General features: G+C 63.8%; 52 protein-coding genes and 4 tRNA genes (2 of these 56 cut by a window edge). 18 read left to right on the forward strand and 38 right to left on the reverse strand.

The window, feature by feature from the left end; translation table 11 throughout:
- Positions 1–1,433: the 3' portion of a SulP family inorganic anion transporter gene (locus WD006_RS15605; protein WP_011515968.1), read on the forward strand. Its footprint begins 379 nt before the window's first position; only the last 1,433 of its 1,812 coding nucleotides appear in the window; the start codon falls outside the window, past its left edge; its stop codon occupies positions 1,431–1,433.
- Between the two features lie 119 nt (positions 1,434–1,552).
- Here WD006_RS15605 and WD006_RS15610 read toward each other — a convergent pair whose 3' ends face one another.
- A complete protein-coding gene (locus WD006_RS15610; RefSeq protein WP_008650441.1) occupies positions 1,553–1,816 on the reverse strand; it encodes a DUF1488 domain-containing protein in 264 nt (87 codons plus the stop codon).
- A gap of 249 nt (positions 1,817–2,065) precedes the next feature.
- On the opposite strand from WD006_RS15610, the gene WD006_RS15615 reads away from it, so the two are divergent.
- A tRNA-Lys gene (locus tag WD006_RS15615) sits at positions 2,066–2,141 on the forward strand.
- A 196-nt stretch (positions 2,142–2,337) separates the two neighbouring features.
- On the opposite strand, the gene WD006_RS15620 is transcribed toward WD006_RS15615, so the two are convergent.
- Together WD006_RS15620 and WD006_RS15625 are read right to left on the reverse strand one after the other, a co-directional pair.
- The gene (locus tag WD006_RS15620) at positions 2,338–3,729 is read right to left on the reverse strand and encodes an 8-oxoguanine deaminase (RefSeq protein ID WP_029308122.1); all 1,392 of its coding nucleotides are present in this window, start codon (positions 3,727–3,729) and stop codon (positions 2,338–2,340) included.
- A 127-nt stretch (positions 3,730–3,856) separates the two neighbouring features.
- Entirely contained in the window at positions 3,857–4,756 is a 900-nt protein-coding gene (locus tag WD006_RS15625) for a LysR family transcriptional regulator (RefSeq protein ID WP_029308123.1), read from the reverse strand.
- A gap of 121 nt (positions 4,757–4,877) precedes the next feature.
- Between WD006_RS15625 and WD006_RS15630 the strand changes: the two genes are divergently transcribed.
- From WD006_RS15630 to WD006_RS15650, 5 genes are all read left to right on the forward strand, one after another.
- A tRNA-Lys gene (locus WD006_RS15630) sits at positions 4,878–4,953 on the forward strand.
- Positions 4,954–5,199: 246 nt separating this feature from the next.
- Positions 5,200–6,180 carry a Bug family tripartite tricarboxylate transporter substrate binding protein gene (locus WD006_RS15635; RefSeq protein ID WP_029308124.1) on the forward strand — a complete coding sequence of 327 codons (981 nt, stop codon included), beginning with the start codon at positions 5,200–5,202 and terminating at the stop codon, positions 6,178–6,180.
- A gap of 174 nt (positions 6,181–6,354) precedes the next feature.
- Positions 6,355–6,693 (forward strand): hypothetical protein, encoded by a 339-nt coding sequence (locus tag WD006_RS15640; RefSeq protein WP_024569438.1) that lies wholly within the window; start codon positions 6,355–6,357, stop codon positions 6,691–6,693.
- A 463-nt stretch (positions 6,694–7,156) separates the two neighbouring features.
- Positions 7,157–7,678: a hypothetical protein gene (locus WD006_RS15645; RefSeq protein WP_011515962.1), complete on the forward strand. Its 522-nt coding sequence runs from the start codon at positions 7,157–7,159 to the stop codon at positions 7,676–7,678.
- Positions 7,679–7,798: 120 nt separating this feature from the next.
- Complete coding sequence (locus tag WD006_RS15650) at positions 7,799–12,670, forward strand: NAD-glutamate dehydrogenase (protein ID WP_029308125.1); 4,872 nt, start codon at positions 7,799–7,801, stop codon at positions 12,668–12,670.
- Between the two features lie 21 nt (positions 12,671–12,691).
- On the opposite strand, the gene WD006_RS15655 is transcribed toward WD006_RS15650, so the two are convergent.
- From WD006_RS15655 to WD006_RS15665, 3 genes are all read right to left on the reverse strand, one after another.
- The gene (locus WD006_RS15655) at positions 12,692–13,087 is read right to left on the reverse strand and encodes a hypothetical protein (protein ID WP_008650454.1); all 396 of its coding nucleotides are present in this window, start codon (positions 13,085–13,087) and stop codon (positions 12,692–12,694) included.
- A gap of 69 nt (positions 13,088–13,156) precedes the next feature.
- Entirely contained in the window at positions 13,157–13,396 is a 240-nt protein-coding gene (locus WD006_RS15660; protein WP_011515959.1) for a hypothetical protein, read from the reverse strand.
- Between the two features lie 57 nt (positions 13,397–13,453).
- On the reverse strand, positions 13,454–13,957 hold the full coding sequence (locus WD006_RS15665; protein WP_035822627.1) for a hypothetical protein: 504 nt from the start codon (positions 13,955–13,957) through the stop codon (positions 13,454–13,456).
- A 114-nt stretch (positions 13,958–14,071) separates the two neighbouring features.
- On the opposite strand from WD006_RS15665, the gene WD006_RS15670 reads away from it, so the two are divergent.
- A complete protein-coding gene (locus WD006_RS15670; protein ID WP_011515957.1) occupies positions 14,072–14,332 on the forward strand; it encodes a hypothetical protein in 261 nt (86 codons plus the stop codon).
- Here WD006_RS15670 and eno read toward each other — a convergent pair.
- Positions 14,280–15,614 (reverse strand): phosphopyruvate hydratase, encoded by a 1,335-nt coding sequence (eno, locus tag WD006_RS15675; RefSeq protein WP_029308126.1) that lies wholly within the window; start codon positions 15,612–15,614, stop codon positions 14,280–14,282. The genes WD006_RS15670 and eno overlap by 53 nt on opposite strands.
- A gap of 137 nt (positions 15,615–15,751) precedes the next feature.
- On the opposite strand from eno, the gene WD006_RS15680 reads away from it, so the two are divergent.
- Positions 15,752–16,633 carry a LysR substrate-binding domain-containing protein gene (locus WD006_RS15680; protein ID WP_224445964.1) on the forward strand — a complete coding sequence of 294 codons (882 nt, stop codon included), beginning with the start codon at positions 15,752–15,754 and terminating at the stop codon, positions 16,631–16,633.
- Here the strand turns inward: WD006_RS15680 and WD006_RS15685 are convergent.
- Both WD006_RS15685 and WD006_RS15690 read right to left on the reverse strand, forming a co-directional pair.
- The gene (locus WD006_RS15685) at positions 16,554–18,068 is read right to left on the reverse strand and encodes a sensor histidine kinase (protein WP_011515954.1); all 1,515 of its coding nucleotides are present in this window, start codon (positions 18,066–18,068) and stop codon (positions 16,554–16,556) included. The genes WD006_RS15680 and WD006_RS15685 overlap by 80 nt on opposite strands.
- On the reverse strand, positions 18,065–18,808 hold the full coding sequence (locus WD006_RS15690; RefSeq protein WP_029308127.1) for a response regulator transcription factor: 744 nt from the start codon (positions 18,806–18,808) through the stop codon (positions 18,065–18,067). Before WD006_RS15690 ends, WD006_RS15685 begins: the two co-directional genes overlap by 4 nt.
- Before the next feature lie 151 nt (positions 18,809–18,959).
- On the opposite strand from WD006_RS15690, the gene msrB reads away from it, so the two are divergent.
- From msrB to msrA, 3 genes are read left to right on the forward strand one after another with little or no spacing between them, the layout of a single operon-like run.
- Entirely contained in the window at positions 18,960–19,475 is a 516-nt protein-coding gene (gene msrB, locus WD006_RS15695; RefSeq protein WP_029308128.1) for a peptide-methionine (R)-S-oxide reductase MsrB, read from the forward strand.
- 47 nt (positions 19,476–19,522) lie between these two features.
- Entirely contained in the window at positions 19,523–21,313 is a 1,791-nt protein-coding gene (locus WD006_RS15700) for a cytochrome c biogenesis protein DipZ (RefSeq protein ID WP_029308129.1), read from the forward strand.
- Between the two features lie 27 nt (positions 21,314–21,340).
- Entirely contained in the window at positions 21,341–22,072 is a 732-nt protein-coding gene (gene msrA / locus WD006_RS15705) for a peptide-methionine (S)-S-oxide reductase MsrA (protein WP_029308130.1), read from the forward strand.
- Positions 22,073–22,520: 448 nt separating this feature from the next.
- On the opposite strand, the gene WD006_RS15710 is transcribed toward msrA, so the two are convergent.
- The 14 genes from WD006_RS15710 to WD006_RS15775 all read right to left on the reverse strand — a co-directional run bounded on the left by WD006_RS15710 (position 22,521) and on the right by WD006_RS15775 (position 35,579).
- Entirely contained in the window at positions 22,521–23,174 is a 654-nt protein-coding gene (locus WD006_RS15710) for an acetyltransferase (RefSeq protein WP_011515949.1), read from the reverse strand.
- Positions 23,175–23,335: 161 nt separating this feature from the next.
- Positions 23,336–23,412: transfer RNA gene (locus WD006_RS15715), tRNA-Pro, on the reverse strand.
- 56 nt (positions 23,413–23,468) lie between these two features.
- Positions 23,469–23,903, reverse strand: a complete 435-nt coding sequence (locus tag WD006_RS15720) for a MerR family transcriptional regulator (protein ID WP_011515948.1) — start codon at positions 23,901–23,903, stop codon at positions 23,469–23,471.
- 179 nt (positions 23,904–24,082) lie between these two features.
- A complete protein-coding gene (locus WD006_RS15725) occupies positions 24,083–24,493 on the reverse strand; it encodes an integration host factor subunit alpha (protein WP_008650476.1) in 411 nt (136 codons plus the stop codon).
- A gap of 84 nt (positions 24,494–24,577) precedes the next feature.
- Positions 24,578–27,025, reverse strand: a complete 2,448-nt coding sequence (pheT, locus tag WD006_RS15730; RefSeq protein ID WP_011515947.1) for a phenylalanine--tRNA ligase subunit beta — start codon at positions 27,023–27,025, stop codon at positions 24,578–24,580.
- Positions 27,026–27,102: 77 nt separating this feature from the next.
- Positions 27,103–28,128 (reverse strand): phenylalanine--tRNA ligase subunit alpha, encoded by a 1,026-nt coding sequence (gene pheS / locus WD006_RS15735; RefSeq protein WP_175582381.1) that lies wholly within the window; start codon positions 28,126–28,128, stop codon positions 27,103–27,105.
- A gap of 214 nt (positions 28,129–28,342) precedes the next feature.
- Positions 28,343–28,699 carry a 50S ribosomal protein L20 gene (gene rplT, locus WD006_RS15740; protein WP_008650487.1) on the reverse strand — a complete coding sequence of 119 codons (357 nt, stop codon included), beginning with the start codon at positions 28,697–28,699 and terminating at the stop codon, positions 28,343–28,345.
- 28 nt (positions 28,700–28,727) lie between these two features.
- A complete protein-coding gene (rpmI, locus tag WD006_RS15745; protein ID WP_006575466.1) occupies positions 28,728–28,925 on the reverse strand; it encodes a 50S ribosomal protein L35 in 198 nt (65 codons plus the stop codon).
- Positions 28,926–29,093: 168 nt separating this feature from the next.
- Positions 29,094–29,615 carry a translation initiation factor IF-3 gene (infC, locus tag WD006_RS15750; RefSeq protein WP_080672715.1) on the reverse strand — a complete coding sequence of 174 codons (522 nt, stop codon included), beginning with the start codon at positions 29,613–29,615 and terminating at the stop codon, positions 29,094–29,096.
- Between the two features lie 47 nt (positions 29,616–29,662).
- Entirely contained in the window at positions 29,663–31,570 is a 1,908-nt protein-coding gene (gene thrS, locus WD006_RS15755; RefSeq protein ID WP_029308133.1) for a threonine--tRNA ligase, read from the reverse strand.
- Positions 31,571–31,966: 396 nt separating this feature from the next.
- A tRNA-Val gene (locus tag WD006_RS15760) sits at positions 31,967–32,043 on the reverse strand.
- 21 nt (positions 32,044–32,064) lie between these two features.
- Positions 32,065–34,293 (reverse strand): RelA/SpoT family protein, encoded by a 2,229-nt coding sequence (locus WD006_RS15765; protein WP_011515943.1) that lies wholly within the window; start codon positions 34,291–34,293, stop codon positions 32,065–32,067.
- A 16-nt stretch (positions 34,294–34,309) separates the two neighbouring features.
- Positions 34,310–34,672 carry a RidA family protein gene (locus WD006_RS15770; protein ID WP_008650501.1) on the reverse strand — a complete coding sequence of 121 codons (363 nt, stop codon included), beginning with the start codon at positions 34,670–34,672 and terminating at the stop codon, positions 34,310–34,312.
- A gap of 25 nt (positions 34,673–34,697) precedes the next feature.
- The gene (locus tag WD006_RS15775) at positions 34,698–35,579 is read right to left on the reverse strand and encodes an alpha/beta fold hydrolase (RefSeq protein ID WP_011515942.1); all 882 of its coding nucleotides are present in this window, start codon (positions 35,577–35,579) and stop codon (positions 34,698–34,700) included.
- Between the two features lie 187 nt (positions 35,580–35,766).
- Between WD006_RS15775 and WD006_RS15780 the strand changes: the two genes are divergently transcribed.
- Together WD006_RS15780 and WD006_RS15785 are read left to right on the forward strand one after the other, a co-directional pair.
- On the forward strand, positions 35,767–36,543 hold the full coding sequence (locus WD006_RS15780) for a 3-hydroxybutyrate dehydrogenase (protein ID WP_011515941.1): 777 nt from the start codon (positions 35,767–35,769) through the stop codon (positions 36,541–36,543).
- Between the two features lie 20 nt (positions 36,544–36,563).
- The gene (locus WD006_RS15785; protein WP_011515940.1) at positions 36,564–37,037 is read left to right on the forward strand and encodes a DUF411 domain-containing protein; all 474 of its coding nucleotides are present in this window, start codon (positions 36,564–36,566) and stop codon (positions 37,035–37,037) included.
- Between the two features lie 133 nt (positions 37,038–37,170).
- Here the strand turns inward: WD006_RS15785 and WD006_RS15790 are convergent, their stop codons facing one another.
- Positions 37,171–37,809, reverse strand: a complete 639-nt coding sequence (locus WD006_RS15790; protein ID WP_011515939.1) for a CoA transferase subunit B — start codon at positions 37,807–37,809, stop codon at positions 37,171–37,173.
- Positions 37,810–37,820: 11 nt separating this feature from the next.
- Positions 37,821–38,519 carry a CoA transferase subunit A gene (locus WD006_RS15795; protein WP_029308134.1) on the reverse strand — a complete coding sequence of 233 codons (699 nt, stop codon included), beginning with the start codon at positions 38,517–38,519 and terminating at the stop codon, positions 37,821–37,823.
- Positions 38,520–38,714: 195 nt separating this feature from the next.
- On the opposite strand from WD006_RS15795, the gene WD006_RS15800 reads away from it, so the two are divergent.
- Positions 38,715–39,260 carry a PAS and helix-turn-helix domain-containing protein gene (locus WD006_RS15800; protein ID WP_008650510.1) on the forward strand — a complete coding sequence of 182 codons (546 nt, stop codon included), beginning with the start codon at positions 38,715–38,717 and terminating at the stop codon, positions 39,258–39,260.
- 59 nt (positions 39,261–39,319) lie between these two features.
- On the opposite strand, the gene WD006_RS15805 is transcribed toward WD006_RS15800, so the two are convergent.
- From WD006_RS15805 to WD006_RS15825, 5 genes are all read right to left on the reverse strand, one after another.
- Positions 39,320–39,721, reverse strand: coding sequence for an acyl-CoA thioesterase (locus WD006_RS15805; RefSeq protein WP_011515938.1), 402 nt, complete (start codon positions 39,719–39,721; stop codon positions 39,320–39,322).
- Positions 39,718–40,749 (reverse strand): DctP family TRAP transporter solute-binding subunit, encoded by a 1,032-nt coding sequence (locus tag WD006_RS15810; RefSeq protein WP_011515937.1) that lies wholly within the window; start codon positions 40,747–40,749, stop codon positions 39,718–39,720. The genes WD006_RS15805 and WD006_RS15810 overlap by 4 nt, the downstream gene beginning before the upstream one ends.
- Before the next feature lie 34 nt (positions 40,750–40,783).
- On the reverse strand, positions 40,784–42,088 hold the full coding sequence (locus WD006_RS15815) for a TRAP transporter large permease (RefSeq protein WP_011515936.1): 1,305 nt from the start codon (positions 42,086–42,088) through the stop codon (positions 40,784–40,786).
- Positions 42,085–42,675, reverse strand: a complete 591-nt coding sequence (locus tag WD006_RS15820) for a TRAP transporter small permease (RefSeq protein WP_011515935.1) — start codon at positions 42,673–42,675, stop codon at positions 42,085–42,087. The genes WD006_RS15815 and WD006_RS15820 overlap by 4 nt, the downstream gene beginning before the upstream one ends.
- Positions 42,676–42,853: 178 nt before the next feature.
- On the reverse strand, positions 42,854–43,639 hold the full coding sequence (locus tag WD006_RS15825) for an SDR family oxidoreductase (protein WP_008650518.1): 786 nt from the start codon (positions 43,637–43,639) through the stop codon (positions 42,854–42,856).
- Positions 43,640–43,970: 331 nt separating this feature from the next.
- On the opposite strand from WD006_RS15825, the gene WD006_RS15830 reads away from it, so the two are divergent.
- The gene (locus tag WD006_RS15830; RefSeq protein ID WP_011515934.1) at positions 43,971–45,656 is read left to right on the forward strand and encodes an electron transfer flavoprotein-ubiquinone oxidoreductase; all 1,686 of its coding nucleotides are present in this window, start codon (positions 43,971–43,973) and stop codon (positions 45,654–45,656) included.
- A gap of 107 nt (positions 45,657–45,763) precedes the next feature.
- Here WD006_RS15830 and torA read toward each other — a convergent pair whose 3' ends face one another.
- The 4 genes from torA to WD006_RS15850 form a co-directional block, all read right to left on the reverse strand.
- Complete coding sequence (gene torA, locus WD006_RS15835; RefSeq protein WP_029308136.1) at positions 45,764–48,241, reverse strand: trimethylamine-N-oxide reductase TorA; 2,478 nt, start codon at positions 48,239–48,241, stop codon at positions 45,764–45,766.
- Entirely contained in the window at positions 48,231–48,923 is a 693-nt protein-coding gene (locus WD006_RS15840; protein ID WP_029308137.1) for a TorD/DmsD family molecular chaperone, read from the reverse strand. Before WD006_RS15840 ends, torA begins: the two co-directional genes overlap by 11 nt.
- Positions 48,920–50,518 (reverse strand): c-type cytochrome, encoded by a 1,599-nt coding sequence (locus WD006_RS15845; protein ID WP_029308138.1) that lies wholly within the window; start codon positions 50,516–50,518, stop codon positions 48,920–48,922. The genes WD006_RS15840 and WD006_RS15845 overlap by 4 nt, the downstream gene beginning before the upstream one ends.
- A gap of 578 nt (positions 50,519–51,096) precedes the next feature.
- Positions 51,097–51,999, reverse strand: a complete 903-nt coding sequence (locus WD006_RS15850) for a flagellar brake protein (protein WP_029308139.1) — start codon at positions 51,997–51,999, stop codon at positions 51,097–51,099.
- A 304-nt stretch (positions 52,000–52,303) separates the two neighbouring features.
- Between WD006_RS15850 and WD006_RS15855 the strand changes: the two genes are divergently transcribed.
- Both WD006_RS15855 and WD006_RS15860 read left to right on the forward strand, forming a co-directional pair.
- The gene (locus WD006_RS15855) at positions 52,304–53,005 is read left to right on the forward strand and encodes a FadR/GntR family transcriptional regulator (protein ID WP_029308140.1); all 702 of its coding nucleotides are present in this window, start codon (positions 52,304–52,306) and stop codon (positions 53,003–53,005) included.
- A gap of 33 nt (positions 53,006–53,038) precedes the next feature.
- Positions 53,039–54,145: an NAD(P)/FAD-dependent oxidoreductase gene (locus tag WD006_RS15860; RefSeq protein ID WP_029308141.1), complete on the forward strand. Its 1,107-nt coding sequence runs from the start codon at positions 53,039–53,041 to the stop codon at positions 54,143–54,145.
- An 82-nt stretch (positions 54,146–54,227) separates the two neighbouring features.
- On the opposite strand, the gene WD006_RS15865 is transcribed toward WD006_RS15860, so the two are convergent.
- From WD006_RS15865 to WD006_RS15880, 4 genes are all read right to left on the reverse strand, one after another.
- Complete coding sequence (locus WD006_RS15865) at positions 54,228–55,325, reverse strand: MFS transporter (RefSeq protein WP_011515926.1); 1,098 nt, start codon at positions 55,323–55,325, stop codon at positions 54,228–54,230.
- Positions 55,326–55,408: 83 nt separating this feature from the next.
- Positions 55,409–56,518, reverse strand: a complete 1,110-nt coding sequence (gene aroC, locus WD006_RS15870) for a chorismate synthase (RefSeq protein ID WP_011515925.1) — start codon at positions 56,516–56,518, stop codon at positions 55,409–55,411.
- 59 nt (positions 56,519–56,577) lie between these two features.
- Positions 56,578–57,348 carry a glutathione S-transferase family protein gene (locus WD006_RS15875; RefSeq protein ID WP_029308143.1) on the reverse strand — a complete coding sequence of 257 codons (771 nt, stop codon included), beginning with the start codon at positions 57,346–57,348 and terminating at the stop codon, positions 56,578–56,580.
- 2 nt (positions 57,349–57,350) lie between these two features.
- Positions 57,351–57,451 carry the final stretch of an MFS transporter gene (locus WD006_RS15880; protein ID WP_011515923.1) on the reverse strand. It continues 1,804 nt past the right edge of the window, so the window shows 101 of its 1,905 coding nt (coding positions 1,805–1,905); the start codon falls outside the window, past its right edge — the gene reads right to left on this strand; its stop codon occupies positions 57,351–57,353.

Raw genomic sequence — 57,451 nt, forward strand, 5'->3', positions numbered from 1 at the left:
TCGCCAATTTCATTTCGCCATCGGTTCTACTCGGTTTCACCTGTGGCGCCGCGACCTTGATCGGACTTCACGCGCTGAAGGATCTGCTTGGGCTTGCCGTGCCAACCGGCACGAGCGCATTCGGCGTGGTGCGCTTCCTGCTCGACAATCTCGACACGGTCAGCGGTAGCGCGTTGATCGTCGGCGCCGTGACGCTGGCGGTCACGCTGCTCGTCAAACGGATCTCGCGCCGCGCGCCCTTCATGCTGATCGGCCTGCTCGCCGGCTACGGCGTTGCGCTGCTGCTCAACTCCACTGGTTGGGGCGCCGCCAGGCATGTGAACGTGGTGGGGCCGATTCCATCGGCGATTCCACCATTCCATATCCCCGACATCAACTGGCGCACGGTGCCTGACCTGCTGGGCATTGCCTCGGCACTGACCATCGTCGCGCTCGGCCAGTCGATTTCGATTGCCAAGGCCGTGGCATTGCGCTCGGGCCAGCACATCGACGCCAACCGCGAGTTCATCGGCCAGGGGCTGTCGAATATCGCGGGCGGATTTTTCTCCGGCTACATTTCTTGTGGATCGCTGAACCGCTCGGTCCCGAATTTCGAGGCCGGCGCGCAGACGCCTCTGGCCAGCGTGTTCTCTGCGCTGCTGCTGGTCGTGCTCGTCATGGTCAGCGCGCCGCTGCTGGCGCAGATTCCGCTGGCGGCGATCTCGGCCATGCTGCTGCTCGTGGCCTGGGGCCTGTTCGATTTCCAGCGCCTGCGCCGTATCGCGCGACTCTCGCGCACCGAGTTCGCGATTGCGGTAGGCACGTTCGTCGCCACGCTGGCGATCCGGCTCGAGATGGCCGTATTGCTCGGCACGATTCTGTCGCTCGTCGCGTACCTGTATCGCACCTCGCGCCCCGCCGTGCGCAGCCTCGTGCCGGATGCCGATGACCCTGGCCGCCGCTTCACACCGCTGGACGAACTGCGCCGACCCCAACCGGAATGTCCGCAGTTGAAGCTCCTGCGCATGGAAGGCGCGATCTACTTCGGCGCCGTGCAATACGTCACCGATCGCCTGCACTGGCTGCGCACGGTCAACGCCAGCCAGAAGCATCTGCTGGCGATGACCAAGAGCATGAACTTCATCGACCTGGCCGGCGCGGAGATGTGGGAAGCCGAGCTGGCCGAGCGGCGTGCAGCCGGCGGCAACCTCTATTTCCACCGTCCGCGCACGCAGGTCCTCGAGACCTGGGAACAGACCGGTTTCACCGCCAAGCTCGGCGACGACCACATCTTCCCCACCAAGCGACAGGCGCTGCACACGATCATCGGCAGTCTTTCGCCCGACATCTGCGCGCAATGCCAGGCGCGCATCTTCGAGGAATGCGCGCAGCGCCCGGGAGCCGTGCCGCGCTCGCCACAAGCCAACGCGTCAGACGCAGCGGCCTCTGCCTGAGCGGCAATCGGAACAACCAGACGTTGATGTAAGACGAAAGACGGTAGGTATGTGAGCGCGCCGACGTGTCTACGCGTGAGACGTAGCCGAAGCCGGCGGCGGAGGGGTGCGCCGCCGGGTCAGACCGGCGCCACGTGCGCGCGCTTGACCACGATAGGTTGCGGCACGCCCTGCTCTATCAGCACCAAGGCCGCGCGCTCGATCGTTTCACGACCAGCACGGAACGCCTCTTCGAGCGACAGCACCTGGTCGGCACTAAAGCCTTCCCACAGCGCCTCGCGTGTTACGACACATGTCACTTGCTCACCATCGACAATCGCGTGGAACAGCAAACCTTCGTTGTTGATGTCGTAGCGGTCTTGCTCCTGGAATTTGATTTCCATCATCACAGCCCTCCAATATGCAAGTGGAAAAGCATCCTAACATGGCTTGGCGGAAATCGTCTTCGATCCCATGCGTGGAAATTTGAGAATGCGATGTGTCTCAATGCTCGTCACGATGTCGGACGATTTCCCAGCGCGGGGCACGAGCATGTCAGCCGTATATGTCAGGACGATGTGCAGGCTAGTAGAAGAATCTCTCATCAAAGATTTGACAAAGCCAAAAATGCTGCTAGAATTTCGGTCTTCGTCGGGGCGTTAGCTCAGTTGGTAGAGCAGCGGACTCTTAATCCGTAGGTCGAGTGTTCGAGTCACTCACGCCCCACCAGACACCAAAAAGGCCGGAAGCAGCAATGCTTCCGGCCTTTTGCTTTGGTGGCTTGGTGCACCTCAATGCGCCGAGCCCCGAGTCGCCGATGTCGCGCCAGTGTCATCCAGCGCATGCGCCATCGCTGCACACCAGCTCCGGCATCGACCGGCGTTTGATGTCATCCGCTCATCAAACGCCGGGCGCTTTCAACGAATCATGCCCCCGCCGCCTGCGCACGCTCGAACAGCGTGCGCGCCAGGCGCCGATGATCCGACAGCACGTTCGGCAGATCCGCGGTCAGCAGATGTCCGTCGCGAATCACCACGCGGCCATTGATAACGCTCATCGACACATTGCCCGGCGTGCAGAACACCAGGGCCGCCACCGGATCGTGCCCAGCTCCGGCGTAGCCGACGCCCGACATATCGAAGGCGACGATATCCGCCGACATACCCGGCGCGAGCGCGCCAATGTCATCCCGATTCAGCACCTTGGCCCCGCCAAGCGTGGCAATCTCGAGCGCCTCGCGCGCGCTCATCGCGGCCGGACCATACCCGACCCGCTGCAGCAGCATCGCCTGACGGGCTTCGCCAAGCATGTGCGCGCCGTCGTTCGATGCGCTGCCGTCGACGCCGAGCCCCACGGGCACGCCGGCGTCACGCATCCGGCGAATCGGCGCGATGCCAGAAGCCAGCCGCATGTTGGAACAAGGGCAATGCGCCACGCCCGTGCCGGTACGGGCGAACAACGCCACCCCTTCCTCATCGAGCTTCACGCAGTGCGCGTGCCAGACATCGTGCCCAACCCAGCCCAGATCCTCCGCGTACTGCGCGGGCGTCATGCCGAATTTTTCGCGCGAGTAGGCAATGTCGTTGTCGTTCTCCGCAAGGTGAGTATGCAGCGACACCCCGTAGTGGCGCGCCATCTTCGCGGACTCCCTCATCAGGTCGCGCGACACTGAGAACGGCGAGCACGGGGCCAGCACCACACGCAGCATCGCGTGCCGCGACGCATCGTGATACTGCTCGACCAGTCGCTGGCTGTCGCGCAAGATCGCTGCCTCGGTTTCCACGACGACATCGGGCGGCAGGCCACCCTGGCTACGGCCGACACTCATCGAACCGCGTGCCGCGTGAAAACGCATGCCGATCTGGCGCGCCGCGTCGATCGAATCGTCCAGACGCGATCCATTTGGATAGAGGTACAGGTGATCGCTGGTAGTCGTGCATCCGGACAGCATCAGTTCGGCCATCGCGGTCTGGGTCGACACGCGGATCATCTCCGGCGTCAGGTGCGACCAGAGCATGTAGAGATTGGTCAGCCACCCGAACAACTCGGCATCCTGCGCGGCAGGCACGGCGCGCGTCAGGCTCTGGTACATATGGTGATGGGTGTTGACCAGCCCGGGCATGACCACATGCCCGCGCATATCGACAACCTCGGCGCGCCCCTCGTCGACAAGCCGACGGTATTGCTCGGGCAACTCGGCCGTGGGCCCCACCCACTCCACCGCCGGCCCGTTCGCGACCAGCGCGCCATCGGCAATTTCGCGCCGCTGCGCGTCCATGGTGACGAGTACGTCGGCGTGCTGAAGGATCAAAGTCATAGTGATGTGCATCGGTTGTGAACGTTGCGCAGTCTACGCAACGCCAGTACGCACCCAAAGCGCAGAATTTCGCGCTTGGTGTCCACAAAATGAGGACACCTGGATCGTGAACCGTTGACGGGCGGAATTAACGGAACAGGCCGTCCAGCGCGGTGCCGATACGCTCCGCCATCAGTTCGGCTGCGGGACTCAGCGGCGCCCGCGCCCGCGCAACCATCCTCAACGCTTGCTGCCGTAGATCGCTGTCGCGCAGCGGCACGAAGACCACGGCGCCACGCGCGCGCTCATCCATCACATCGAGCGAATTGAGCAGCGCCACACCGGCCCCGGCCGCCGCGAGTCGCTGGATCAACACGACCGAGGTCGATTCCACAGCGGACGTCACCTCGACCGACTGGCGCGCGAAGGCGTCGTCGACGAGCGCGCGGATCGACAGCGAAGGCGCCGGGAGGATCAATGGATAGCCGGCGCACTCCGCCAGCCGTGTCGACGGCTGCGTGGCCAGGGGATGCCCCGGCGCCACCACCGCGCCAATCGACCAGTCACGGCTGGCCATCACGCGGAACGCCGCCACCTCCGGCAAGTCGTAGCCGAGCCCCAGGTCTGCGTCGCCCTGCTCCACCGCCGCCACGATGCCGGCCACGGGCAGGTCCGCCACACGCACCACGATGCCAGGGTGATGCTGGCGGAAGTCGTGCACGAGAGATGGCAGCAGGGAGCCCGCCAGACCCGACGTGGTCGCAACCGTGACCATGCCGCGCCGCGCGCCCTTGATCTCGGCAACGCGCGCCTGCAGCGCCTCATGCTCGCGCAGCGTCTGCCGCACGTGAGCGAGCACCATCTCACCCAACGGCGTCAGGTGCAGGCGGCGGTTGATCCGGTCGAACAGCGGTGCCCCCAACTCCGCCTCCAACTCAAGGATCTGCCGGTTGATCGCAGTTGGCGCCACGTGCAGATGCTCGGCGGCGCGACGGATCGAACCACGGCGCACGACTTCATCGAGATAGCGCAGGACACGGGCGTGCATGACGGATGGGAGCCATTGAGACAGTGGGCGCATTGTAAGCGGCACCTGACATGCCGATGAAAAAATTGCGAACAAGGGCTTGCGCAGTATTCGGTACCTTGCTAGAATCTCTTTCTTCGTTGGGGCGTTAGCTCAGTTGGTAGAGCAGCGGACTCTTAATCCGTAGGTCGAGTGTTCGAGTCACTCACGCCCCACCAGCGAATTCAGAAAAGGCCGAAAGCAGCATTGCTTTCGGCCTTTTGCATTGGCGCTCCCGCAGCGCTTCATACGCGCGTCATTGCTCACCCGCTACGCTCTCACGCGCGCACCCACGGGTTCTCCCCGATTCCCCGCCCCCGCCATTTCACGGTTGAATGCCCGTCGACGCACATCACGGAACGAAGTTCCGTATTGCGGAACCAGCACAACTAGCAACACGTACTAGCAACACCTGGAGGCATCTTTTGAAAGCAGTTCTGAATACGGGCGCCATCGCCGCCCTCGCCGTCCTCGGCCTGACCCAGACCGGCATCGCCCACGCGCAAGCGTATCCGACCAAGCCGATCCGCCTGATCGTGCCATTCGCCGCCGGCGGTACCACGGATATCGTTGGCCGCGCCGTGTCCGATGCGATCGGCCGTGAACTGGGTCAGCCAGTGGTGGTGGAAAACCGCGGCGGCGGCGGCGGCGCGATCGGCGCCGATGCGCTGGCCAAGTCCGCGCCTGATGGCTATACGCTGGGTATCGCCACGGTCAGCACGATGGCCACCAACCCGGCCACCAACCCCAAGAACCCGTACGACCCGATCAAGGACTTCGCGCCGATCACCAACCTGGTGAACGTGCCGAACGTGCTGACCGTGAACCCGAAGGTGCCCGCAAAGAACCTGAAGGAGTTCATTGCCCTGGTGAAATCGAACCCCGGCAAGTACAGCTATGCGTCGGCTGGCAAGGGCAGCATCTCGCACCTGGATGGCGAGCTGTTCAAGTACATCACCAAGACCGATATGGTCCACATCCCGTACCGTGGATCGGGCCCGGCGCTGAATGACACGCTGGCCGGACAGGTCAACGCGCAGTTCGACAACCTGCCGTCGTCGATGCCGTTCATCCAGAGCGACAAGCTGCGCGCCCTGGCCGTCGCCGCGCCGAAGCGCGTGGAAGGCCTGCCCAACGTGCCGACGTTCGCGGAAGAAGGCATGAAGGACATGAACAACATGGCCTGGTATGGCCTGGTGGCCCCGGCGGGCACCCCTGCTGCCATCATCACCAAGGTGCACGATGCGGCGGTCAAGGCCCTGCAGGATCCCAATGTGAAGAAGCGTCTGCACGACGCCGGCGCCTACCCCGACGGCAACACGCCGCAACAGTACGCGGCACAGATCAAGCGTGAACTGGAACTGCGCAAGAAGATCGCCGTCGATCAGAACATTACCCTGGAGTAAATGGCGCAATAAGTACCGTATGCAGGCCTTGTGACGTGGCTGTCTCGCCGCCTGAACATTGTTACTACAACTTTCGCTAGGCGAGTGTCCACGATCACCGGTACAGTACAGATGAAGTCATTTTTTTCCTATTTGCCGGGCCCGTAAGCCCGGCGGTTACCTGTGAGGATGATGATGCTGAAGAAGACCGTACCGACGCTGGTTGTTGCCGCCCTGGCTGCCTTGGGCACCATGCAACTGGCCCATGCGCAGAAGAACTACACGGACGGCGGCGATCTTTACAGCGGGGCCCACTCGAAGGACAAGGCCAACCCGAACAAGAGCGCGGCCAAGTCCGGCAAGTTCGATCCGTACACCGACGGCGCCAAGAAGTCGACCAAGTCGGAACTGGCTCCGGGCAAGAAGGCTGACCCGTACACTGACGGGGCGAAGTCTGGCAAGTTCGATCCGTACACTGACGGCGCGAAATCCGGCAAGTTCGACCCGTACACCGACGGCGCCAAGAAGCAGTAAGCGTCGTCCTTCATGGCCCCCGTTCTCAGGCGGGGGCCATGTTTCTCTTCCCTCCCGCATTACCCCTCCCGCATTACCCCTCCCGCATTACCCCTCCCGCATTACCCCTCCCGCATTACCCCTCCCGCATTACCCCTTCCCCGCCTCCCACGAGTGAATTATCCGTCGCTCCCACGCGATTGAGATCCGTCACTGCGTTGCCGCTGTCACGCAGGTTTCCCGCCCCCTTCCAGCGCACCAGGCGGCGCCCGGCTCGCCTCATCCAAAAGACTGACTAGGACATACCCGACCTGTCACACCAATGTCTCTACATTGCTGCTAGTGTTCGGCCTACCAATGATTTCAAGCAGTACCAGGCGTGACCTGCCCGCGTTGAGAGGCAGGCACCCAAGCCGCCCGGGCCGGCCAATGCACCGGCCCAGATTGCATCAGGCGGCAACCCTAATATGGGAGACCTGAGCTAATGCAGCCCAAAGCACTCGATACCCACGAACCCGTAGTGCTCGCGCTGGTCGAGGCCGTCACGGCCTGGCAAGGCGCGCTTGAACAGACCCTGGGCGTATCGGGGCTGACCTATCCCAAATGGCTGCTGTTGCGGGCAATCCGCCACGAGGAATTCGTACGCGGCAAGCCGTGCGAAACCGCCATCTTTCTCGATGTCGCGCAGAGCGAGCATATGCTGCGCGAACTGGGCGACGATGGCTGGCTCAGTTTCGATGCGGACGGCACGCCGCGCATCGCGCCGGCGTCGGTCGCGCGGATGAAACGCGCGGCGCAGGCCATCAAGGCCCTGCACTCGGTATCCGCTGGTCAGTTCAGCACCTCGGAGCGCGCGGCGCTAAGCAGCTTGCTGCATCGCATGACCACCACGCTGGAAGACCACGTTGCGCGCCATATTCGCCATGCGGCGTGGGAACGCGACGAGATGTCGATGGTCGTGCCGGACGAACTCCGCCGCGTCGCGCAACAGGCTATCGCTGCCTGACCGACCCGCACCGCAGCCATGACGCCCCGCCCCGCACGGGGCGTTTCTGTTTTGTCACCCGGGCAAGGCAATTCTTTCCTACAGTGTGATCATGCACCGGCACGCCGCCGAGGAGACGCCATGCCCCCGGAAAACGAAGAAAAGGTTGCGCAGTTGCTGGATGAGTTGGTCGCGTTCGCGCACGAACGGCTGCCGGCTGCGACGTTCGGGATCGTCGAACCCCTGCTGCGGCACTACTACGACCTGGCCGATGGCGAGGACCTGCTCGCACGCAACGTGGCCGATCTCTACGGCGCCGTCATGGCGCACTGGCAGACGGCGCAGAAGTTCGTGCCGGGCACCGCTCGATTGCGCGTCTACAACCCGAACCTCGAGGAACACGGCTGGCACTCGGACCACTCCATTGTCGAGATCGTCAACGACGACATGCCGTTCCTGGTCGATTCGGTCACCACGGAGATCAACCGGCACGGACTGACGCTGCACTCGGCCATCCACCCGGTCTTTCGCGTCTGCCGCGACACGCGCGGCGGCATCGAGAGCATCGGCCTTGGCGGGGGCGAGATGGGCGCCACCAACTGCCGGCTCGAATCGTTCATCCATTTCGAAGTCGACCGCACAGGCGAGGCCGCGCAACTCGAAGCCTTGCGCAATGCCATCGCGCGCGTCCTCGGCGATGTGCGGGTAGCCGTGGAAGACTGGCCGCGCATGCAACAGATTGCGCGCGACACAATCGGCGGCATGGCCCAGGCCCCAGATGCCGCCACGCCGGAGTCGGTGGAAGCACGCGCGTTCCTGGAATGGATGCTGGACGACCACTTCACGTTCCTCGGGCATCGCGACTACGAGCTGATCTCGCGCGATGGCCAGTTCTGGCTGCGCGGCGTGCCCGGCTCCGGCGCGGGCATTCTGCGCGAGGCCCTGCGCGACCCTGCGGCGGAAGACCTCACGTCCCTGCCCGCGGCCGCCCGCAGCGTCATCGAAGGCGCCACGCCGATCTTCCTGACCAAGGCCAATTCGCGCGCCACGGTGCATCGACCCGGCTACCTCGACTACGTCGGGGTCAAGCTGCTAGACGCTAACGGCAAGCTGTTCGGCGAACGCCGTTTCGTGGGCCTGTACACGTCCACGGCCTACATGGTCAGCACCAGCGAGATCCCGCTGGTACGCCGCAAGTGCGCCAACATCCTGTCGCGCGCCGGCTTCCTGACCAAGGGCCATCTGTACAAGTCCTTGATCACCATCCTGGAACAGTACCCACGCGACGACATGTTCCAGGCCGACGAAGACGAGCTGTTCGACATCACACTCGGCATCCTGCGGCTGCAGGAACACCAGCGCACGCGCCTGTTCGTTCGGCGCGACCGCTTCGACCGCTTCATCTCCTGCCTGGTGTTCGTACCGCGCGACAAGTACAACACCGACCTGCGCCAGCGCATCCAGAAGTTGCTGATGCAGGCGTTCAACGGCACGGGCTGCGAATTCACGCCACTACTGTCCGAATCCCCGCTGGCACGTATCCAGATCACGGTGCGCGGGCAGCCCGGCACGATGCCGGAGGCCGATACCCGCGAGCTCGAAGAGCGGATCGTGCAGGCCACGCGCCGCTGGCAGGACGACCTGTCCGCCGCGCTGCACGAGACCCGCGGAGAGGAGCACGGCAACAGGTTGCTGCGCCGCTATGGCGATTCGTTCCCGGCAGGCTATCGCGAGGACTATCCCGCGCGTACCGCCGTGCGCGATATCGAACTGATGGAGCACGCGCGCCAGCATCCGAACGGACTGGCCATGAACCTGTATCGCCCGATTGAGGCCGCCCCTGGCGCGTTCCGATTCAAGGTATTCCGCGCCGGCCTGCCGATCGCGCTGTCGGCAAGCCTGCCCATGCTCGAACACCTGGGCGTGCGCGTCGACGAGGAACGTCCCTATCTGATCGAACCCGACGCCGGCGACCCGATATGGATCCACGACTTCGGCCTGGAGATCGCCGCCGACCACGAAGGCCAGCCAGTCGATATCGAAATCGAGCGCGCCAAGCCGCTGTTCGAAGACGCTTTCGGACGCGCCTGGAATGGTGAGATCGAGAACGACGACTTCAACCGGCTGGTGCTGCGGGCGGGCCTTGCCGCGCGGGACGTGACGATCCTGCGCGCCTACGCCAAGTACCTGCGCCAGGTGGGCTCCACGTTCAGCAATGCCTATATCGAACAGGCGCTGGCGGCAAACCCGCGTATCGCGGCGATGCTGGTCGCGCTGTTCGTCTCCCGCTTCGACCCGGCCGTTGCCGCCGCCGGCACACCCGACGATGCCCGCTGCCGCAAGCTGCTGGCCGATATCGAATCCGCGCTCGACCAGGTGCCGAATCTCGACGAGGATCGCATCCTGCGGCTGTTCCTCAACGTAATCAGCGCAACTGTGCGCACCAATTACTTCCATCACGACGCGGACGGTCATCCACGCCCCTACATTTCGTTCAAGTTCAATCCGGCGCTGGTACAGGGGCTGCCCGAGCCGCGACCGATGTTCGAGATCTGGGTCTACTCGCCACGGGTGGAGGGCGTGCACCTGCGCGGCGGACGCGTGGCGCGTGGCGGATTGCGATGGTCGGACCGGCGCGAGGATTTCCGCACCGAGGTGCTGGGCCTGATGAAGGCGCAGATGGTCAAGAACACGGTCATCGTGCCGGTCGGCTCGAAGGGCGGCTTCGTCGTCAAGCGGCCGCCGCCGCCCACCGATCGCGATGCGTTCCTCGCCGAAGGCGTGGCCTGCTACCAGACCTTCCTGCGCGGCCTGCTCGACCTGACCGACAACCTCGTCTCCGGCAACCTCGTGCCGCCACCCGAGGTGGTGCGTCATGACGATTCGGACCCGTACCTCGTGGTGGCGGCCGACAAGGGCACAGCCACGTTCTCGGACTATGCGAACGCCATCTCGGCCGAATACGGTTTCTGGCTCGATGACGCCTTCGCCTCCGGTGGATCGGTTGGCTACGACCACAAGAAGATGGGCATCACCGCGCGCGGCGCGTGGGAAAGCGTCAAGCGGCACTTTCGGGAGATGGGCACCGATATCCAGGCCACGCCATTCACGGTGGTCGGCATTGGCGACATGTCTGGCGACGTGTTCGGCAACGGCATGCTGCTATCCCCCCACATCAAACTCGTGGCCGCGTTCGACCATCGCCATATCTTCCTTGACCCGGATCCGGACTGCGCGAAGAGCCTGGCCGAGCGCGCGCGCATGTTCGATCTGCCGCGTTCGAGCTGGGCCGATTACGACGCCACGCTGATTTCCGCAGGTGGCGGCATCTATCCACGCACAGCCAAGACGATCGCGCTCTCGCCGCAGGTACAGGCCGTGCTCGGCATCACGGCGGCATCGCTGCCTCCCGCCGAATTGATCCACGCGATCCTGATGGCACCGGTGGATCTGCTCTACAACGGCGGCATCGGCACCTACGTCAAGGCGAGTACCGAAACCCACCAGCAAGCCGGCGATCGCGCCAACGACCCGGTACGTGTCAACGGCAACGAACTGCGCTGCAAGGTGGTGGGCGAAGGCGGGAACCTCGGTTTCACCCAGCTCGGGCGTATCGAGTTTGCCCGCCACGGCGGCCGTATCAATACGGATGCCATTGACAATTCCGCCGGCGTCGACTGCTCCGACCACGAGGTGAATATCAAGATCCTGCTTGGCATCGTAGTGGCCGATGGCGAGATGACCGAGAAGCAACGCAACAAGCTGCTGGCCGAGATGACCGACGAGGTTGGCCTGCTGGTGCTGCAGGACAATTACTTCCAGACCCAGGCGCTCTCGGTCGCGGGCCGCGTGGCGCCGGTGCTGGTCGATGCCGAAGCGCGGCTGATCCGCTGGCTGGAACGCGCGGGCCGTCTCAACCGGCCGCTCGAGTTTCTGCCCACGGACGAGGACATCACCGAACGCAAGGCGCTGGGCGCCGGGCTGACATCGCCCGAACGCGCGGTGCTGCTGGCCTACAGCAAGATGTGGCTCTACGACGAACTGCTTGCGTCCGATATCCCCGAGGATGTGCTCGTGGCCGGGCTGCTGGCCGACTACTTCCCGCAGCCGCTACGCCAGCGCTACGCGGAGGCCATGCAGCGCCATCCGCTGCGGCGCGAGATCCTGGCCACGCACCTGACCAACATGCTGGTGAACCGCGTCGGTGCCACGTTCGTCCATCACCAGATGGAAGAAACCGACGCGCGGCCCGCTGACATCGTGCGCGCCTGTCTGCTGGCCCGCGATGTGTTCGGGCTTACCGGGCTCTGGGAACGGATCGACGCGCTCGACAATCGCGTCGAAGACGCCGTGCAGGCGCGCATGTTCGGCGATCTGGCGCGGCTGCTCGAACGCGCCACGCTCTGGTTCATCCGCTATCTGCGCGCGGGCGGTACCGTGGAGCCGGGCGCAGCCAGGTTCGTCGATGCGGCGCAGTGGCTCACGCCACAATTGCCAACGCTGCTGCCGCCCGAGCCATCGCAGGCCATGGCCGAACGCGCCATGGCCCTGACCGAAGCCGGCGTCGACGAAGATCTGGCGCTACGTGTGGCGGCCAGCGATATCGCGGCGGCGGCGCTCGACATCGCGGAGGTCTCTGGAACATGTGGCCGCAGCCTTGGCGCCGTGGCAGGGGTCTACTTCGCCCTGGACACCGAACTCAACTTCGGATGGCTGCGCGAGCGCGCGTTGTCTCTACCCGCGGAGACGCACTGGGATCTGCTGGCACGCACGACTACGCTCGACGACCTGGGTCGGCTCAAGCGGGCGTTGACGACGAGTGTGCTGGGCCAGTCGCGCGACACGGATGACCCACAGGCGCTCATCGAGGGCTGGCGCGGCACCCGTCAGGCGGCGCTGGACCGCTATGCCCAGATGCTGGCCGACCAACGCGCCTCGGGCGTTTCAGGCGTGGCGGCCTTGTCGATGCTGTCGGTCGCGGTCAGGGAGATTGGCTTGCTCGAACGCGCCTGAATCCGGCTGCCACCAGTGGGTTCAGGCGTGACGATCCTCGTCATCGATGACGTCGTCATCGTCCATGTCGCGCAGCGGCGCCAGGTCGTCGTCATCGGAAAGGTCATCCGGCTCGCCGCCCCGCGCGCGAAACTCGAGGCCAAGCCGCAGGAACAGGTCGAACGCGTCCGCCAGCAGATGCTTCTGCCGTGGCAGCAGGCTGGCGTAGGGCATGTCGTAGATCGACTGGTGCGTGCCGCGCGCACCCTTGAGCCCGCGATCGCGCGCAATGTCGGACAGCAGGGCGGCAAAGCCCGACAGGTCCTGCGCCGCGAGCGCGGTATTGAGCACGCGCGCGATGACTTGCGGCGATGCGGCCGCCCAGCCGATGACCTCGGCGTTGGAAGCGGAGTCGTGGGATAGGTCGCTGATTTCCATGGCTGTCTTAACGGCCCCGTGCACGCTGGCTTGAGCCGCAACCGCAACGCTCCCCCTTAGGAGGGGAAGTCAGCTTCGCCGGCGCGGCGGCGTGGCGCGCTTCGCCTCGGCGCTGGGCGGCGTCTTCGCGACATGCTCGCGCGGAATCTGCTTGTAGGTGACGGCGCCATCGCGCCCTTGATTGGCCTTCAGGTGGTTACGCGCGCCGCAGAGCGGGCAGCGAAAAAGCGGGCCCTGCCCCTCGTTGTGGATATCCACCTCGTCGGGCGCCCAGCGCGCACCGCAAGACTGGTTATGGCAAACAAACATTGTCGACTCCGGAAATTGCGGCGAATCGTAACATGCGGCCCCGCCAGCGGTGGCGGCCTAGCCGTTGTTCTGGACCCAGTGCCGCGCCCATGCGCCGGCCGCCATGCGGGCCTCGGCGGCCGTGGGGTACGTGGCAGGCGGGCCACCCGCCTCCTGCACCACCGCGCCGGCTTCCCAGATATCGCACCACGCCTTGTATCGTTCCCTGCCCAGCGCCTGCCAGAACAGGTGCACGACAAACCCGCGGTATTCGAACATGTCCGAACCGCTTTCCGGCGAGATGGACGCCCGCACCATCGCGCGGGGGTCCTGCGCCGTGGCTGCGTCATCGTCATCGGCAACTTGCCGCGCGCGGCGCATCCCTAGCGCGGCGCACAGGCTGGCGGCCAACGCGCCAGCCAGAAGGCCCGCCGCGAACCAGCAGATCCTGCTCGTGAACTGCGCATCACGCTGCAACATCGGCACCTCCGTCTGCGGACGGATGTCCGGAGCTTCGTTGCGTTTCAGGTTACACCAATGCGACGTCGAAGCCAGCCCCGCGTCGCGCACGCGGTCCTCCATGAAAATCAGAATCCGGCACGTGCAATGGGTGGACAAGGTCGATATACTGTACATTCATACAGTATCGGAAATCTCCGAGACATATCCGAAACATCACTTCTCCGCCGCCCTGCCATGCCCGCCTATCAGCCTGCCTCGATCCTGCTGGAAGCCCACTACTTCGGCGACGATACCGAGATGCTGCGCCTGCCTTGCGCGAGCGTCACGGTGCAGAGCGGCGCAATTCTCGTCGACGGCGTGGAGATCCGGCAACTGCATGCGCTGCGCTGGACGCCAGACTACCTCTCGTTCAGCGATGGCGGCGACCACCATCGCTACCCGGTCAGCCGCCCCGCCGTGATCGGGCCACAGGCCGCGCGCTTCGCGCTGCTCTAGTGCTCAAGCGGCGCCGCAGCAATGCGCCCGCGTACTCGGCACGCGACCCAAGCTCGCGCTCGATGCGCAGCAGGCGGTTGTACTTGGCAGTGCGATCCGCGCGCGACATCGACCCCGTCTTGATCTGCCCGCATCGCAGCGCCACAGCAAGGTCGGCGATCGTCACATCCTCGGTTTCACCCGAACGATGCGACATCACGGCCGAATACGCGTAACCATGGGCCACGCGAACCGTCTCGCGCATCTCGCTCAGCGTGCCGATCTGGTTGGCCTTGACCAGGATGGCGTTGGCCATGCCCTGCTCTACCCCCTGCCTCAGCAAGGTCGGATGTGTGCAGAACACATCGTCGCCAACAAGCTGGCACCGCTTGCCGAGCTGCCGCGTCAGCAATTGCCAGCCCATCGCATCGTCTTCCGCCATGCCATCCTCGATCGAAACAATCGGATAGCGGTCCGCGAGGCGTACCAGATAGGCCACCTGCTCCTCGCGCGAGCGCTCGACGCCCTCGCCCTGATAGACATAGCTGCCATTGACATATAGCTCGCTGGCGGCAGGGTCGATGGCCAGCGCGATGTCCTCGCCGGGGCGATAGCCTGCCTTGGCGATGGCTGCGACCAGAATGTCCAACGCCTCCTCGGCAGCGTGAAATTCGGGCGCGAAGCCACCCTCGTCGCCCACGTTGGTGGTGTAGCCGGCAGCCTTCAGCATGGCGCGTAGCGTATGGAAAACCTCCGCGCTGGCACGTACCGCCTCGGTAAAGGTCGGTGCCCCGGCAGGCACGATCATGAATTCCTGAAAATCGAGCGCATTGTCGGCATGGGCTCCACCATTGATCACGTTGATCAGCGGCACGGGCAGCAACGAAGCGCGCTCTCCGCCAAGATAGGCGAACAGCGGCAGACCATTCGACATCGCAGCCGCGTGAGCCACGGCCAGGGACACGCCGAGCAACGCATTGGCGCCAAGCCGACGCTTATCCGGGGTGCCGTCGAGGTCGATCATGATCGTGTCGATCTCGGGTTGGTCACCGGCATCACGCCCGAGCAGTGCCTCACACAACTCGGTGTTGACGGCCTGAACCGCCCGCAACACGCCTCGCCCCAAATAGCGTCGCGGATCGGCATCGCGCAACTCCACGGCCTCGCGCGCGCCGGTCGATGCCCCCGACGGCACAATGGCACGGCCTACCGCACCGTCGTCGAGCACGACCTCCACCTCCACCGTCGGATTCCCCCGACTATCGAGCACCTCCAGCCCCCGGATCTCAGCCACCTTGCTCATTCGCGCACTCCCTTTGTGAGAAAAATGAAGATTCGTCGATCCTAAAAGGCTTTGACCAAGCTGAATATCGCGTTATTTTCCTCAATTCGTCAGCTTTTCTCACATAGCCGGAGCGTACGGTGCGAACCCTACCCCCAATGTCAACCTTGCGCGCGTTCGAGGCCACGGCCCGTACGGGCTCCGTGACCCGCGCCGCCGAAGAGCTATTTCGCACGCACGGTGCAGTCAGCCGGCAGTTGCGCCAACTGCAGGAACATGCGGGCGTGGAGCTATTCGAGCGCGAGGGGACCGGCCTGCGCCTGAACGAGCACGGCCAGGCGCTCTATGAGGTGGTACGCACGGCGCTGGACCAACTCGAACAAGGTTACGGTCGTCTGCTCGACCAAGCGCGCGGGCCGACGCTGCACGTGGCATGTAGCGCGACCTTCGCAATGCGCTGGCTGGTACCCGAATTGGTCGATTTCTATCGGCTGCGGCCCGATATCCGTATCCGGCTCTCGATGACATCGGCGCGCGAGATCCGCACCGAAGGCGCAGACGTGGTAATTGCCTGGGACCTGTCGTCGTACCCCGCCGCCGAACGGCAACGCGCGATCCCGTTGGCGCCGGTCGCCTTCGGCCCGGTCTGCGCGCCCGCCTATGCACCGGAAGTGGCCACCGGCGCGCGCATCACGCACGATTTCACATCGAGCGCTTGGGACCAGTGGGAAGCGCTGACCGGTCACCACATCGCACCCGGCGCAGGGTTGACGTTTCCGCACACGCATCTTTGCATCCAGGCCGCCCTGTCGGGGCTGGGCGTGGCGCTGATCGAACAACGGCTGATCCAGGCGGAACTGGCAGCAGGCACCCTCGTGGCACCCTTCGGATTCACCGCGTTTGGCGGCGGTCTGATGGCGGTCCCGGCCACGCGAGACGTGCCGGCCGATGCCGACGTGTTTATCGCGTGGCTGCAGCGTCGGCTATTGCCGCCGGTCGACTCTCGCGCCCCGCGACAGGCAGGACAAACCGGAGCGTAGTGCCCACCTGCCCCTCCACCAGCCGCGCCTGACTGCCGTTCAACTGGAGCATTCGCTGCACGATCAGCAGACCGAGGCCGCCGCCCCGGTGCGCGCCGCCCGATGGAAACGGCCGCTGGAACAGCGACTCGCGCAAGGCCGGCGGAATCCCCGGCCCCGTATCGCTGACCGTCACCGCCACGCTGCCATTCTGGCTGGTCAGGTCGACTTCGACAGTGCCACCCACCGGTGTATGGCGAATCGCGTTGTCGAGCAGGTTCGTCAGCACGCGTTCGATCATGCCGAGGTCGGCGGTGACGGCAGGCAGCACAGGCGGCACGCCGGCGCGCAATTGCAGATGCTTGGCCTCGGCCGGCAGGGCGAATTTCTCGAGCACGTCCTGTGTCAGGTCGACGATCGAGAATGTCTCGGGCATCGCCTGGACCATGCCGTGTTCGAGCCGCGCCAGTTCGAACAGCGACTGCGCCAGCCCGCCCACCTTGGCGCTCTGCGCCAGCGCGATGGCAAGGTAGCGCTGGCGTTCCTCGGCGCTGAGCTTGTCCGCCTTCAGCGAGAGCGTTTCCAGATACCCGTGCAGCGACGTCAGCGGTGTGCGCAAGTCGTGCGAGATATTGGCCACCATCTCGCGCCGCTCCTGATCCTGCTGCTTGAGCGCGCGCCATTGTGTCTCGATCCGGTCGGCCATCTGACGGAACGCCGTGCGTAGCGCGGCGATCTCGTCGCGCTGCATCGGCTCTTGTATCCGGTCGGCAGCTCCGGCACCCGGGATGCCGGATCTCCGCAAATCGCCGGCATCACCCGAATCAAATTGCCGGATCTCTAGCGTCAGGCGTCGCAGCGGGCGCGTGATCAGGCCGAAAGCCACCAGACCCGCCACCAGCCCGAGCGCGGCCACCAACGCCATCGACCAGAGCGTGGTCCGCATGACCGCGTCGCGCGATGCCAGCGCGGCCAGCTTGTCATGCGCCTCGCCCTGCAGCACCACGTAGATATAGCCGCCCTGCCGCAACGGCGCCGCGCTGAACACCTTCCGCCCGCTGTCGCTGCGCGGGTCGTCGCCAAAGATCGGCAGCGCCCCACCGTCGATCAGCTTCTTCACCGGCGCCAGGTTCACGTGATCGCGCACCAGGTGGCCGGCCGGCGCATCGTGCCCGCGAATGCGCCCCTGATCGTCGAGCAGATAGACCTCAACACTAGGATTCACGACCATCAACTGCCCGAAGAGCTGGCGCAATGCCTGCGGCGCGATGGCGCTCTGATCCTCCAGCAGCGCATTGCGCGCGATGTATGCGGCGAGCCCGCGCGATATGTCCTGGACCACCTCTTTCTCATGCATCGCGTTGGCCCGCACCTGCAGCCAGGCGGAGGCCCCGCAGCAGGCCAGCAACAACGCGGCGAAAACGGCGGACAGCCGTTGTGTCAGGGACAGGTTCACGATGCTTCCCCTTCGTCCTGCGCGGCGTCGGCTTGCGGATCGGCCACGAACCGATAGCCGCGCCGCCACACAGTCAGGATGCGCTTCGGCTGCGCCGGATCGACCTCGATCTTGGTGCGCAGCCGGTTGATATGCGTGTTCACCGTGTGCTCGTAACCCTCGTGCTGGTAGCCCCACACCGCGTTGAGCAAGTCCATGCGGGAGAACACCTTGTCCGGATGGCGCGCGAAGTAGTACAGCAGGTCGAACTCGCGCGGGGTCAGGTCGAGGCGCTTGCCGTCGACAGCGGCCTCTCGCGCGAGAGGATCAATGGCCAGTCCGGCCAGCTCCAGACTGCCGGCATCGGCCCGCACATCGCGCGCCATTGCCTCCACTCGACGCAGCAGCGCCTTGACGCGCGCCACCAGCTCCAGCACCGAGAACGGCTTGGCCAGATAGTCGTCGGCACCGAGTTCGAGCCCCAGGATGCGATGCACCTCGCTGGAACGCGCGCTGGTGATGATGATCGGCGTGTAGCGCGTCATCGCCCGGGCCCGGCGGCAGATCTCGAGACCATCCACGCCGGGCAGCATCAGGTCCAGCACCAGCGCATCCCAACCGCCCTGCTCCAGCAGGCGCAGCCCCTCGGCGCCATCGGCGCTATGCACGACTTCGTAGCGCTCGTCGCGCAGGTGCATGGCCAGCACGTTGGCGATACCGACATCGTCTTCGACCAGCAGGATGCGTTTGGCGTGTTCCATGGTGCGGCGGCTTGGCCCTCGGTTCTGAACTGGCTCTATTGTGCAGAAATCCGCCATTCCAGTTATCACGAATTGTTTAAGGTTTGGCGAGGACTCCGCCATGGATGGTTGCCTACCATGCGTTCAACCCATCCCGAGCACGGAGACCACCATGCGCATCACCAGACGCTTTCTGCTTTCGGGCGGCTCGCTGACCGCTACGCTTGCCGCCGTCGGCGGCTGGCGGCTGCTGGCCGCCGGCAATGCCAACGCCGCCGGAAGCGGCGCCCAATCCTTCGAAGTCACATTGAGCGATGAGGCGTGGCGCCAGAAGCTGACGCCGGCCCAGTACACGGTACTGCGCCACGAAGGCACCGAGCGCCCCTTCAGCAGCCCACTCAATGATGAGCATCGCAAGGGCGTTTTCTCGTGCGCGGGCTGCCAGCTCGACCTGTTCTCGTCGTCAACCAAGTTCGACAGCGGCACTGGTTGGCCGAGCTTCTGGGCGCCGCTGGCCAACGCAGTGGGCACCACCGAGGACCGCACGTTCGGCATGGTGCGCACGGCAGTGCATTGCCGCCGATGCGGTGGCCACCTTGGCCACGTGTTCGACGACGGCCCCAAGCCTACGGGACTGCGCTACTGCATGAACGGCGTAGCCATGACGTTCCGCCCCGTATCCGCCTGACCAGGCCCATCGCAGACCCTTCGCAGACCTATCGCGGACCCATTGCCATGCTCCTACTGATCCTCTCCTACCTGGGTGGCGCGCTCACGATCCTGAGCCCCTGCATCCTGCCCGTACTGCCGTTCGTGTTCGCGCGCGCCGATCAACCATTCGCGCGCAGCGGCCTGCCTCTGCTGGCCGGCATGGGCCTCACCTTCGCCGGCGTGGCCACGCTCGCCGCGGTCGGTGGCGGCTGGGTCGCTCAAGCCAACCAGTATGGCCGCTGGCTCGCCATCGCCCTACTGGCCGTGTTCGGACTGACGCTGCTGCTGCCCCGGCTTGCCGAACGCCTGATGCGGCCGCTGGTGAATGCCGGTAGCCGGCTGTCAAACTTCGCGCAGGCCGACGGCAAGCCTGCCAGCCCTGCATCGTCGTTCCTGCTCGGCATTGCCACCGGCCTGCTGTGGGCGCCATGCGCGGGCCCGATCCTCGGCCTCGTGCTGACCGGCGCCGCTCTTCAGGGTGCAAGCCTGGGCACCACGCTGCTGCTGTTGGCCTACGCCGCAGGCGCGGCCACATCGCTGGCGGTGGCTCTGTTGATCGGCGGACGCGTATTCACCGCGATGAAGCGTTCGCTCGACGCTGGCGAATGGGTTCGCCGGGGGATCGGCGTGGCGATGCTGGCCGGCGTGGCGGCAATCGCGCTCGGACTCGACACGGGCATCCTGACACACGTCTCGACCGTGGCCACCGGCGGCCTGGAGCAGCGCCTGGTCGACGCACTGGGACACAAGGACCGTAGCGGCGGCGCGATGATGGCCGCCACCAGCCTTCCAGCAGAAGGCGGAGCCATGATGATGCGAGCCGTCGACCGTCCCGCCACGCTGCCAGTGGAAGGCCAGTTCCCGGGCCTCAATGGCGCGGTGGAATGGCTCAACTCGCCGCCGCTGACTGCGGAAGCTTTGCGCGGCAAGGTCGTGCTGGTCGATTTCTGGACGTACTCGTGCATCAACTGCCTGCGCACGTTGCCCTACGTAAAGGCCTGGGCGGAGAAATACCGGGATCAAGGCCTGGTCGTCATCGGCGTCCATGCCCCCGAGTTTGCGTTCGAACGCAATATCGACAACGTCCGCAAGGCCACGAAAGATCTCGGCGTGACCTATCCGGTGGCCATCGACAATAACTACGCGATCTGGCGCGCGTTCAACAACAACTACTGGCCGGCGCATTACTTCATCGACGCCCAGGGACGCGTGCGCTTCCATCATTTCGGCGAAGGCGAATACGAGAAATCGGAAGCCGTGATCCGGCAACTGCTGGCCGAAGCGGGGCACGCGGACGTGACGAAGGTGGCAATGACCGCGGACAACGCCATGCACGGCGTGGAGATGCCCGCCGATGCCAGCACGCTGCGTTCGCAGGAAACCTATGTGGGCTACGCCCGTGCCGAGAACTTCGCGTCTCCGGGTGGCGCCAGGCCGGATCAATCGAAGGATTACGCTGCGCCGGCCCACCCCACGCTCAATGAGTGGGGCCTGGCGGGCAACTGGAAGGTTGGCGAGGAACAGGCAACGCTGGAACAGGCCAGTGGGAAGATCGTCTATCGCTTCCACGCCCGCGACCTGCACCTGGTGCTCGGCCCGGCTGCGGACGGCAAGCCAGTGCGCTTCCGCGTGACGATCGACGGCAAGGTCCCGGGCGCATCGCACGGCACCGATGTCGCCGCGGATGGCAGCGGGACCGTCACCGGACAGCGCCTGTATCAACTCGTACGCCAGCAAGGCGACGTCGCCGATCGCACGTTCGCCATCGAATTCCTCGACCCCGGCGTGCAGGCCTATGCGTTCACGTTCGGCTGATCTACGCTTCCTTCAAGGAGTCTGACCATGGATGCCATGACAACACTGCAACGCTGGACCCGCCCCACCGCGCTGAAGCTCGCAAGCTTGGCCGTGCTGATGGTGGCGGCCGCAATGTGGGAGCTACCCGCGATCTCGGCCGAGGCCGCCGTGAAGATCCCCGCGCCGGCCGTCGACGAAAAAGCCGGCACGAGCCATACCGAGACCGCGGTATTCGCCGGTGGATGCTTCTGGGGCGTGCAAGGCGTGTTCCAACATGTCCGCGGCGTTACACGGGTAACGTCCGGTTACTCTGGCGGCTCGGCCAACAACGCCCAATACGAGATGGTGGGCACCGGCATGACCGGACACGCGGAGTCGGTCGAAATCCGCTACGACCCCACCCAGATCAGCTACGGCAAGCTGCTGCAGATCTTCTTCTCGGTCGCGCACAATCCTACGCAACTGAACTATCAGGGGCCCGATCACGGTACGCAGTACCGCTCGGCGATCTTCCCGCGCTCGCCGGTGCAACGCTCGATTGCCGAGGCGTATATCACCCAGCTCGACACGTCGAAAGCGTACCGCGCGCCGATCGTCACGCGCGTCGAGGATTACAAGGGGTTCTTTCCGGCCGAGAACTATCACCAGGATTTTCTCGTCAAGAATCCGAGCTATCCGTACATCGTCATCAATGACCTGCCGAAGATCGGCAATCTGAAAACGATGTTCCCGGACGTGTATCGGAATGATGCGGTGCTGGTATCGAAGGGAGGTTGAAGCGATCGGTGAGAGATGGCGCCAGGGTCAACCCAGCACCTTGACCGCTATCGTCAGGAACCAGCCCGCAGCCAGGCAAGCCCCCACCCATCCAAAACCAATCAGAAATATGTCTCGCCAGTTCATCCGTCCCTACTCCGACAGCGCAAGCTGCCGTGTCGATGCAATGGGGAAAGGCTAGTCGATGACAGGGTGAGAACCTATGTCCGAAATGTAAGGAAGGATTGCAGCGTGCTGCGCTTATTTCGGACAGCGTTACAAGATGAAAGAAAGCGAAAGGCCTGACAGGTTTCCCGTCAGGCCTTTCGCTTTCCATCTGGGGTAAGAGGTGTTCCTACCCCGCATTCTTGCCGCTCGCATTTACAACGCGAGTGCCGGCATCGTGTTTCCTTCGGAAACAGGGGCCAACATCAGTTGGCAGCCCTTGCCGCAAATCGCCGAACGGAAGTCACTCCTTGACGCGTGCAGGATTGCCAACGACCACCGCGCCAGGCGGAACGTCTTTGGTAACCACGGCGCCCATGCCGACGATTGCACCTTTACCAATGCGCAGCGGCTTTTCAGGCGTCCCCTGCTTGATCACCGCGCCTGTACCGACATACACGTCATCCTCAAGGATCACATTACCGTTCACGCAGGCCTTGGGTGCCAGCGTCACGAAGTCACCGACCACACAATCATGCGCCACGTAGGAATAGATGTTTGCGTGGAAGTGACGTCCAATCCTGACGTTGGACGTCACCATGGAGAAATCGCAGAAAATGGCGCCATCGCCAAGACTGACCTCATCGAGGAATCTGGCCGACGGTGCGCTGACGCTCGCGAACTTCAGGCCCGCCGCCTCGCACTTGGCAACAATCGCCCGGCGCACGGTGCTGGAGCCAACCGCAACAACTACCAAGCGATCGGATTGCTTCGACTGAAGCTCGTCAAAGGAAATAACGTGAATCCCGTTCTTGATGGTCCCGATGTTGGAGACATCATCGTCTACAAAAACAACGGCCTCATTCAAAGTGCCAGAACCAATGCGACGTGCTGTATCTCTGGCAATAGGAGCGACTTCTCGACCGAATCCGCTGCAGCCGTAAATGGCGATACGCATAGGTACTCTCCTCTGTTTTTCTGGACGTGCGTTTTTAGCATACTGAAGCCAGCCTGTCGACGGCGCTATTGACTCTCAGATTCCAAACCTTCCATTTGCGGGACCGACAGCAACAAATGACAAAAAGGCCTGACAGGAAACCTGTCAGGCCTTTCATTTTCTGGTCGGGGCGAGAGGATTTGAACCTCCGACCACCTGCACCCCATGCAGGTACGCTACCAGGCTGCGCTACGCCCCGAAGAAGGGAGAGTATATCACCGTCAATTCGACAATGGCTAGTAGTTCCAAGCCAATTTATTGGTGCCGTGCGATCTCTTTCAATTGCGCCAGCAGGTGCTGCACTTCGACCAGGTCGTTGCGCAGCGCATTCAGGTCAACAGAAAGCACAGGTGTTTCCTCCACGGCAACCTGAACCTCACTGGGCTCGGCACCCCCAGCGACGCCAGCGCCGTGATGGCGCCCTTCGTCGAGCCGGTTGCGCGCGCCGTTGATCGTGAAGCCTTGCTCGTACAGCAGATCGCGAATCCGGCGAATCAGCAGGACTTCGTGATGCTGGTAGTAACGGCGATTGCCGCGTCGCTTCACGGGCTTGAGCTGGGTGAATTCCTGTTCCCAGTAGCGCAGCACATGCGGCTTGACGGCGCAGAGCTCGCTGACCTCACCGATTGTGAAGTAGCGTTTTGCGGGAATCGGCGGCAGCGCGACGCGCTCGCTGGATTTTTCCGTCATGCGTTGGGTAGTCTGATGTCAGGCCGTGGACCAGAGCCGGTTGGCTCGGTTGGACGCGAACTGCGCGCGGCATTGCAGCATACAGACTGCAATCGCCGCGGGCAATCACCCGGTTGCGCGTCGTTACAGATGTGTGGCTGCCGCGACGATACTGCCCGTGCGGCACATGCCCTCGCGCGTCAGGCTTCCAGGCCCGCGCGCTCCTCCACCTGTGCCTTGAGCTTTTGGCTGGCGTGGAACGTCACCACACGGCGCGCCGTGATCGGGATGATCTCTCCCGTCTTGGGGTTGCGGCCGGGACGTTGCGCCTTGTCGCGCAACTGGAAGTTGCCGAAGCCTGACAGCTTGACGCTGTCGCCGCGCTCCAACGCTTCTCGAATCACGTCGAAGAACGCTTCGACCATGTCTTTCGATTCGCGCTTGTTCAGGCCAACCTGATCGAACAGCATCTCTGCAAGTTCGGCTTTAGTCAGGGTAGGCACCTCGGCGGCACGGGCTTCCGGCGATGCGTCGTCGAGGGAGGCAGCGTGCCGGTCGCTTGCATCGCCCAGGTCTGCAGCATTCATGGAAATCGTGTCTCGATCGTTCATCCTAGATCGCTCTGTAAAATCTGCCGCGATCCGCCCGGGGGCTGTGCCCGGGCGCTCCAATTGAAGGTGGACTGCCTGATTCGCTTAAGCGCGCAGGCGGGCGTCGAAGCCTGCCGTCAGCGCGTCGATCATGCAGCGCACCGCACTGTCGACTGTCTCGTCCTGGAGGGTCGACCCAGTATCTTGCAACGTTACGCGGAACGCAAGGCTTTTCTCGTCAGCGCCAATGGCCGCCGACGCGGCCTTCGGCCGGAACTCGTCGAACAGCACGAGGCTCTGGACGAAATGGCCGAAGCCGCCCTTGTCCAGCGCCGCGCGCATGGCGTCCAGCATGTCTTGCGCACGCAGCGACTGCTTCACGACCACAGCCAGATCGCGAACCGCGGCCGGGAACTTCGAAATCTCCGTGTACACCGGCAGACCTACACCGCGCAGCGCGTCAAGTTCGAGTTCGAACAGCACCGGCGCCTGCGTCAGCTCGTACTTCTGCAGCCAGCGAGGATGGAGTTCACCTACCACGCCGACAGCCTTGCCATCGACGATCACACGCGCGGCGCGACCCGGGTGCAGCGCGGGATGCGCCACTGGTTCGAAGCGCGGCACGCGCGGGTGGAACAGCGCTTCCACATCGCCCTTGATGTCGAAGAAATCGACCGGACGCGTGGCCACGCCCCACTGCTCATCGAACGCCGGGCCGTAGGCGATACCAGCAGCCATCATCGGCTGGTGGTAGCCGGCAACAGTCAGGCCGCCGTCGACCACCTTCGGATCGCGGTGGAACACGCGGCCCACCTCGAACAGGCGCACGCGCGAAGCCTTGCGGTTAAGGTTGTAGCGAACCTTGTCGAGCAGACCACCGATCATCGTGGAACGCATCACGGCCAGTTGGCTCGCAATCGGATTCAGCAGCCGGATCGGGTTGTTGTTGTCCGCGAAGTCCTGCTCCCACTGCTCTTCCACGAAGGCGAAGTTGATCACCTCGTTGAAGTCGCGCGCGGCCAGCGCGTGGCGCACCACGTGTTGCGAGCGGCGGCCTTCGTTGGTCGGACGCATTTCGCTTTCGGCCACAGGCGGGCGGGCCGGAATACGCTCGAAGCCATAGATACGCGCGACTTCCTCGATCAGGTCTTCCTCGATCTCGATGTCGAAGCGATAGCTCGGCGGCGTGACTTCGAACACCTCGCCTTCGTCGCCTTGCGAGCGCGTGAACGACAGGTTCAGGCGCTGGAAGACGTCAGCGATCTCCGCCGACGACAGTTCGATACCCAGCACGCGCTCGGCACGCGCCACGCGCAGCTTCACGGGCTGGCGCTGCGGCACATTGACGGTCTGGTCGTCCACCGGGCCGGCCTGACCACCGCAGATGTCGAGAATCAGCGCGGTGATGCGTTCGATATGCTCGACGGTGGTGGCGTAGTCCACGCCACGCTCGAAACGATGCGCGGCATCGGTCGAGAAGTTGTAGCGGCGCGCGCGGCCCTGGATGGCGTTGGGCCACCAGAATGCGGCTTCCAGGTAGATATTGGTCGTGTCGAGCGAAACGGCAGTGCTGTCGCCGCCCATGATGCCGGCCAGGCTCTCGATCTCCTTGTCGTCGGAAATCACGCCCACCTGCTCGTCCACCTCGACGGTATTGCCGTTGAGCAGCTTGAGCTGTTCGCCCTTGCGGCCCCAGCGCACATCCAGGCCGCCGTGGATCTTGTCCAGATCGAACACATGCGACGGACGGCCTAACTCGAGCATCACGTAGTTCGAGATGTCGACCAACGCCGAGATACTGCGCTGCCCCGAGCGCTCCAGACGCTGCACCATCCATGCAGGCGTGGCCGCGCGTGCGTTCACGCCGCGGATGATCCGGCCCGAGAAGCGGCCGCACAGGTCCGGCGAGGAGATCTTGACGGGCAGCTTGTCCTGGATCGTCACGGCTACTGGCGACATGTCCGGCAGCGTCAGCGCGGCGCCGGTCAGCGCCGACACTTCGCGCGCAACACCATGGATCGACAGGCAGTCGGCCTTGTTCGGCGTCAGCTTGATCGTGAAGACCTGATCATCGAGATCAAGGTACTGGCGAATGTCCTGACCCACCGGCGCGTCGTCCGGCAGGACCAGCAGGCCACCGTGATCTTCGGACAGCTTCAGTTCGCGTGCCGAGCACAACATGCCAAAGCTATCCACGCCGCGCAGCTTGCCGACCTTGATCTCGAACGGCTTGCCGCCCTCTTCGCCCGGCGGCAGCACTGCGCCGACCAGCGCGCACGGCACAACGATGCCGGGCGTGACGTTGGGTGCGCCGCAAACGATCTGCAGCGTTTCGCCGGTGCCGGCATCCACCTGGCACACGTTCAGGCGGTCGGCGTTGGGATGGCGTTCGGTGGCCAGCACGCGGGCCACCACGATCTTCGTGAACGGCGGCGCAACGGGGCCCACTTCTTCCACTTCGAGCCCGGCCATGGTCAGGCTGTGCGACAGCGCGTCGGTGGAGATCTTTTCAGGGTTGGCGAACGTGCGAAGCCAGGATTCCGAGAATTGCATGGCGCTTCTGATCCGGTAGGTATTCTGAGTTGTCTGGGACGTTGGAGCTGCGTTATTGCTTCGGGCGGTACGCCATATCAGGCGAACTGGCGCAGGAAGCGCACATCGCCTTCGAAGAACAGTCGCAGGTCATTGATGCCATAGCGCAGCATCGTCAGGCGCTCGAGGCCGGAGCCGAACGCAAAGCCGATGTAGCGCTCGGGATCGAGGCCCATATTGCGCAGCACGTTGGGGTGCACCTGGCCCGAGCCGGAGATTTCCAGCCACTTGCCGTTGCCGAACGCCATGTCGATTTCAGCCGACGGCTCGGTGAACGGGAAGTACGACGGACGGAAGCGCACCTGGATATCGTCGCGCTCGAAGAACTTGCGCAGGAAATCGGTGTAGACGCCCTTCAGGTCGGCAAAGCTCACGTTATCGCCAATCCACAGACCTTCCACCTGATTGAACATCGGCGAGTGCGTGGCATCGCTGTCCACGCGGTACGTGCGGCCCGGGCAGATCACCTTGATCGGCGGCATGGCCCGGCCGGCGTACTTCTCGACGTGCATGCGCGCGTAACGCACCTGCATCGGGCTGGTGTGGGTACGCAGCAGCAGGAGCTTGTCGTCGCTGTCGCGGCCGTCCACATAGAACGTGTCCTGCATCGAACGCGCCGGATGGTTGTCCGGGTTGTTCAGCGCGGTGAAGTTCATCCAGTCGGTTTCGATTTCAGGGCCGTCGGCCACGTCGAAACCGATCGAGCCGAAGATCTGCTCGACGCGCTCCCAGGTACGCATCACCGGATGCACGCTGCCACGCGCAACAGAGCGGCCGGGCAGCGTCACGTCGATAGCTTCCGCGGCCAGACGCGCGTTCATCAGCGCATCGGCCAGCGCCTGGCGGCGGGCCTGCAGCGCGGCTTCCACCTGCTGCTTGACCTGATTGATACGCGCACCTTCGGTCTTGCGCGCGTCCGGGTCCAGCTTGCCGAGGCCCTTGAGCAGCTCGGTCAGCGCACCGGTCTTACCCAGAAAGCGGGCCTTTTCGTTTTCCAGCGTGGCGTTGTCGTTGGCGGCGGCGAAAGCAGCCTGGGCGTCGGCGACGACTTGATCCAGATCCAGGGACATGGCGGCAATACGTAGACAAATACGTGGAAAGGTTGACACTGCACGCGGCAATGCGCGTGCGGCGCATCTATTTCGAATGCCGTCTCGGATCGCTCCGATCGACACGGCATTCGAAATAAAAACGGGGCTCGGTGAGGAGCCCCGTTTCAGCAGACCTTGCGGTCGGTGCTTGCCCGGAAGCGCGATCTAGGCGCTTCCGCAGCCGGCATCAGGCAACGGTGGCTTTCACCTGGTTGACGATGGCGGCAAAGGCAGGCTTGTCGTGGATAGCCATGTCCGACAGCACCTTGCGGTCCAGTTCAATCGAAGCCTTCTTCAGGCCGTTCATGAACACGCTGTAGGTCATGCCATGCTCACGCGTAGCAGCGTTGATACGTGCAATCCAGAGCGCGCGGAACACGCGCTTCTTGTTGCGACGATCGCGGTAGGCGTACTGACCAGCACGCATGACCGCCTGCTTGGCGATGCGATAGACATTATTACGACGGCCGCGGTAACCCTTGGCAGCGTCGATGACTTTCTTGTGACGGGCCCGTGCAGTAACCCCACGCTTGACTCGAGGCATATAAAACTCCTTTCGTTATCGTTTGAGGTTATGCGTAAGGCATCATTGCGCGAACGGACTTCAGGTTCGTCTCATGGACGTCCTGGGTGCCGCGCAGTTGACGCTTGTTCTTGGTGGTCTTCTTGGTCAGGATGTGACGCTTGAAGGCCTGGCCGCGCTTGAACGAACCGTTCGGGCGCGCAGTAAAGCGCTTGGAGGCGCTTTTCTTGGTCTTCATCTTAGGCATGAAAAACTCCAGCTCTATGACATGCATACAGGTGGACGGCTGACGCCGTCACTTGCAAAACCCGTATCCACTTGTTTTTGTACGCAGCACACGAAGCGCCGCGCACGGTTTCCGCACAGGACGACGCCGGGATGCACATGGCACCCCGGCCGCCACCCCGCACAAGAATCACTTCTTCTTCTTGGGGGCCAGCACCATCACCATCTGGCGACCTTCCATCTTCGGCATCTGCTCGACCTGACCCAGTTCCTCCAGGTCAGCCTTCAGACGCTCGAGCACGCGCGCGCCGATTTCCTGGTGGGCCATTTCACGGCCACGGAAGCGCAACGTGATCTTGGTCTTGTCACCCTCTTCCAGGAAGCGTCGCAAGTTGCGCAGCTTGACGTTGTAGTCGCCATCATCCGTGCCAGGACGGAATTTCACTTCCTTGACCTGGATGATTTTCTGCTTGAGCTTGGCCTCGTGGGCGCGCTTGGCTTCCTCGTACTTGAACTTGCCGTAGTCCATGATGCGGGCCACGGGCGGAGTCGCGTTGGGCGCGATCTCCACGAGATCCAAGTCCTTGTCCTCGGCCAGGCGCAGTGCGTCCATGAATTTGACGATGCCGAGCTGCTCGTTATCAACCCCTACCAAGCGCAGCTCAGGCGCGCTGATTTCCCGGTTGATACGGTGACCTTTGTCTGTAGCGATGTTCCGTTACCTCAAGAAGACAAAAAAACAAGCCGTGCTCGACACCCTCAGGCTTTGCTGGAAACGTCCTGTTGCAGACGCTCCACAAACGCGGAAACAGGCATGACACCCAGATCCACGTTGCCACGGGCACGCACGGCCACTTGATTGGCATCCCGCTCCTTGTCGCCAATTACCAGCAGGTAAGGGATCTTCTGGAGGGAATGCTCGCGAATTTTATACGTAATTTTCTCGTTACGCAAATCCGCCTTGGCCCTAAACCCTTGTTTTTGCAAGAGTTGCACAACGTTTTCAGCATATTCCGACTGGGATTCGGCGATATTCATCACCACCACCTGCTCTGGAGCCAGCCAGGCCGGCAGCGCACCCGCGTGGTTTTCCAGCAAGATACCCAGGAAGCGCTCGAACGAACCAAGGATCGCGCGGTGCAGCATGACCGGTCGCTTCCGGGAATTATCCTCGGAGACGTACTCGGCGCCCAGGCGCTCCGGCAGCACCAGATCGAGCTGCAGCGTGCCGCACTGCCACGAGCGGCCGATTGCATCCTTGATGTGGTACTCGACCTTCGGGCCGTAGAAAGCACCCTCGCCCGGCAGCTCCTCCCACTCCACGCCACAGGCACGCAGCGCCAGGCGCAGGCCATCCTCGGCGTGATCCCAGACCGCGTCCGAACCCGCGCGCTTTTCCGGGCGCAGCGACAGCTTCACCGCGACATCCTTGAAGCCAAAGTCGTCATAGATCGAGAACGCGAGTTCGTTGAAGGCCTTGGCCTCCTCGACGATCTGCTCTTCCGTGCAGAAAATATGCGCATCATCCTGCACAAAACCTCGCACACGCATCAGCCCGTGCAACGCTCCCGAGGGCTCGTTGCGATGGCACGCACCGAATTCGGCAAGACGCAGCGGCAGGTCGCGGTACGAGCGCAGGCCGTGGTTGAAGATCTGCACATGGCCCGGGCAGTTCATCGGCTTGATCGCGTAATCGCGCTTCTCCGACTCCGTGACAAACATGTTCTCTTTATAGTTGTCCCAGTGGCCGGAACGCTCCCAGAGCGAACGATCCATCACCTGCGGCGTGCGCACTTCCTCATAGCCGGCCTGACCCAGACGGCCGCGCATGTATTGCTCGACGGCCTGCCACACCTGCCAGCCCTTCGGGTGCCAGAACACCATGCCAGGCGCCTCTTCCTGCAGATGGAACAGGTCAAGTGTCTTGCCCAGGCGGCGGTGATCGCGCTTCTCAGCCTCCTCCAGCATATGCAGGTAGGCGTCCTGGTCTTCCTTCTTCGCCCAGGCCGTACCGTAGATACGCTGGAGCATCTCGTTGTTCGAGTCGCCGCGCCAGTAGGCACCGGCCACCTTCATCAGCTTGAAGACCTTGAGCTTTCCCGTGGACGGTACGTGCGGGCCACGGCACAGGTCGACGAAGCTGCCTTCGCGATAGAGGCCGATCTCCTGATCCGCGGGAATCGACGCAATGATCTCGGCCTTGTACTTCTCGCCCATCGACTCGAACAGGGCCACCGCCTCATCGCGATTCCATACCTCGCGCGACACCTTCTCGTCCTTGCGGGCGAGTTCCGTCATCTTCTTTTCGATGGCGGCAAGGTCTTCCGGCGTGAAGGGACGCTTGTACGAGAAGTCGTAGTAGAAGCCGTTGTCAATGACCGGACCGATCGTGACCTGCGCGTCGGGATACAGCTCCTTGACAGCGTAGGCCAGCAAGTGAGCCGTCGAGTGACGAATCACGTCGACGCCATCTGCATCCTTGTCCGTGACGATGGACAGCGACGCATCCTGGTCGATCCTGAAGCTCGTATCGACCATGCGACCATCGACCTTGCCGGCGAGCGCTGCTTTGGCCAGTCCGGAGCCAATGCTCTGCGCCACTTCGGCCACCGTGACGGGGCCGGGATACTCACGACGGGAACCGTCTGGCAGCGTGATTACGATCATCTTGCACCTCTCGAGGATTCCGCTGCACCGGCCTTCAGGCGATGTGGCGAGCGGAGCATAGCTTCTTTTGTGGCGCCGGCCCATCCAATCGCCTCAACGGCTATAGGACACGACCAGCAACGAATCTTTCTGGCTGCCTCACGGCGAGCGACGAGGCAGCTTACCGGATGCTGGAAAACGACAGACGAAAAAAAACGCGGCCAAGGCCGCGTTTTTCTGTGTTTCCCCGTATCACACACTACGGGTCGAAGGCGCACCTCGACTACTGTCGCTAACCAGCGGTAGTAGTTCGAGTTGTCTTGCTCATGATGCGTTTCCGTTCCTTGGAAGGTTATTCGGATCTGCCAGCGCCAGCCTTCGATTGCCGACGGGTGCTACGTTTTACTGCATGTTCGTTGGTAGGCTCGATTGGACTCGAACCAACGACCCCCACCATGTCAAGGTGGTGCTCTAACCAGCTGAGCTACGAGCCTAGCGAAGCTGCAAGTATAACCTTATTTTCGTTTCGCGTGCAACACCCCCTGCACTTCTTCGATCAGGGAAATCGCACGCTGAAGTTGCGTGGCCTCGGCGACCTCCGCCGTGAACTGCATTCGAGCGACACCCTTGCTCGACAGCGTCTTCACACCCGTGACGTTGATCTTTTCGCGCGAAAGCACTTCGGAAATATCGCGCAGCAAGCCTTGCCGGTCGATCGCCTCCACCTGGATGTCCACGGGATACACGGCATCGCTGCGCTTGCCCCACTCCGTCTGGATCACCCGCTCGGGGTCTCGCGTCGACAGTTGCTGGAACGTGTGGCAGTTGCGTCGATGGATCGACACACCCCGACCACGAGTCACGAAGCCAACGATATCGTCCGGCGGCGCCGGCTTGCAGCAGCGAGACATTTGGGTCATCAGCGAATCGACGCCCACCACGAGCACGCCACTCTTGGCGCCGCGCGCCACGCTGGTGGCGCGACTCTTCTTGGTAACGGCCTCTTCCTCGCTGAACTGCGGCTGCACTTCCCCGTCCGGATGCCGCAGCGCCTGCTCCACGTGGCGCAGGCTGAACTCTTCCTTCGCCACCGCCGCGAACAGATCATCGGGTGTCTTGAAGTTGAGTCGGGTGGCGAGATCGTCGAGATTGACCGCCGTCTTCCCCTCGCGCTGCAACGTCTTTTCGATCAGGGCGCGCCCTTGGGCAATCGTCTCCTGAGAGTCGAGTGCATTGAACCATGCACGCACCTTGGCGCGCGCGCGGCTGCTGGCCAGGTAGCCCAGCTCGGGGTTCAGCCAGTCACGCGATGGCCCACCCTGCTTGACCGCCACGATCTCCACGGTCTGCCCGTTCTTGAGCGGCGTGTTGAGCGGCACCATCGCGCCATCGACGCGCGCACCGCGGCAACGATGACCGAGGTCACTATGCAGGTAGTAGGCAAAATCCACCGGCGTGGCGCCCTGGGGCAACGCCACCACACGCGCCTGCGGCGTCAGCACATAGATGTGGTCGTCGATTGCTGCGTGCTTGAGCTGCTCCCACGGCGAATCCTCGTGCGTGACCGTATGATCGGCATCATCCTTCCACGCCAGCAGTTGCCGCAGCCACGCGATTTTCTCGTCGTAGCTGTTGTCCGCCGTGAACTGACCGCTATAGCCCTTGCCACCCGCCTCCTTGTAGCGCCAGTGCGCCGCCACGCCGTACTCGGCGAAGTGGTGCATCTCGTGCGTACGGATCTGCACCTCGAACGCTCGGCCATCGTCGCCGATCACCACCGTGTGCAGGGATTTGTAGCCATTCGCCTTCGGCCGCGAAATGTAGTCGTCGAACTCGCGCGGAATCGGTTGCCAGATGTGGTGCACGATACCGAGCACCGTATAGCAGTCCTTGATGTCGTCGACGATCACGCGGAAGGCGCGCACGTCGTAGAGATCGGCGAAATCGAGCGCCTTGCCCCGCATCTTCTTCCAGATGCTGTAGATGTGCTTGGGTCGCCCGGTCACTTCGGCGCGAATGCCCGCCGCCGCCAGCTCGGACTGCAGCCGCGCAATCGCCTGCGAGATATAGCCCTCTCGCTCGATGCGTTTTTCGTCGAGCAGCTTGGCGATGCGCTTGTAGGTCTCGGGCTGCTCGAAGCGGAAGGCCAGATCCTCGAGCTCCCACTTCATCTGCCAGATACCCAGCCGGTTCGCCAGCGGCGCGTAGATATCAAGAGTTTCGCGCGCCACGCCTGGCAGCGGCTGGCTCTTGGTCTGCGCCAGCCAGCGCAACGTCTGCAGACGCGAAGCCAGCCGCACCAGCACCACACGGATGTCCTGCGCGAAGGCCAGCAGCATCTTGCGCAGCGCCTCCACCTGCTCCTGCCGCGCCGCCGCCTGCGACTTCGACGTTTCGACGGCCTCGGCCTGCGTGGCGATCGCGCCAATCCGCAACAGTTGCCGCACGCCCTTCACCAGCCGCGCCACGTCCTCGCCGAAGCGCTCCTCGATGTGCGCCTCGACGCCGGGCACAAACGCCACCATCGGGAACAGGCACGCCGCCGCACGCGCGGCATCGTCCACGCGCAGGCCATCCAGGATACGCAGCATCCCCTCGGCGTGAGACAGCACGGTCTCGCCGGTGGGCAGTGTCGTGGGTTTCTCGCCGTCGGCCTTCTCGCGCACATACGCGAGCGCGCGCTCGACGAGCCCGGCGTCGGGCACGCCCGCGGTCTGCCCCGTCAGCTCCGTCGATGTCACCATGTCTTGCCGCCCCGCATCAGTTGAGCGCGGCCGTCACCACCACTTCGATCAGGTAGTCGGGATTGGCCAGCGCCGCCTGGACGGTGGCCCGCGGCGGTGTATTGCCTTGCGCCACCCACTCGTCCCACACCTCGTTCATCTCGCCAATGCGCGTGATGTCCGTCAGGAAGATCTGACACATCAGGATGCGTGTCTTGTCGCTGCCGGCTTCAGCCAGCAGGCGGTCGATATGGCCCAGCACCTCACGCGTCTGGCCGCGCAGGTCGGCCTTGGGGTCGACCTCGGGCACCTGGCCGGCCAGATAGACCACGCCGTTGTAGACCGCGTATTCGGACAGACGCTTGCCCACGTGGGCGCGCTTCAGGGTGTTGGTGCTCATGACAGTTTTCGTTCAGTAGCGGGGCTCAAGACCCCAGGAAAAATTGACGGGCGATGGCAATCTGCGCCGCATCGACGAAGGTCGGAGCATGACCCACATCGGGAATCTCCACGCTCGACACCTGCTTTCCGCGCGCCACCATTTCGGCCAGGATCTCGCGCATCAGCAGATCGGACTGCGCGCCGCGCACCACCAGTGTCGGCCCTTGAATGGCCTCGAACATCGCCCACAGCGCGGCCTCACCAGCCTGCATCGCCTCCGGCGTCGCGTCCTTGAACGGCACGGCCAGCGCCGGGTCGTAATGCAATCCCCATTCGAGCCCCTCGGCGCCCTGCACCGGTTTCAGGATCGCGCCATTCAACTCGCGCCACTGCTCGGGAGTATGACGGCCGAATGAAGCGCTGATCGTTTGCAGATAGGCCAACCCTTCCTCGAACGTCTTGAAGCGCACCGGCAAACCCAGATACGCACCAATCCGTTCCATCGATTGCGCGGTGATGCGCGGACCCACATCGTTGAGCAGCAGCTTGCGCACCGGCGACTTGGCCAGCCCGGCCAGCCCGATGCCGATCAGCCCGCCCATCGACGTGCCGAACCAGTCCACCTGTTCGACGTTCAGTCGCGCGATCAGCGTGACCATATCGGACACGTACTGCGGCAACACGTAGCCCCGCGGGTCGGCCAGCCAGTCGGAGCGGCCACGGCCCGCCACGTCCGGGCACACCACGCGGTACTCGTCGCTCAACGAACGTGCCAGCGCATCGAAATCACGTCCGGTACGGGTCAGGCCGTGCACGCACACCAGCACTCGCTGATTCGCGGGATCTCCCCACTCGTGATAGGCCATGCGATGCAGGCCGGCGGCACTGATGCACTGTACGAAGCCGAGGCGCGGACTGGAAGACATCTGGACTCCCTGCAATCTCGCGCCGCAGGCATGATGGCGCGAAAGGTTAAGCGATATGACTACTTCGGAAAGTACGACGGTCGAACCGGGCGGTTGAACCAAATTGCGGGCTTTTGGCCAAAGCAGGATTGTACGCTCAGCGAGTACAATGCCACAGCACATCCTGACTCGCCCAACGGAGGCATCCATGCTCAAAGGCAAGACGGCACTGGTCACTGGATCGACCAGCGGTATCGGACTCGGCATCGCCCAAGCGCTAGCCGCGCAAGGTGCGAACATCATTGTCAACGGATTCGGTGACGTGGACGGCGCAAAGGCGGAGATCGCCAAATCCGGCAGCGGCATTCAGGTTGGCTACCACGGCGCCGACATGAGCAAGGCTGCCGAGATCGAGGACATGATGCGCTATGCCGAGAAGGACTTCGGCGGCGTGGACATCCTGGTCAATAACGCAGGCATCCAGTTCGTGGCGAAGATCGAGGAATTTCCGGTCGATCGCTGGGACGCGATCATCGCCATCAATCTCACCTCCGCATTCCACACCACCCGCCTGGCCCTGCCCTCGATGAAGGCGAAGAACTGGGGGCGGGTCATCAATATCGCCTCGACCCACGGTCTCGTGGCATCGGCGGAAAAGTCGGCCTACGTGGCCGCGAAACACGGCATCGTCGGCTTCACCAAGGTCACCGCGCTCGAAACGGCGCAGACCGGCGTCACGGCCAATGCCATCTGCCCGGGCTGGGTGCTGACGCCACTGGTACAGAAGCAGGTGGAAGCCCGCGCCCAGAAGGAAGGGATTCCGGTCGAGCAAGCCAAGCGCGAACTGGTGATCGAGAAGCAGCCTTCCGGCCAGTTCGTCACGCCCGAGGAACTCGGCGCGCTGGCGGTGTTCCTGTCGAGCGAAGCCGCGCGTCAGGTGCGCGGCGCGATCTGGAACATGGACGGCGGCTGGGTGGCCCAATAAGAGAAATAGGAGTGCAGTAAATGGCAGACCGACGTAACTTCCTGCGCATCCTTGGCGCCAGTTCGCTGACGCTGGCGCCGGTGTTGGCCATGGCGCAGTCGCCGAAGCTGTTGGCCATCGACGTCTACAAAAGCCCGACTTGCGGCTGCTGCGAAGACTGGGTCAAGCATCTGCGTGCCAATGGCTTTACGGTGACCACGCACGATGTGGAGGACACTGGCGTCTATCGCACCAAGTACGGGATTCCGGACCGATTCGGCTCGTGCCACACCGGTGTCATCGCCGGCTATGGTATCGAAGGCCACGTGCCGGCAGCCGACATCAAGAAGCTGCTGGCCAGCAAGCCGCAGGCCGCTGGATTGGCCGTGCCGGGAATGCCGGTAGGATCTCCGGGCATGGAATATGGTCCGCGCAAGGACCCGTTCGACGTGCTGCTGGTGAAGGCCAATGGCGCGGCGTCGGTCTTCTCGAGCTACAACAAGGCGAAATCCTGAGGCTCGGGCGAGCCAGGCTCCGCGAACGGCAACCCTCGCCAAGAAAAAAGCCCCCGCCGGCATGAACCGGCGGGGGCTTTCTCTATTTGGCTACTGTGCGTTGGCCACCGTACCAAGCGGCCGGACCTGCGGCTCAGATCAGTTTCGTACCCGTCTTCGCCTGCACTTCCTCCCGGCTCACGCCCGGGGCGGTTTCCACCAGCTTCAGGCCTTCCGGCGTCACGTCCATCACGGCCAGGTCGGTGATGATGCGATTCACCACACCCACACCAGTCAGCGGCAGATTGCACGCCTCAAGGATCTTGATGTCCTCGGTGCCATCCTTTTTCTTGGCGGTATGCTCCATCAGCACCACCACACGACCCACGCCGGCCACGAGGTCCATCGCGCCGCCCATGCCCTTGACCATCTTGCCCGGGATCATCCAGTTGGCCAGGTCGCCGCGCTGGCTGACCTGCATGGCGCCCAGGATGGCGAGGTTGATCTTGCCGCCGCGAATCATCGCGAACGAATCGGCCGACGAGAAGATCGACGACCCGGGCAGCGTCGTCACCGTCTGCTTGCCCGCATTGATCATGTCGGCGTCCACTTCTTCCTCGGTCGGGAACGGGCCGATGCCCAGCAGGCCGTTCTCCGACTGCAGCCACACTTCCATGCCTTCCGGCACGTGGTTGGCCACCAGCGTCGGCAGGCCGATACCGAGATTCACATAGAAACCGTCCTGCAGTTCCCGGGCCGCGCGCGCGGCCATTTCATCACGTGTCCATGCCATGATCTGTCTCCTTACTTGGCACGCACGGTGCGCTGTTCGATGCGTTTTTCGGGGTTCGTGTTCAGCACGATGCGGTGCACGAAGATGCCCGGCAGGTGGACGTCGTCCGGATCGATCTCACCGGTTTCAACGATCTCTTCCACCTCGACCACCGTGATCTTTCCGGCCATTGCGCAAACCGGGTTGAAGTTGCGGGCGGTGCGGCGGAAGACCAGATTGCCTGCCTTGTCAGCCTTCTTGGCCTTGACCAGCGCCACGTCTGCCGTCAGCGAACGCTCCATCACGTATTGCTGGCCGTCGAATTCGCGGATTTCCTTGCCATCCGCGACGATCGTGCCCACGCCGGTCTTGGTGAAGAACGCCGGGATACCCGATCCGCCGGCGCGCAGCTTCTCGGCCAGCGTGCCCTGCGGCGTGAATTCGAGCTCGAGTTCGCCAGCCAGGTATTGGCGCTCGAACTCCTTGTTCTCGCCCACGTAGGACGAGATCATCTTGCGGATCTGCCGCGTGGCAAGCAGCAGGCCGAGGCCAAAACCATCGACGCCGGCATTGTTGGAGATGCAGGTAAGCTGTTTGGTGCCGCTATCGCGCAGTGCCGCGATCAGCGCTTCGGGGATGCCGCACAGACCGAAACCGCCCACGGCGATCGTCTGGCCGTCGCGTACGACGCCCGCGAGCGCCTCAGCAGCGCTGGCGTAGACCTTGTTCATTGTTTGCTCCTTCCTCGGTAGTCCCGCGCGGATGGTTCGAAGCCTTCCGACGACGTTCTTGGTCCGCCACATGGCCAACCGGCCACACGCGGAATCTGTAACGGTACAATCAGCGGTCAGGCCCCGCCGTTGCCGCCCCAAAGCATACGTCAACGCATACTGCCAACGCCATTACGTAAAAGTACATAAGGGATAATGCCGTCCATCGACTACCAGACCGCTTTCCAGCTTGCGCCCGTCGGGCTGGTGCTGTCGCGCGCCCGCATGATCGAGGATTGCAATGACGAGGTTTGCCGGATCTTCGGCACCACGCGCGATGCCCTGGTCGGCGAGTCCTTCCAGGTGCTCTACCCCACCGCCGACGAGTTCGAGCGAACCGGTGCGCGGATCGTGCCAATCATGAATGCAAAGGGGATGTACTCGGACGAGCGGATCATGAAGCGCGCCAACGGCGAGCTGTTCTGGTGCCATGTCACCGGCCGCGCGCTGGACCGGCAGGATCCACTCGGCAGCGGCATCTGGACGTTCGAAGATCTATCCCAGAAGCGGCCCGTAACAGCCGAGCTGACCGCGCGGGAGCGCGATATCGCCGCGCAGCTGGTCGAGGGCAAAACCAGCAAGCAGATCGGCAAGCTGCTGGCAATCAGCCCACGCACGGTGGACATCTACCGGGCACGTCTGATGAAGAAATATGGCGCGCATACGGCGGTGGATCTGGTCCAACGCCTTGTCAATCACTGAGGATGCGCCCCCTCTCCCGCGAGACGGGAGAGGGAACCTGCCGATTGCGGATGTAAAGCCTACGCCTCGATCAGGCGACGGATTTCGTCCGGAACCGGGACCGACTTCTCCGCCGCATAGTCGCACCACACCACCTTCGCGCCACCTTCCGCCCAGATCACGTCAGGCAGATCGGTCCGGATGATCTCCGTCCACGTTTCGAAACTCGTGCGACCGAGCTTGCCCGCGTACACGCGGCATTCGATGTCGCCGGGGTGACGAAGCTGCTTCAGGAACGTCATGCTGGCGTTGATGATGACCGGCCCATGGCCGCTGGCGTCCTTGCCGCTACGGCCCAGCGAGGCGAACCACTCGAGCCGCGCCTGCTCCATGTAGCGGAAGTAGACGGTGTTGTTGACATGACCCATGGCGTCCATGTCACCCCACCGTATCGGCATCACGAAGGTGAAGACGTGTTTCATCGGCGATTGGCGATGGACGCTTCGGCCTTGGTCACCAGATCGGCGCCAATCTGCTTCTTCCACTTGTCGTAGACCTTGGTGGTGGCCTTGCGGAAGGCATCGTGCTCGGCCGGCGTCAGGCTGGTCACCTTCACGCCGTGCTGCTCCATGTCTTTCCATGCCGGCGCGCCCGCCTCGTTCAGCCCCTTGCGGGCCAGCGCGATTTCCTGCTTGCCTGCGTCGATGGCGGCCTGCTTGACGATCTCGCGATCAGCCGGCGTCCAGCTTTCCCAGATCTGCTTGTTGACCACGAAGATCAGCGGGTCGGCCACGTAGCCCCAGGTCGTCACGAACTTCTGACCCACCGTGTAGAGCTTGGCAGCGGCGAACACGCTCTGCGGGTTCTCCTGGCCATCCACGGCGCCGGAGGCCATGGCCGGCTGCGCATCGGCCCAGCTCATCTGCGTGGGGTTGGCGCCCAGCGCGTTGAACGTCTCGATGTACAACGGCGAACCCACCACACGCAGCTTCAGACCCTTGAGGTCTTCCGGCTTGCGGATCTCGTGCTTCGAGTTCGAGACCTCGCGGAAACCGTTCTCGCCCCAGGCCAGCGGCACCACGCCCGCCTTCTCCAGCGTGGCGAAGATCGACTTGCCCACATCGCCCTGGGTCAACGAGTCCAGCGCCTTGTAGTCGGGCATCAGGAACGGGAGCGAGAACAGGTTCAGTTCCTTGACCTGCGGGGACCAGTTGATGGTGGAGCCCACGGCCATGTCGATCACGCCCTGGCGAATCGCCGAGAACTCGCGCGTCTGGTCGCCAGCCACCAGCGACGTGCCCGGATACAGCTTGATGTTGATGCGGCCATTGGTGCGCTGACGCACCAGGTCTGCCCAGATCTCGCCGCCCTTGCCCCACGGGAATGCGGGACCGAGCACCAGCGACATCTTGTATTCGGACTTGTAGGTCTGCGCCATCGCACCGGCCGGCGCAAGCGCGGCGGCGGCGATCGAAGCGGCAACGGACAGCATCAGGGCACGGCGTTTCATCCGGGAATCTCCTCTTTTCGTTTTCTCGTTCATATCAATAGCCCAGGTAGTCGGGCAGCCAGGTGGCCAGCGGCGGATAGGCCAGCACCATCAGCATGGCGACGAACATCGCCAGCAGCATCCAGATCACCCATGGCACGGTCTCTTCCATGCGCACGCGCGCGATGCGGCACGACACCATCAGGTTCACGGCCAGTGGCGGGGTGAACTGACCCAGCGCCACCTTGAGCGTGAGCACCACGCCAAACCATACCGGATTCCAGTGGAACGCGGTGGCGATCGGGAGCAGCAGCGGCACGAAGATCAGGAAGATCGAGATGCCGTCCAGGAACATGCCGACGGTCATCAGCAACAGCACGATCAGCGCCAGCACGCCGTACTCGCCCAGCCCCGAATGCGCAATGGCATTGGCCAGCGGGTCGATTACGCCGAGCGTGGACAGCGCATAGGCGAAGATGCCGGCCAGCGCCACCACCAGCAGGATCACCGCCGATGTCTCGGCCGCCTCCTGGAAAATCGTGAACAGGTCGCGCACGCCAATGCTGCGATAGATCACCATGCCGACGAACAACCCGTAGACCACGGCCACGACGGCGGCCTCGGTCGGCGTGAACCAGCCCGCGCGCATGCCACCCAGAATCAGGAACGGCGCCACCAGGCCCCATGCGGCCTCGCGCAGGCTCTTCCAGAACGGCGGGCGCGGCAAGCCGGCTTCGATATGCCCCATGTTGTGCTTGCGCGCCAGCCAGACGGCCGGAACGATCAACGCCACACCGGCCAGGATGCCCGGGATCATGCCGGCGGCGAACAGCGCGGGCACCGATGCGCCTGGCACCAGCACGCTGTAGATAATGAACGCCACCGACGGCGGGATCAGAATGTCCGTAGCCGCCGCCGCGCCAACCACCGCGGCGCTGTAGGAGCCCGGATAGCCCGCACGCGACATCGCCGCGATCATCACGCCCCCTACCGCGGCCGCGTTCGCGGGACCAGAGCCGGAGATGCCGCCCAGGAACATCGCCACGAGGATGGCCACCAGCGGCAACATGCCCGGACCACGGCCCACGATCGCGATGGCGAACGTGACCAGTCGTTGCGCTACGCCGGAACGATCGAAGATCGAACCGACCAGCACGAACATGGGAATGGCCAGCAGCGGGTACTTGGCAAGACCGGCATAGAAGTTCTGGGGCACGGCCAGCAGGCCGAACATTTGCGTATCGAGGTTCGACAGGCCGATGGCGACCAGACCGCCCAGCCCCAGCGACACGCCAATTGGCGCGCCCAGCAGCATCAGGCCAATGAAAACCACGAACAGAATGATGGCGATCAGCGTCATTGCGCGCGCTCCCCATCGTTCTTCAGGGCACGCAGCGCCCGGACATTGCGCAGGGCCAGAGCCAGCGCCCGCAGCGTTATTGAGATCGACAGCACGGGCAGCCAGACCGAGTACCACCAGCTCGGCACGCCGATGCCCGGTGATGTCTCACCGAACGTGTACTCGTCCCACGTGATCCGCACACCCAGCACGGCGAGGGCCAGGAACATGACCGCGACGGCCAGTGCCGAAACGATGGCCAGCCGCTTCTGCCGCGCGGCACTGCCACGCTCGAAGAAAAATTCGATGCGGATATTGCGATCGCGCGCCACGGCGGCGCTGCCAGCCACCAGCGCCAGCACGATCATCAGGAAGACCGAGAACTCCTCGGTCCAGGCAAACGATTCGTCGGTGAAGTAGCGGACCACCACGTTGGCGAACGTGATGATTACCAGCAACCCCATCACGATCACGCCGATCCAGTCCTCGATACGCGGTGAAACCCGGAATTCGCTGTCCCGCGCTTCGTCGGCGGCTTCGGGGATGATCACCGAATCGACGACATGCTGCGGCACGGCGTCGCGCCGTGCCTGATTGTCTTGCTCCATCCTCCCCGGCCTCCGGTCCGGTCCCGAGGCGCTAACAAAACGATTCTGGCACCGTGGTACGGGCGCCATGGTCTCGCCGCGCCACCTTCCCTGCCCAGAACTGGTTCGCTTCGTTCTGTTAACGCCCCGGGGTGATTCTTATTTGGTTATTTATTCTTCTCGGTCCAATCCGGGAGGATCAGACCATGCCATCGTCGGCCGTAACCACCGCGCCATTGATAAAGCGCGAGGCATCGGACGCCAGCAGCAGCAACAGGCCATCGAGGTCTTCGGGTTGGCCCAGGCGCTTGCGCGGCAGCATCTGGATCAGCTTCTGCCCCGCGTCGGTGTCCCAGTGATGGTGGTTGATCTCGGTGTCGATATAGCCCGGGCAGATCGCGTTGGTATTGATTCCATGCCGCGCCCATTCCAGCGCCATCGCCTTGGTCATATGGACCACGGCAGCCTTGCTCATGCAGTAGACACCGATCTGCGACAGTACCTTGAGACCGGCCACAGACGCAATATTGACGATTCGCGCCTGGGGCAGCGGATTGCCCAGTTTTTCGGCGCCCTTGGCCCGCGCGATCATGCGCTTGGCCACTTCCTGGGCGACAAAGAACGCGCCCCGCGTATTGGTATCGAAGACGAAATCGAAGTCGTCAGCGGTGACGTCGGTCAACTTCTGCGTGGTGGAAACGCCCGAATTGTTGACCAGGATGTCGATCGCGCCAGCCTCGGTTTCGGCGTGCGCCACGGCCGCCCGGATACTGTCCGGATCGGTCACGTCGAGCTGCACCACGTGCGCGCTGCCGCCGTCTGCCTCGATCGAGGCACGTAGCTCCTTGAGCCGTTCCACTCGGCGCGAAGCCAGTACCACCTTGGCCCCGGCGGCCGCCAGAACATTGGAAAAACGCGTGCCCAGGCCGCTTGACGCGCCGGTCACCAGCGCGACCTTGCCTTCCAGATTAATCGACAGACCCATAGTTACCTCGGAGTTTGGGGGGCGCCCGGCCCAGCCGGACGTGCGGCGCCGACGTTACATAGGCTGGCGGCCGCAGCTTACCAAAAAAAAGAACGGTCGTTCAAAAAAAAATCTTGCCTGAGGGTGTCGAGTCCCGGACAATGCCGGAGATTCTAAGAACTTGGTCCCCAAAGCGAAAGGGGGAAATGCGGGAGACTTCGCAAAGCCCCGCCAATCCCCGCCAGTTTCTTGGAGCCCGGTCACCGCATTCCCACAAACCGCAGCACCCGCACGACGGACTGCGACCCATGCGGCAGTATTGCCGCCCAGAAGAAACAGAGGGTAAGAGACAATGGATCAGCAACAGCTCGTCGAGCAGTTCGGCCCGCGAGAAGCCATGGAGTACGACGTCGTCATCGTTGGCGGCGGACCTGCAGGCCTCGCCACGGCTATTCGCCTGAAGCAACTGGCGCAAGAAAAAGGCGGCGACGTCAATGTCTGTGTGCTGGAGAAGGGCTCGGAGCCCGGCGCTCACATCCTGTCCGGCGCGATCATGGATCCGCGCGCGCTCACTGAACTGATCCCGAACTGGAAGGAACTCGGCGCGCCGCTGAACCAGCCGGTAACAGAAGACAAGTTCCTGTTCCTGAACGAATCCGGCTCCAAGGGCACCCCGCCGGCGCTGCTGCCGGAGTGCTTCCACAACCACGGCAACTACATCGTCAGCCTGTCGAACTTCGTGCGCTGGATGGGCCAGCAGGCCGAGGCCCTGGGCGTGGAAATTTTCCCGGGCTTCCCGGCCGCCGAAGTCCTGTACAACGAGGACGGCTCGGTCAAGGGCGTTGCCACGGGCAACATGGGTATCAGCAAGGAAGGCGAGCCCACCGAGAACTTCCAGCTCGGCATGGAGCTCCACGCCAAGTACACGATCTTCGCCGAGGGCGCGCGTGGCCACCTGGGCAAGCAGATCATCGCCAAGTACAAGCTCGACGCCGGCAAGGACCCGCAAAGCTACGGCATTGGCCTGAAGGAACTGTGGGAAATCGATCCGGCCAAGCATAAGCCCGGTCTGGTGGTGCACACGGCTGGCTGGCCGCTCGACCCGGCAACCTACGGCGGCTCGTTCCTCTATCACATGGAGGACAACAAGGTCGCAGTGGGCTTCGTGGTTGGCCTGGACTACACGAACCCGTGGCTGTCGCCGTTCGAGGAATTCCAGCGCTTCAAGACGCACCCGGAAATCCGCGCTTACTTTGAAGGCGGCAAGCGAATCGGCTATGGCGCCCGCGCGATCACCGCCGGCGGCCTGCTGTCGCTGCCGAAGACCGTGTTCCCGGGTGGCGCGCTGGTGGGTTGCGACGCCGGCTACCTGAACGCCTCGCGTATCAAGGGAAGCCACGCTGCGATCAAGACTGGCATGCTGGCCGCCGAGGCCGCCTACGACGCGCTGCAGGGCGGCCGTCAGCACGACGAACTGACCGCCTACCCCGCCGCGTTCGAATCGAGCTGGCTCCACAAGGAACTGCTGCAAGCGAAGAACTTCAAGCAGTGGTTCAAGAAGGGCCGCACTACCGCCACGCTGATGACCGGTATCGAGCAATGGCTGCTGCCGAAGCTGGGCATCCGCAACCCGCCCTGGACCCTCCACCGCGAAAAGCCGGATCACGTGTACCTGAAGCCGGCCGCCGAATGCGAGAAGATCGTCTATCCGAAGCCGGACGGCAAGCTCACGTTCGATCGTCTCTCGTCAGTGTTCATCAGCAACACGAACCACGAAGAAAACCAGCCCGCGCACCTGACGCTCAAGGACGCGAACGTGCCGGTGAACATCAACTGGGAAAAGTACGCCGGCCCCGAGTCGCGCTACTGCCCGGCTGGCGTGTACGAGTTCGTGCAGAACGATGACGGCAAGGAGCGCCTGCAGATCAACGCGCAGAACTGCGTGCACTGCAAGACGTGCGACATCAAGGACCCGACGCAGAACATCGTGTGGGTCACGCCGGAAGGCGGCGGCGGCCCGAACTACGTGGGCATGTAATACGCTGCCGCCCGAGACAGGATCAGGCGGCATTGCAGGACAAGGAAAACGCCGGCCAATGGCCGGCGTTTTCTATTGGGCGAACCTTCTTTTGGGCGAACCACGACTCAGGCGTCGCCCCCGCGCGGCGCTTTGAACACCTCGACGGCAGGTGCCGGTCCCCGGTACTTCTCGACGTCGGCCATGGCCGTGTGTCCGCAATTGCCTTGCGCCAGCTTCGAGGTACCGATGCCAGTCGTCAGGTTGTTGACGTCGCCATATCGGCACAGCGTCCCGGGCTTGCCTGGCTCTGCAGGGTCGTACCACCCGCCCTCGCACACGCGGATAACGCCACGGCGTATGTCGTCGGTAAGCCTGACGCCTACCAGCATCTGCCCGCGATCATTGAACACACGTACGATGTCGCCATCGGCAATCCCACGGATCTTGGCATCTTCCGGATGCATCAGGCACGGTTCGCGTCCCTTGATGGCATAGCTCCCGCGCAGCACCGTGCCGCACAACTGCGAATGCAGGCGGCTTCCGGGATGGCTGCTGTCGATATGCAACGGATACCTGGTCGTGGGCCCACCCAGCCGTTCCAGCGGCTCCATCCAGGTGGGATGAGGCGGGCAATCGTCGTATTTCATGCGCGCGATGTTCGACGAGTAGATCTCGATCCGTCCCGAGGGCGTGCCGAGCGCATTGAGCAGCGGGTCATCGCGGAACTCCTTGTGCCGGATGTAACCCTTCGCCTCCTCGCCGATCGGGAACGCCAGCGGCTTGTTACTGTTCCAGAACACATCGAACACTGGCATTTCCATGCGCTTGCCGCGTGCCTGAACACGCGCCGCTTCGTAGAACGTGCGAATCCAGGCCATGTCGTCGCGCCCCTCTGTGAACGCCTTGCCGGTACCCATGCGCTCGCAGATCGCCGCGAAGATGTCGTAGTCGTCGCGCGCCTCGAACAGTGGGTCCACCACCTTGCGCATCGCCAGGATGTGGCTCATCGAGTAGTCGCCAATGCCTTCGATGTCATTGCGCTCGTAGGTCGTAGTGCACGGAAGCACGATGTCCGCATGACGCGCGGTGGCTGTCCACTGGAAGTCCTGCACGATGAACGTATCGAGCTTGCGCCACGCCTTGATCATCCGGTTACGATCCTGATGATGCATGAACGGATTGCCACCGACCCAGTAGGCCAGCCGGATGTCAGGGTACTTCGAGCGCTTGCCATTGAAGTCGTACGGCTTGCCGGGATTCTCTAGCATCTCGACGATGCGCGAGACCGGTATCGTCTCCGTCCCACCCGCTTCGAGCCACTCCGATCCCGGCGGCGGCTTCGCACCGCCGACGATACCCGGCAGCACTGGCCCGGTAGCCGTGGGGCTGCCGCCATTGGCATAGTGATAGGTGAAGCCATAGCCCCCACCGGGCAATCCGATCTGCCCCAGCATCGACGCCAGCGTCACCAGCATCCAGTGTGACTGCTCGCCATGATGCTGACGCTGAATGGACCACCCTGCCGCCAGCATCGTGCGCTTCGAAGCGAATCGGCGCGCGAGATCGCGGATCGTCTCCGCAGGTATCTCGCAGATGCCCGCCGCCCACTCCGCATTCTTGGCCAAGCCATCGGACTCCCCCGTCAGATAGGGAACGAACCGATCGAAGCCGGTGGTATAGCGGGCCAGGAACTTCGCATCGTGCAGCTTTTCCGTGTACAGCGTATGCGCGATCCCAAGCATCATCGCGACATCGGTATGCGGGCGCGGTGCCAGCCATTCGGCATCGAAATAGCGGCAGGTGTCCGTTCGCACTGGATCGATGCAGATCACCTCTACGCCCTTGTTCTTCAATGCTTCCATGCCAGGATAGGCGCCATGGTCAGGCACCTGCCAACCGATCTGGTTCGTGACCATCGGATCGGCCGCCCAGAAAACCATCAGTTCCGTGTGCTCGGCCAGCACCGGCCACGCGGTGGGTTGCTCGTAGACGTCGATCGATCCCACCACGTAAGGCAGGATCACCTGTGCCGCGCCGGTCGAGTAGTCCCCGCTGCGACTGACGAATCCGCCGTTGACGGTCAGCGCGCGTGCCAGCAGCGTCTGGCAATTGTGCAGCTTGCCGGGACTCTTCCAGCCATAGGAGCCACCGAAGATCGAGGTCGGCCCGTGTTTCTTTCGCACACGCATCAGCTCCGCAGCCACGAGATCGAGCGCCTTCTCCCAACTGACCCGAACGAAATCGCCCTTGCCGCGCCCCTCGGGATCGGCGCCGGGCCCACGTTCCAACCAGGCCCGGCGCACCATCGGATGGCGGATGCGCGTCGGTGAGTACATCGAGTCCAGCACACCGGGCAATTGATGCGATGGCTTCGGGTCCTTCTCCCACGGCCGGACGCCCGTTACCCGGCCATCGTCCACACGCATGTAAAACGCCCCCCAGTGCGATCCAGTCAGGACCTCGCGACTGCCCGCCGTCGCCGACCGCGCACCCGACGCCAGTAGCGTGGCCCCAGTGGAACCCAATGTACCCGCGGCCAGCGCGCCCTGGATAAAGCGGCGGCGAGAAATGTTCGTGTCCGACTTCCCAAATTCATTCGACATGGTGACTCCCGTCTTGTCCATCGATCACGGAGACGAGGCGGGGCCGGCCATCGGGCCCCAGCGCCTCCAGCAGATTCAGATTGCCCAGCAGCCGCGCCAGCCCGCCATAGAAGCCGTCCGGGTCCAGCGCGATACATCCTTCGATCAGTGCCGGCATCCAGCCTGCGAGCCGCGCCCGCATCAATACCTCGCCGCCGATGTGCCCCTTGCGCAGCAGCGCTGCAAGGAGCGCGAGTTCGATCGATATATGGTCAGAGGCTTCGCGCGTGGCGCCGAGGCCCATCCTGAATTGCCGCAGCAGCGCATCCATCTCGCCTGCGGCGCGGCCGTACAGCCTCGGCTGCGCCGGCGCCTCGCGGGCGGCAACGGCATAGGTACTCTCGTAAAGTGATACGGCAGGGATGCCGCAAACACCTTCGAACAACCGCGTGTAGCTGACGGACAAATCCGCAGCCACGGTGTCCGCTGGCTTGCAAGGGTCCAGCGCCCGGCGAATCTGGAGCATGGCGGTATGACTCGACCATTCCGCCGTAATGGCGCCGAGAACCGCACAACCCTCCGGCGAGCGCAATCGCGCGATCTGGTTCCCGGTCGGTGGCGCAACCAGCAAGCCCGCAATCCATTCGAGCACCGGCGCCACCGTCACGTCCGGGACTCCGCTATCTTCGGTGGCGCTCGTCATGGATGGTTGCCCTTCGACGACGTACCGACGTCCTTCGAGTGATACTGCAGCCACGACAGCAGCAACCGGTACTCGGCATCGTCCAGCGACGTGTAGCGCTTCATGGCGCCGAGCGTCCCGATCCATTGGTTCGCGAGGAAATCCTCGCTGTGTGGCAGTGCGTGGCACGTGGCGCAAGACGCGCGATACATTTCATCGCTGTGATGCCAGAGTTGCGCAAGATCCGCCGACAATCCCTTCTGGGCGATCCATACTTCCAGACTGACCTGGTGCCACTGCTGTCCCGTATGCTCGTCCTTGATCGACGACAAGCGCTTCACCCTGGCAATCGCCTCGGGCGACAGCACGGCCTGCAGGATCCGTTGCCCCGGGAGCGCGTAGACCGCGCTGTCCGAGCCGTCGAGTTGCCAGCCGTCGACGCGTACCCGCATGCGCCCCCCGTCTCTCGACAGGACGGCGACTCTCGTGGCGCCAAGCAGCTTGCCATCCTCGGCCGTGCCGCTCGCCTCCAGCGTGAACGGCGCGGGAGAAACGACGTAGAGCGCATCGCTCTTGCCGATCACATCGGGCGATGCCAACAACGCAGCCAGTTTCGAGGGCCCCGCCGCCGCGTTGGCAGCCGGGAGCATGATCACCTCTGCCGTGCGGTTCGGCTTCGGCGCACCAGCGTTCGGTGCTTCGACGGCCGGCACGGACTTCAGGTACTCGGCCATCGCCAGTCGATCCTCGTGCGAGAGCCGCGCGGTGTTCTCGATGACCTCTTTCATGTCTCCGCCAGCCTTCATGCCGATCGGGCCGACACCGTCTTCGAGATAGCGCGCGATATCGTGCACGGACCAGTACCCAATGCCCGTCTCATCGGGCGTGATATTCGGGATGTATCCAGTGCCTTCGGGATTGGGACCACCGGAGAAGCGTTTCGCGAGTGGCACGGCACCCGCCACGTTGCGCGGAGAGTGGCATTCCACGCAATGGCCCGCGCCTTCCACCAGATACCTGCCGCGCCGCCAGAGCTCACTCTTGTCCGCCGCAACCTCCGGCAACGGTTTGCCATCGAGGAAAGCCAGCCGCCACAGACCGACGCCGCGCCGCATTGAAAACGGGAATCTGAGTTCGTGATCGGGTACCGTGCCGGCCACCGGCGGCAGCGACTGCATGTAGGCGAACAGGTCGCGCAGGTCATTGCCCGTCATGCGTTGATACGACGTATAGGGGAAGGCCGGATAGGCATTGCCCTTGCCGGGGATGACCCCCTCGCGCATGGCCATGATGAACTGCTCCAGCTTCCATTGGCCGATACCGTCGTTCGGATGCGACGAGATATTCGGCATGTGGAACGTGCCGAACGCGGTTTCGAGCGAACGTCCGCCACCGAGCAGCGTATCGTCGCCCTTGCCTACCGACGCGTGGCATGTCGCGCAGTCGCCAGCGACGAACATGACACGTCCGTTCTTCAAGTCGGGGGGAGATGCGTCAGGCAGGTCACGTGACGCGTGCAGCAATCTCCAGGTGGTGGGAGCAGTAAGCGCGAGGAAGACAACGATGCCAATCGCCACGATTGCCGTGACGACGCGCAGGGACCATTTGCTTTTCATGTTTGACGACCTCTGTTGGGGAAACCCAAGTCGTCCATCACGCTACGCTTGCGAAAACATGCGTGAATTGATACTCGACAATCGAGCTTTAACGATGACAGTTTGGTACAGATTCGATTCGCGATCCGTCAGCAGGCCGCACTGTCAAGCGGCGCCTGGACAGCGCTATGGTTTATTCGGCGGTCGATTCCACGGTGCCGCCTTAACAGCGCTGACTGCCTGAAGTCGAGCCCCACGCTCAAGGATGCGTGAGGTTCGACGGTACCTGGTGTGCCATGTGCCCATGCCACGGGCTGCCATATCGAAGTCGTTGGCACTGCGCCGCGCCCGCTTGTTCAAGTCAACACGCCCCGCCCTCGTCCGCTGGTGCCTTGTCGACGACGTAGGCCCGTAGCACTTCCGAAAGATCGGCAAACATCCGTGCGCGCAACGGATTGACCTGTAGCCATCGATCAGCATCGGATGCCCCCGCTGCCTGCGCCACCCCGTGCCGCAATTGCGCGTAGGCAGCGTAACGATCATTCCAAGCTAGCCGAAGTACGCGCGTGGATTGGAGCGCGTCTCGCTTCAGAGCCGTGTCAGACCGGCATGCAGGTGGTGGCCAGCAACTGCTCGTAGATGAAGCATTGGAGCAGCGTCAACTCGCGCTCGCCCAGCGCATCGAATGCCACGCCGAAGGCCGGGAATTCGTCATCGTCCGGCGAAGCCGCGCTGCGCACCGTGCCGTCGATGATCACTTCGGCATCGAGCGAAGCCGTCTTCAGACGAAAACGCAGACGCACCTTCTGACCCACGGCAGGGGCCAGCGAGGATGTCTGCACAAGTGCCCCGCCGGTGCTGAGATCGGACAGCACGCCTAGCCGCGCCATCCCTTGGCTCATACGATCATCCATGCCGGCGTTGGACGGCTGACCATCCTCATCCCCGCCCTCGGTCAAATAGGCCGCCAATCGCGTAGGCACACGGGCCGCACGCCGCACGGGCATCTGCTCGGTCTGCGCTGGCGCCGACAGCACGAGATACCGGAACGGGCTGCGGCAGACCGCCGTGATCGTCGAGGTGAAGCTGTGGATGGCCTGGCCCGAGAAGCCGCGTAGCAGCAAGGGCTCGCCGGCCTGCAGCATCAGGTCCCGCCCCCCAAGTGTTGGCCACGTGATGAACAATCCCTGATCGACAAACCCGATCAGGCGGCTGGCGGCGGCGCGCGACTTCTCGCCTGGCGTCTTCACGTGCAGCAGCGTGCCAACCTGCAAGCCGAGCGGGCCAGCGGAGAGGCGCGAAGCGGTTTGCACCTCGGGTTCGTTGCCGGCTTCGGGTATGTCATCTGGCCGGCAGACCTGTCCGTGGCGGAAGACCAGGGCCAGGTCGCGGGCGTCGGGAATGATGCTGCCGCTGTCGAGCATCAGGTTGCCCTGCTCGTCGAGCAGCGACCAAGGTAATGGCTGCCCCACTGGCAGGTCCTGGGGAGATAGCAGAATCATGGTGTGAACGCGGCTCCATGAGATGCGCCGGGACCGGACGAGCGGAAATGCGGCGCGATGCATGTATGAAAGGCGGCCGTGCCAAACCGATGGACTCCCGGCCCTTGAAGGCTGCTATCGGCCAATGTGACGAAACCTTGACCCTTCCGAGAGCACACGCCCCGGCAGACAGCACACCTCAATTAGCGGGCGATCATCGGCCACCTGTAGCGCACGGGCAGCTTGCCGCTTGACGCGGCTCAATCATCGCTGCAGAATCAGTCACTTGCGCAAAGCTGTCTGACAGACTGACATATCAATTCCAATGAATCGTCTCTCCCGCCCCGCCTCCCTCGCCAGCCGCATCGCCCAGGCCCTGCGCGACGATATCGCCGCCGGACGCTTTGCGGCTGGCGCCCGGTTGCCGGCCGAGGCCACGCTGGCGGAGACGTTCGATGTAAGCCGGCCGATCGTGCGCGAAGCCATCGCCCTGCTGAAGGCCGACGGGATACTGGTCACTCGCAAGGGGTCCGGCGCCTATGTCTCGGAGACACCAGGCGGGCAAGTCTGGCGCGTAGCCAGCGCCCCGGACGGTGGTCCGACGCTGGCTCAGCTATTCGAATTACGGCGCGTAGTGGAAACCGCGTGCGCCGAAATGGCGGCCGCACGCCGCACCGATGTCGATCTGGTCGCGATCCGTGCCGCACTGGCCACGATGCAGACCCACGCCACAGACTTCCCGAGCGCGGCTGCCGCCGACATTGCGTTCCACCACGCAATTGCCCAGGCCGCCCACAACCCCTGCTTTACCGGGCTAACGGATTTTGTCAGCCAGCAATTGCTCGTGGCGCGCCAGCACGCCTGGGAGAACAGCGCCCGCCTCGGCACGTTGCATGGCACACCACGCGCCGCCGACGCCGAACATGCGGCCCTGGTCGAGGCCATCGCGGCCGGCGACCCCTCGGCGGCCCGTGCGGCGGCCACCGCCCACCTGTCCGCCGCCGCTGCGCGGATGGGCCTCGACTGAACAACAGATATCAGAGCAACAAGGAGCAGAGAAATGGAACAAGTAGATTGCGTCGTGATCGGCGCTGGCGTGGTCGGTCTGGCCGTTGCGCGCGCGCTGGCGCTGCAGGGCCGCGAGGTCATCATTCTCGAGGCCGAGAACGCGTTCGGCACGATTACGAGCGCGCGCAACAGCGAGGTGATCCACGCCGGCATCTACTATCCCGCAGGTTCGCTCAAGGCCGAACTGTGCGTGCGCGGCAAGACGATGCTCTACGACTACTGCGCCAGCCACCATGTCGCCCATCAGCGCTGCGGCAAACTGATCGTCGCCACCAGCACCGCCCAGGTGGCCACGCTGGAAGGCATTCGCGCCAAGGCCGCCGCCAACGGCGTGCACGACATGCAACTGCTGACGCGCGACGAAGCGCGGGCGATGGAACCCCAGCTCGAATGCGAAGCCGCCCTGCTCTCACCTTCCACCGGCATCATCGACAGCCACGGCCTGATGACCGCGCTGCTTGGCGATGCCGAGCGGGCCGGCGCGATGCTGGCCGTGCAGTCGCCGGTGCTGTCGGGCGCGGTGACGCCGGACGGCATCCGGCTCGAGGTCGGTAGCGATGATGGATCGACCGTGCTGCTCGCCCGCACGGTCGTCAATTCGGCGGGGCTGACCGCGCCAGATCTGGCGCGCCGCATCGACGGCATTCCGCCCGAACATATCCCGCCGCAGTACTACGCCAAGGGCTGCTATTTCACGCTCGCCGGCCGCGCCCCGTTCTCGCGGCTGATCTACCCCGTGCCCGAGGCAGCCGGCCTGGGTGTACATCTGACGCTCGACATGGGTGGTCAGGCACGCTTCGGTCCCAACGTGCGCTGGATCGACGAGATCGAATACAGCGTGCCGCCGCACGATGCCGACAGTTTCTACGACGAAGTCCGCCGCTACTGGCCCGGCCTGGCCGACGGCGCACTGCAGCCGGGTTATGCAGGCATCCGGCCGAAGATCAGCGGCCCGACGGAGGTTGCGGCCGATTTCCGGATCGACGGGCCTCGGACGCATGGCGTGCCGGGGCTGGTGAACCTGTTCGGCATCGAGTCGCCCGGGCTGACTTCGTCGCTGGCGATCGCGGAACGCGTGGCGGAGTTGCTGGAGAACTGATGGTTTGCACCCCTCTTCCGCGAGCGGTGTAAAGACCGAAGAGGGGTGCGCGTAGCGCCGGACATCCGTCAGATCGACGATCTCAGGCCCGTTCGGGCTCCCCGCGAAAACTCATCACGGCGCATCCCGCGCCAATCAGCGCCGCCAGCGCCGCTAGCCCGAACGTGTGCATCGGCGCGAGCGTCTTCCACGTCCAGCCCATCGCCAGGCCGCCGAGCGTGCCGCCCACGCCGTAGGAAATCCCTGTGTACAGCGCCTGCCCCCGCCCCTGCAGCGGGCCGGCGAACCAGCGTTGCAGGCGCTTGAGGCTGGCACTGTGGTGCGCGCCAAAGGTGGCTGCGTGCAGGATCTGCACTAGCGCAATCAGCCAGGCGTACTGCGCGAAGTAGCCGGTCATGCCGAAACGCAGCGCGGCCAGCACGAATGTGCCTGCCAGAATCGTGCGCAGCGCCAGCGCGCCGAACAGCTTGCCCTGATAGAAGAAGAACACGATCTCGGCCACCACGCCGATGGTCCACATCACGCCAATCGCAAACTTGCTGTAGCCAAGCTGCTCCAGATAGAGCGAGTAGAAGACGTAGAGCGCCGCGTGGGCGAACATCATCAGGAAGGCCGATGCGAAAAACCAGGCCACATCGGGCCGCCGCAGCAGCGGCAGCGCAGGTGGGGGTGCTGCGCGCGGGCCTTCGTCGGCCGCGTCGCGCATGCCGAAGACCACCAGCGCGAACAGCGCCAGCATCGTGCTGGCCAGCCACGGAAACGCCTGCATGCCAAAGCGCTCAAACAACGCGCCGCCCGTCAGCACCGCGGCGATAAAGCCGATCGAGCCGAACATCCGCACACGCCCGTAGCGATGGTCGAACGCGCCGTGGCGGCGCAGCGTCGAGATCGTCAGCGCGTCACCCAGCGGCGACATGGCGCTCGTGATCAGGTTAAGCCCTATCATCATCGCCATCATGCCGCCGTAGCTCTGAATGCCGGGCACGGCCAGAAACGCCAGCAATGCCGTGACCGCGGCCAGCCGCAACAGCTTCACGCGTGTGTGCATCACGTCCGAGAGCCAGCCCCACAGGTACGGGCCCACGATGCGGGATAGCTGGAAACAGGCCATCAGCACGCCGATTTGCACCGGCGAAAAGCCCCGGTCGGCGAAGAACAGGCTGACGTACGGCGATATCACGCCGACATAGCCGTAATAGCCGAGATAGAAGAGTCCGAAACGAAGATAGGTCCCCGGGTCGATCGACCCGGAAACGCGAGTGCTCAGGATTTGCCCGGTGCTTGCGCCGGGATGCGCGGGGTGTCGACGCGGACGTCACCGCATTGGGCGCGATGCCGCAATGCGTGGTCCATCAGCACCAGCGCAAGCATGGCTTCGGCGATCGGCGTGGCGCGGATGCCGACGCACGGGTCGTGGCGACCGAACGTTTCCACGCTGGCCGGGCTGCCAGCCTTGTCGATCGATTCGCGCGCGGTACGGATGCTCGACGTCGGCTTGATTGCCAGCGATACCTTGATGTCCTGCCCGGTGGAAATCCCGCCGAGCACGCCACCCGAGTTATTCGTGCGGAACCCCTCCGGCGTCAGTTCGTCGCCATGCACGGTGCCGCGCTGGGACACGCTGTCGAAGCCAGCGCCGATCTCGACGCCCTTGACCGCGTTGATACCCATCATTGCGTGCGCGATATCGGCGTCGAGCTTGTCGAACAGCGGCTCGCCCAGACCCACCGGCACATGGCTGGCCACCACTTCAATACGCGCGCCGACGGAGTCGCCGTCGCGGCGCAGCGCATCCATGTAGGTTTCCAACTCGGGAACGATATCGGCATTCGCCGCGAAGAACGGGTTCTCCGGCACGTGTTTCCAGTCGGTAAACGGCACTTCGACCTCACCGAGCTGCGACATGTAGCCACGAATCTCGGTGCCGTACTGCTCATTCAGCCATTTCTTCGCGATTGCCGCGGCGGCCACCACGGGTGCGGTCAGGCGCGCCGACGAGCGGCCACCACCGCGATAGTCACGGATACCGTACTTGTGCCAGTAGGTGTAGTCGGCATGGCCCGGGCGGAACGTCTCGACGATGTTGCCGTAGTCCTTGCTGCGCTGGTCGGTGTTGCGGATCAGCAGACAGATCGGCGTGCCCGTGGTCTTGCCTTCGAATACGCCGGACAGGATCTCCACCTGATCCGCTTCCTGGCGCTGCGTCACGTGGCGCGACGTGCCGGGCTTGCGGCGGTCCAGGTCGATCTGGATGTCGGCTTCGGTCAGCGACATCCCCGGCGGGCAGCCATCCACTACCGCGCCGATGGCGGGCCCGTGCGATTCGCCGAACGTGGTAACTGTGAAAAGCAGGCCGAGGGTATTGCCAGACATGATCGAAACCGCACAGGAATTGGGGACGGCCTACATTGTACGGCTATTTTGCAGGGCTATTACTGCCCGAAAGCCGCCTCGGGCCGGCCTGCCGTTGCGGCGGAGGCTGGCGCGAAGACCCCACTGCCCTGGAAATCGGGGTAGTACCGGGTCCGCATCCGGGCCATATAGGCGATCAGGTTCGGATGTGACTCGGCCGCGGCGCGAATTGGCGTCTCGAATACCGGGGACAGCAGGCTGGCCGCAAATGCGAACAGCGTGGCGTCCGCGCCGCATGGGTTGTTTCCCATCAGGTAGGGCTTGTCACCAAGGATGTCGGTGATCGCCTTGATGCCCTGCACCGCCATCGCCGTCATGTCCTGCTCGCTATGCCGGCCGAGGCCCTGCGCCCAGAGCATCTGCCGCACCTTGCGGCGTACCAGCACCTTGACCAGGCCACGCAACGGCCCAGGCACGACGTTGAAGAACTGCGCCGGACCACGCTCGAAGTTGTCACGCTCCAGCCAGCGCACACGCGCCACCGCCCAGTAGAGGTTGTCCTCCATGAGCTTTTCCACGGCCCACGCGGTACCCCGCTCGGCCGGGCTGAGTCCTTCGTCGAAATCGACGTGATATGTCTTCTCGATATGCCAGCGGATCAGCGTCGAGTCCGCGACGATCCGGCCCATATCGTCCAGGTACGGCAGCTTGCCCTTGGGCGCGCGCCGCAGGTTGCCGCGCGCGGTCTGGTACGGCAGGCCGGCCATCTTCAGCAGCAACTCGGCCTTCATAACGAACGGGCTCGCATCGGGCAGGCCGAACGACGGGCCGAACGTGAAAAGCGTGATCATGGCTATTTCCAGTCGCCGCGCAGCGCGAGCACCATTCGTTGAAGACTCTCCGGCGTGGCCGCTTCGGGCGGCACCGGCTCACCAACCACCAGTTCCAGCTTGC

Origin of the sequence: Cupriavidus sp. Met-2 (genome assembly GCF_049843575.1) — a bacterium.
In the GTDB taxonomy this organism is placed as follows: domain Bacteria; phylum Pseudomonadota; class Gammaproteobacteria; order Burkholderiales; family Burkholderiaceae; genus Cupriavidus; species Cupriavidus metallidurans.

Coding starts and splice junctions, on each gene's coding strand:
- WD006_RS15610 (WP_008650441.1), bottom strand. CDS start 1,816: ATGGAAATCAAATTCCAGGAGCAAGACCGCTACGACATCAACAACGAA.
- WD006_RS15620 (WP_029308122.1), bottom strand. CDS start 3,729: ATGACTTTGATCCTTCAGCACGCCGACGTACTCGTCACCATGGACGCG.
- WD006_RS15625 (WP_029308123.1), bottom strand. CDS start 4,756: ATGCACGCCCGTGTCCTGCGCTATCTCGATGAAGTCGTGCGCCGTGGT.
- WD006_RS15640 (WP_024569438.1), top strand. CDS start 6,355: ATGCTGAAGAAGACCGTACCGACGCTGGTTGTTGCCGCCCTGGCTGCC.
- WD006_RS15645 (WP_011515962.1), top strand. CDS start 7,157: ATGCAGCCCAAAGCACTCGATACCCACGAACCCGTAGTGCTCGCGCTG.
- WD006_RS15650 (WP_029308125.1), top strand. CDS start 7,799: ATGCCCCCGGAAAACGAAGAAAAGGTTGCGCAGTTGCTGGATGAGTTG.
- WD006_RS15655 (WP_008650454.1), bottom strand. CDS start 13,087: ATGGAAATCAGCGACCTATCCCACGACTCCGCTTCCAACGCCGAGGTC.
- WD006_RS15660 (WP_011515959.1), bottom strand. CDS start 13,396: ATGTTTGTTTGCCATAACCAGTCTTGCGGTGCGCGCTGGGCGCCCGAC.
- WD006_RS15665 (WP_035822627.1), bottom strand. CDS start 13,957: ATGGAGGACCGCGTGCGCGACGCGGGGCTGGCTTCGACGTCGCATTGG.
- WD006_RS15670 (WP_011515957.1), top strand. CDS start 14,072: ATGCCCGCCTATCAGCCTGCCTCGATCCTGCTGGAAGCCCACTACTTC.
- eno (WP_029308126.1), bottom strand. CDS start 15,614: ATGAGCAAGGTGGCTGAGATCCGGGGGCTGGAGGTGCTCGATAGTCGG.
- WD006_RS15680 (WP_224445964.1), top strand. CDS start 15,752: ATGTCAACCTTGCGCGCGTTCGAGGCCACGGCCCGTACGGGCTCCGTG.
- WD006_RS15690 (WP_029308127.1), bottom strand. CDS start 18,808: ATGGAACACGCCAAACGCATCCTGCTGGTCGAAGACGATGTCGGTATC.
- msrB (WP_029308128.1), top strand. CDS start 18,960: ATGCGCATCACCAGACGCTTTCTGCTTTCGGGCGGCTCGCTGACCGCT.
- WD006_RS15700 (WP_029308129.1), top strand. CDS start 19,523: ATGCTCCTACTGATCCTCTCCTACCTGGGTGGCGCGCTCACGATCCTG.
- msrA (WP_029308130.1), top strand. CDS start 21,341: ATGGATGCCATGACAACACTGCAACGCTGGACCCGCCCCACCGCGCTG.
- WD006_RS15710 (WP_011515949.1), bottom strand. CDS start 23,174: ATGCGTATCGCCATTTACGGCTGCAGCGGATTCGGTCGAGAAGTCGCT.
- WD006_RS15720 (WP_011515948.1), bottom strand. CDS start 23,903: ATGACGGAAAAATCCAGCGAGCGCGTCGCGCTGCCGCCGATTCCCGCA.
- WD006_RS15725 (WP_008650476.1), bottom strand. CDS start 24,493: ATGAACGATCGAGACACGATTTCCATGAATGCTGCAGACCTGGGCGAT.
- pheT (WP_011515947.1), bottom strand. CDS start 27,025: ATGCAATTCTCGGAATCCTGGCTTCGCACGTTCGCCAACCCTGAAAAG.
- rplT (WP_008650487.1), bottom strand. CDS start 28,699: ATGCCTCGAGTCAAGCGTGGGGTTACTGCACGGGCCCGTCACAAGAAA.
- rpmI (WP_006575466.1), bottom strand. CDS start 28,925: ATGCCTAAGATGAAGACCAAGAAAAGCGCCTCCAAGCGCTTTACTGCG.
- thrS (WP_029308133.1), bottom strand. CDS start 31,570: ATGATCGTAATCACGCTGCCAGACGGTTCCCGTCGTGAGTATCCCGGC.
- WD006_RS15765 (WP_011515943.1), bottom strand. CDS start 34,293: ATGGTGACATCGACGGAGCTGACGGGGCAGACCGCGGGCGTGCCCGAC.
- WD006_RS15770 (WP_008650501.1), bottom strand. CDS start 34,672: ATGAGCACCAACACCCTGAAGCGCGCCCACGTGGGCAAGCGTCTGTCC.
- WD006_RS15775 (WP_011515942.1), bottom strand. CDS start 35,579: ATGTCTTCCAGTCCGCGCCTCGGCTTCGTACAGTGCATCAGTGCCGCC.
- WD006_RS15780 (WP_011515941.1), top strand. CDS start 35,767: ATGCTCAAAGGCAAGACGGCACTGGTCACTGGATCGACCAGCGGTATC.
- WD006_RS15785 (WP_011515940.1), top strand. CDS start 36,564: ATGGCAGACCGACGTAACTTCCTGCGCATCCTTGGCGCCAGTTCGCTG.
- WD006_RS15790 (WP_011515939.1), bottom strand. CDS start 37,809: ATGGCATGGACACGTGATGAAATGGCCGCGCGCGCGGCCCGGGAACTG.
- WD006_RS15795 (WP_029308134.1), bottom strand. CDS start 38,519: ATGAACAAGGTCTACGCCAGCGCTGCTGAGGCGCTCGCGGGCGTCGTA.
- WD006_RS15800 (WP_008650510.1), top strand. CDS start 38,715: ATGCCGTCCATCGACTACCAGACCGCTTTCCAGCTTGCGCCCGTCGGG.
- WD006_RS15805 (WP_011515938.1), bottom strand. CDS start 39,721: ATGAAACACGTCTTCACCTTCGTGATGCCGATACGGTGGGGTGACATG.
- WD006_RS15810 (WP_011515937.1), bottom strand. CDS start 40,749: ATGAAACGCCGTGCCCTGATGCTGTCCGTTGCCGCTTCGATCGCCGCC.
- WD006_RS15815 (WP_011515936.1), bottom strand. CDS start 42,088: ATGACGCTGATCGCCATCATTCTGTTCGTGGTTTTCATTGGCCTGATG.
- WD006_RS15820 (WP_011515935.1), bottom strand. CDS start 42,675: ATGGAGCAAGACAATCAGGCACGGCGCGACGCCGTGCCGCAGCATGTC.
- WD006_RS15825 (WP_008650518.1), bottom strand. CDS start 43,639: ATGGGTCTGTCGATTAATCTGGAAGGCAAGGTCGCGCTGGTGACCGGC.
- WD006_RS15830 (WP_011515934.1), top strand. CDS start 43,971: ATGGATCAGCAACAGCTCGTCGAGCAGTTCGGCCCGCGAGAAGCCATG.
- torA (WP_029308136.1), bottom strand. CDS start 48,241: ATGTCGAATGAATTTGGGAAGTCGGACACGAACATTTCTCGCCGCCGC.
- WD006_RS15840 (WP_029308137.1), bottom strand. CDS start 48,923: ATGACGAGCGCCACCGAAGATAGCGGAGTCCCGGACGTGACGGTGGCG.
- WD006_RS15845 (WP_029308138.1), bottom strand. CDS start 50,518: ATGAAAAGCAAATGGTCCCTGCGCGTCGTCACGGCAATCGTGGCGATT.
- WD006_RS15850 (WP_029308139.1), bottom strand. CDS start 51,999: ATGATTCTGCTATCTCCCCAGGACCTGCCAGTGGGGCAGCCATTACCT.
- WD006_RS15855 (WP_029308140.1), top strand. CDS start 52,304: ATGAATCGTCTCTCCCGCCCCGCCTCCCTCGCCAGCCGCATCGCCCAG.
- WD006_RS15860 (WP_029308141.1), top strand. CDS start 53,039: ATGGAACAAGTAGATTGCGTCGTGATCGGCGCTGGCGTGGTCGGTCTG.
- aroC (WP_011515925.1), bottom strand. CDS start 56,518: ATGTCTGGCAATACCCTCGGCCTGCTTTTCACAGTTACCACGTTCGGC.
- WD006_RS15875 (WP_029308143.1), bottom strand. CDS start 57,348: ATGATCACGCTTTTCACGTTCGGCCCGTCGTTCGGCCTGCCCGATGCG.